This is a genomic window from Pseudomonas sp. UF-293 (assembly GCF_058245595.1).
The window spans coordinates 57,672-112,296 of record NZ_JBSICA010000016.1 but is presented as its reverse complement, the minus strand read 5'-3'; the positions used below and the strand labels follow the sequence as shown (position 1 = coordinate 112,296).

The 54,625-nt window shown below is 59.7% G+C and carries 55 protein-coding genes and 2 tRNA genes (2 of these 57 only partly in view); 32 read left to right on the top strand and 25 right to left on the bottom strand.

The genetic code is table 11. The annotated features are described in order from the left end of the window. Positions 1–1,225: the 5' portion of an MFS transporter gene (locus tag AC4IHP_RS17730; RefSeq protein ID WP_039763397.1), read on the bottom strand. The gene continues 122 nt to the left of window position 1, outside the view; 1,225 of the gene's 1,347 nt are visible here — the first part of the coding sequence; the start codon lies at positions 1,223–1,225; its stop codon lies beyond the left edge, outside the window. A gap of 356 nt (positions 1,226–1,581) precedes the next feature. Here AC4IHP_RS17730 and AC4IHP_RS17725 point away from each other — a divergent pair, with 356 nt between their 5' ends. Then, positions 1,582–2,295 carry a FadR/GntR family transcriptional regulator gene (locus AC4IHP_RS17725; protein WP_490832314.1) on the top strand — a complete coding sequence of 238 codons (714 nt, stop codon included), beginning with the start codon at positions 1,582–1,584 and terminating at the stop codon, positions 2,293–2,295. A gap of 91 nt (positions 2,296–2,386) precedes the next feature. Next, positions 2,387–2,617, top strand: coding sequence for a hypothetical protein (locus AC4IHP_RS17720; RefSeq protein WP_490832313.1), 231 nt, complete (start codon positions 2,387–2,389; stop codon positions 2,615–2,617). Positions 2,618–2,776: 159 nt separating this feature from the next. On the opposite strand, the gene trhP is transcribed toward AC4IHP_RS17720, so the two are convergent. Next, complete coding sequence (gene trhP / locus AC4IHP_RS17715) at positions 2,777–4,105, bottom strand: prephenate-dependent tRNA uridine(34) hydroxylase TrhP (protein ID WP_490832312.1); 1,329 nt, start codon at positions 4,103–4,105, stop codon at positions 2,777–2,779. Positions 4,106–4,261: 156 nt separating this feature from the next. On the opposite strand from trhP, the gene AC4IHP_RS17710 reads away from it, so the two are divergent. Further along, on the top strand, positions 4,262–5,323 hold the full coding sequence (locus tag AC4IHP_RS17710) for an AI-2E family transporter (RefSeq protein WP_076563570.1): 1,062 nt from the start codon (positions 4,262–4,264) through the stop codon (positions 5,321–5,323). Here AC4IHP_RS17710 and AC4IHP_RS17705 read toward each other — a convergent pair. From AC4IHP_RS17705 to AC4IHP_RS17695, 3 genes are all read right to left on the bottom strand, one after another. Then, positions 5,320–5,502 carry a hypothetical protein gene (locus tag AC4IHP_RS17705; protein ID WP_041477171.1) on the bottom strand — a complete coding sequence of 61 codons (183 nt, stop codon included), beginning with the start codon at positions 5,500–5,502 and terminating at the stop codon, positions 5,320–5,322. The two genes, AC4IHP_RS17710 and AC4IHP_RS17705, sit on opposite strands and share 4 nt — an antisense overlap. A gap of 103 nt (positions 5,503–5,605) precedes the next feature. Next, complete coding sequence (locus AC4IHP_RS17700) at positions 5,606–5,800, bottom strand: hypothetical protein (RefSeq protein WP_016770691.1); 195 nt, start codon at positions 5,798–5,800, stop codon at positions 5,606–5,608. 230 nt (positions 5,801–6,030) lie between these two features. Beyond that, on the bottom strand, positions 6,031–6,411 hold the full coding sequence (locus tag AC4IHP_RS17695) for a hypothetical protein (protein WP_024013471.1): 381 nt from the start codon (positions 6,409–6,411) through the stop codon (positions 6,031–6,033). 243 nt (positions 6,412–6,654) lie between these two features. Between AC4IHP_RS17695 and AC4IHP_RS17690 the strand changes: the two genes are divergently transcribed. Together AC4IHP_RS17690 and AC4IHP_RS17685 are read left to right on the top strand one after the other, a co-directional pair. Further along, positions 6,655–7,473, top strand: coding sequence for a shikimate 5-dehydrogenase (locus AC4IHP_RS17690; RefSeq protein WP_490832311.1), 819 nt, complete (start codon positions 6,655–6,657; stop codon positions 7,471–7,473). Positions 7,474–7,673: 200 nt separating this feature from the next. Further along, on the top strand, positions 7,674–8,192 hold the full coding sequence (locus tag AC4IHP_RS17685; RefSeq protein WP_460120197.1) for a cupin domain-containing protein: 519 nt from the start codon (positions 7,674–7,676) through the stop codon (positions 8,190–8,192). A 129-nt stretch (positions 8,193–8,321) separates the two neighbouring features. Here AC4IHP_RS17685 and AC4IHP_RS17680 read toward each other — a convergent pair whose 3' ends face one another. Then, positions 8,322–8,966: a YceH family protein gene (locus AC4IHP_RS17680; RefSeq protein ID WP_346623402.1), complete on the bottom strand. Its 645-nt coding sequence runs from the start codon at positions 8,964–8,966 to the stop codon at positions 8,322–8,324. Positions 8,967–9,091: 125 nt separating this feature from the next. Here AC4IHP_RS17680 and AC4IHP_RS17675 point away from each other — a divergent pair, with 125 nt between their 5' ends. Next, positions 9,092–9,601, top strand: a complete 510-nt coding sequence (locus tag AC4IHP_RS17675) for a DUF1993 domain-containing protein (protein WP_016775348.1) — start codon at positions 9,092–9,094, stop codon at positions 9,599–9,601. Positions 9,602–9,759: 158 nt separating this feature from the next. On the opposite strand, the gene sstT is transcribed toward AC4IHP_RS17675, so the two are convergent. Continuing rightward, positions 9,760–10,992 (bottom strand): serine/threonine transporter SstT, encoded by a 1,233-nt coding sequence (gene sstT / locus AC4IHP_RS17670; RefSeq protein WP_024013468.1) that lies wholly within the window; start codon positions 10,990–10,992, stop codon positions 9,760–9,762. 307 nt (positions 10,993–11,299) lie between these two features. Here sstT and AC4IHP_RS17665 point away from each other — a divergent pair, with 307 nt between their 5' ends. After that, entirely contained in the window at positions 11,300–12,457 is a 1,158-nt protein-coding gene (locus tag AC4IHP_RS17665) for an MFS transporter (protein ID WP_490832310.1), read from the top strand. Here AC4IHP_RS17665 and nhaR read toward each other — a convergent pair. After that, positions 12,452–13,351 (bottom strand): transcriptional activator NhaR, encoded by a 900-nt coding sequence (nhaR, locus tag AC4IHP_RS17660; RefSeq protein WP_465920744.1) that lies wholly within the window; start codon positions 13,349–13,351, stop codon positions 12,452–12,454. The genes AC4IHP_RS17665 and nhaR overlap by 6 nt on opposite strands. Before the next feature lie 133 nt (positions 13,352–13,484). On the opposite strand from nhaR, the gene AC4IHP_RS17655 reads away from it, so the two are divergent. Together AC4IHP_RS17655 and AC4IHP_RS17650 are read left to right on the top strand one after the other, a co-directional pair. After that, the gene (locus tag AC4IHP_RS17655; protein WP_460120192.1) at positions 13,485–13,727 is read left to right on the top strand and encodes a hypothetical protein; all 243 of its coding nucleotides are present in this window, start codon (positions 13,485–13,487) and stop codon (positions 13,725–13,727) included. 29 nt (positions 13,728–13,756) lie between these two features. After that, entirely contained in the window at positions 13,757–14,506 is a 750-nt protein-coding gene (locus AC4IHP_RS17650; RefSeq protein ID WP_071172950.1) for a TerC family protein, read from the top strand. A gap of 124 nt (positions 14,507–14,630) precedes the next feature. Here AC4IHP_RS17650 and AC4IHP_RS17645 read toward each other — a convergent pair whose 3' ends face one another. Beyond that, positions 14,631–14,798 carry a hypothetical protein gene (locus AC4IHP_RS17645; protein ID WP_460120189.1) on the bottom strand — a complete coding sequence of 56 codons (168 nt, stop codon included), beginning with the start codon at positions 14,796–14,798 and terminating at the stop codon, positions 14,631–14,633. A 234-nt stretch (positions 14,799–15,032) separates the two neighbouring features. On the opposite strand from AC4IHP_RS17645, the gene AC4IHP_RS17640 reads away from it, so the two are divergent. From AC4IHP_RS17640 to AC4IHP_RS17630, 3 genes are all read left to right on the top strand, one after another. Next, positions 15,033–15,704 carry a cysteine peptidase family C39 domain-containing protein gene (locus AC4IHP_RS17640; RefSeq protein ID WP_490832325.1) on the top strand — a complete coding sequence of 224 codons (672 nt, stop codon included), beginning with the start codon at positions 15,033–15,035 and terminating at the stop codon, positions 15,702–15,704. 90 nt (positions 15,705–15,794) lie between these two features. Continuing rightward, complete coding sequence (locus tag AC4IHP_RS17635; RefSeq protein WP_024013462.1) at positions 15,795–16,001, top strand: DUF6021 family protein; 207 nt, start codon at positions 15,795–15,797, stop codon at positions 15,999–16,001. Positions 16,002–16,013: 12 nt separating this feature from the next. Next, on the top strand, positions 16,014–16,220 hold the full coding sequence (locus AC4IHP_RS17630; protein WP_460120187.1) for a hypothetical protein: 207 nt from the start codon (positions 16,014–16,016) through the stop codon (positions 16,218–16,220). A 54-nt stretch (positions 16,221–16,274) separates the two neighbouring features. Here the strand turns inward: AC4IHP_RS17630 and pbpG are convergent, their stop codons facing one another. Both pbpG and folD read right to left on the bottom strand, forming a co-directional pair. Then, positions 16,275–17,213, bottom strand: coding sequence for a D-alanyl-D-alanine endopeptidase (gene pbpG, locus AC4IHP_RS17625; RefSeq protein ID WP_039763376.1), 939 nt, complete (start codon positions 17,211–17,213; stop codon positions 16,275–16,277). A gap of 230 nt (positions 17,214–17,443) precedes the next feature. Further along, the gene (folD, locus tag AC4IHP_RS17620; RefSeq protein ID WP_016775338.1) at positions 17,444–18,298 is read right to left on the bottom strand and encodes a bifunctional methylenetetrahydrofolate dehydrogenase/methenyltetrahydrofolate cyclohydrolase FolD; all 855 of its coding nucleotides are present in this window, start codon (positions 18,296–18,298) and stop codon (positions 17,444–17,446) included. A 275-nt stretch (positions 18,299–18,573) separates the two neighbouring features. Between folD and AC4IHP_RS17615 the strand changes: the two genes are divergently transcribed. From AC4IHP_RS17615 to AC4IHP_RS17575, 9 genes are all read left to right on the top strand, one after another. Continuing rightward, positions 18,574–18,650, top strand: a tRNA-Arg gene (locus AC4IHP_RS17615). A gap of 32 nt (positions 18,651–18,682) precedes the next feature. Next, a tRNA-His gene (locus AC4IHP_RS17610) sits at positions 18,683–18,758 on the top strand. A gap of 400 nt (positions 18,759–19,158) precedes the next feature. Next, positions 19,159–20,469, top strand: coding sequence for a trigger factor (tig, locus tag AC4IHP_RS17605; protein ID WP_016775337.1), 1,311 nt, complete (start codon positions 19,159–19,161; stop codon positions 20,467–20,469). A 92-nt stretch (positions 20,470–20,561) separates the two neighbouring features. Further along, positions 20,562–21,197 carry an ATP-dependent Clp endopeptidase proteolytic subunit ClpP gene (clpP, locus tag AC4IHP_RS17600; RefSeq protein ID WP_016775336.1) on the top strand — a complete coding sequence of 212 codons (636 nt, stop codon included), beginning with the start codon at positions 20,562–20,564 and terminating at the stop codon, positions 21,195–21,197. A gap of 112 nt (positions 21,198–21,309) precedes the next feature. After that, positions 21,310–22,593: an ATP-dependent Clp protease ATP-binding subunit ClpX gene (clpX, locus tag AC4IHP_RS17595; protein ID WP_016775335.1), complete on the top strand. Its 1,284-nt coding sequence runs from the start codon at positions 21,310–21,312 to the stop codon at positions 22,591–22,593. A 163-nt stretch (positions 22,594–22,756) separates the two neighbouring features. After that, complete coding sequence (gene lon / locus AC4IHP_RS17590) at positions 22,757–25,153, top strand: endopeptidase La (RefSeq protein ID WP_016775334.1); 2,397 nt, start codon at positions 22,757–22,759, stop codon at positions 25,151–25,153. 149 nt (positions 25,154–25,302) lie between these two features. Then, positions 25,303–25,575, top strand: coding sequence for an HU family DNA-binding protein (locus tag AC4IHP_RS17585; RefSeq protein WP_003183171.1), 273 nt, complete (start codon positions 25,303–25,305; stop codon positions 25,573–25,575). A gap of 227 nt (positions 25,576–25,802) precedes the next feature. Next, positions 25,803–27,674: a SurA N-terminal domain-containing protein gene (locus AC4IHP_RS17580; protein ID WP_490832309.1), complete on the top strand. Its 1,872-nt coding sequence runs from the start codon at positions 25,803–25,805 to the stop codon at positions 27,672–27,674. Positions 27,675–28,415: 741 nt separating this feature from the next. Further along, entirely contained in the window at positions 28,416–29,270 is an 855-nt protein-coding gene (locus AC4IHP_RS17575; protein ID WP_490832308.1) for a DUF2242 domain-containing protein, read from the top strand. Between the two features lie 389 nt (positions 29,271–29,659). On the opposite strand, the gene AC4IHP_RS17570 is transcribed toward AC4IHP_RS17575, so the two are convergent. Both AC4IHP_RS17570 and AC4IHP_RS17565 read right to left on the bottom strand, forming a co-directional pair. Next, a complete protein-coding gene (locus tag AC4IHP_RS17570; RefSeq protein WP_490832307.1) occupies positions 29,660–30,700 on the bottom strand; it encodes an AraC family transcriptional regulator in 1,041 nt (346 codons plus the stop codon). A 3-nt stretch (positions 30,701–30,703) separates the two neighbouring features. After that, positions 30,704–31,834, bottom strand: a complete 1,131-nt coding sequence (locus AC4IHP_RS17565) for a nitrilase-related carbon-nitrogen hydrolase (RefSeq protein WP_490832306.1) — start codon at positions 31,832–31,834, stop codon at positions 30,704–30,706. A 207-nt stretch (positions 31,835–32,041) separates the two neighbouring features. On the opposite strand from AC4IHP_RS17565, the gene AC4IHP_RS17560 reads away from it, so the two are divergent. Beyond that, positions 32,042–34,081, top strand: a complete 2,040-nt coding sequence (locus AC4IHP_RS17560; RefSeq protein WP_460120174.1) for a 2,4-dienoyl-CoA reductase FMN-binding domain-containing protein — start codon at positions 32,042–32,044, stop codon at positions 34,079–34,081. A 125-nt stretch (positions 34,082–34,206) separates the two neighbouring features. After that, on the top strand, positions 34,207–35,142 hold the full coding sequence (locus AC4IHP_RS17555) for a 1-aminocyclopropane-1-carboxylate deaminase/D-cysteine desulfhydrase (protein WP_490832305.1): 936 nt from the start codon (positions 34,207–34,209) through the stop codon (positions 35,140–35,142). A 142-nt stretch (positions 35,143–35,284) separates the two neighbouring features. Here AC4IHP_RS17555 and AC4IHP_RS17550 read toward each other — a convergent pair whose 3' ends face one another. Beyond that, entirely contained in the window at positions 35,285–35,833 is a 549-nt protein-coding gene (locus AC4IHP_RS17550; RefSeq protein WP_434766049.1) for a cytochrome b, read from the bottom strand. 293 nt (positions 35,834–36,126) lie between these two features. Next, complete coding sequence (locus AC4IHP_RS17545) at positions 36,127–36,492, bottom strand: hypothetical protein (RefSeq protein ID WP_490832304.1); 366 nt, start codon at positions 36,490–36,492, stop codon at positions 36,127–36,129. On the opposite strand from AC4IHP_RS17545, the gene AC4IHP_RS17540 reads away from it, so the two are divergent. Then, on the top strand, positions 36,467–36,808 hold the full coding sequence (locus AC4IHP_RS17540; RefSeq protein ID WP_460120167.1) for a hypothetical protein: 342 nt from the start codon (positions 36,467–36,469) through the stop codon (positions 36,806–36,808). The two genes, AC4IHP_RS17545 and AC4IHP_RS17540, sit on opposite strands and share 26 nt — an antisense overlap. 88 nt (positions 36,809–36,896) lie before the next feature. Here the strand turns inward: AC4IHP_RS17540 and phnX are convergent, their stop codons facing one another. Beyond that, the gene (gene phnX, locus AC4IHP_RS17535) at positions 36,897–37,724 is read right to left on the bottom strand and encodes a phosphonoacetaldehyde hydrolase (protein ID WP_490832303.1); all 828 of its coding nucleotides are present in this window, start codon (positions 37,722–37,724) and stop codon (positions 36,897–36,899) included. 54 nt (positions 37,725–37,778) lie between these two features. Next, positions 37,779–38,888: a 2-aminoethylphosphonate--pyruvate transaminase gene (locus AC4IHP_RS17530; RefSeq protein WP_024013452.1), complete on the bottom strand. Its 1,110-nt coding sequence runs from the start codon at positions 38,886–38,888 to the stop codon at positions 37,779–37,781. 113 nt (positions 38,889–39,001) lie between these two features. Between AC4IHP_RS17530 and AC4IHP_RS17525 the strand changes: the two genes are divergently transcribed. Continuing rightward, entirely contained in the window at positions 39,002–39,862 is an 861-nt protein-coding gene (locus AC4IHP_RS17525; protein WP_460120163.1) for a LysR substrate-binding domain-containing protein, read from the top strand. 96 nt (positions 39,863–39,958) lie between these two features. Here the strand turns inward: AC4IHP_RS17525 and AC4IHP_RS17520 are convergent, their stop codons facing one another. Next, the gene (locus tag AC4IHP_RS17520) at positions 39,959–40,831 is read right to left on the bottom strand and encodes a LysR family transcriptional regulator (RefSeq protein WP_490832302.1); all 873 of its coding nucleotides are present in this window, start codon (positions 40,829–40,831) and stop codon (positions 39,959–39,961) included. Positions 40,832–41,101: 270 nt separating this feature from the next. Here AC4IHP_RS17520 and AC4IHP_RS17515 point away from each other — a divergent pair, with 270 nt between their 5' ends. Further along, positions 41,102–42,427 carry an MFS transporter gene (locus AC4IHP_RS17515; protein ID WP_490832301.1) on the top strand — a complete coding sequence of 442 codons (1,326 nt, stop codon included), beginning with the start codon at positions 41,102–41,104 and terminating at the stop codon, positions 42,425–42,427. A 72-nt stretch (positions 42,428–42,499) separates the two neighbouring features. Next, a complete protein-coding gene (locus AC4IHP_RS17510) occupies positions 42,500–43,891 on the top strand; it encodes an FAD-dependent oxidoreductase (RefSeq protein ID WP_490832300.1) in 1,392 nt (463 codons plus the stop codon). Between the two features lie 8 nt (positions 43,892–43,899). Here the strand turns inward: AC4IHP_RS17510 and AC4IHP_RS17505 are convergent, their stop codons facing one another. Continuing rightward, entirely contained in the window at positions 43,900–45,294 is a 1,395-nt protein-coding gene (locus AC4IHP_RS17505; RefSeq protein WP_490832299.1) for a type VI secretion system Vgr family protein, read from the bottom strand. A gap of 221 nt (positions 45,295–45,515) precedes the next feature. Here AC4IHP_RS17505 and AC4IHP_RS17500 point away from each other — a divergent pair, with 221 nt between their 5' ends. Beyond that, positions 45,516–46,220, top strand: a complete 705-nt coding sequence (locus tag AC4IHP_RS17500) for a YebC/PmpR family DNA-binding transcriptional regulator (RefSeq protein WP_490832298.1) — start codon at positions 45,516–45,518, stop codon at positions 46,218–46,220. 102 nt (positions 46,221–46,322) lie between these two features. Here AC4IHP_RS17500 and AC4IHP_RS17495 read toward each other — a convergent pair whose 3' ends face one another. The 4 genes from AC4IHP_RS17495 to AC4IHP_RS17480 all read right to left on the bottom strand — a co-directional run bounded on the left by AC4IHP_RS17495 (position 46,323) and on the right by AC4IHP_RS17480 (position 50,449). Further along, positions 46,323–47,636, bottom strand: a complete 1,314-nt coding sequence (locus AC4IHP_RS17495) for a protein kinase (protein ID WP_490832297.1) — start codon at positions 47,634–47,636, stop codon at positions 46,323–46,325. A 213-nt stretch (positions 47,637–47,849) separates the two neighbouring features. Next, entirely contained in the window at positions 47,850–48,980 is a 1,131-nt protein-coding gene (gene zapE / locus AC4IHP_RS17490; RefSeq protein ID WP_490832296.1) for a cell division protein ZapE, read from the bottom strand. Positions 48,981–49,190: 210 nt separating this feature from the next. After that, positions 49,191–49,946, bottom strand: a complete 756-nt coding sequence (locus tag AC4IHP_RS17485) for an anti-sigma factor family protein (protein WP_490832295.1) — start codon at positions 49,944–49,946, stop codon at positions 49,191–49,193. Next, positions 49,943–50,449, bottom strand: coding sequence for an RNA polymerase sigma factor (locus tag AC4IHP_RS17480; protein WP_490832294.1), 507 nt, complete (start codon positions 50,447–50,449; stop codon positions 49,943–49,945). The genes AC4IHP_RS17485 and AC4IHP_RS17480 overlap by 4 nt, the downstream gene beginning before the upstream one ends. Before the next feature lie 156 nt (positions 50,450–50,605). Between AC4IHP_RS17480 and AC4IHP_RS17475 the strand changes: the two genes are divergently transcribed. Together AC4IHP_RS17475 and AC4IHP_RS17470 are read left to right on the top strand one after the other, a co-directional pair. Then, on the top strand, positions 50,606–51,712 hold the full coding sequence (locus AC4IHP_RS17475; RefSeq protein WP_490832293.1) for a catalase family peroxidase: 1,107 nt from the start codon (positions 50,606–50,608) through the stop codon (positions 51,710–51,712). Continuing rightward, positions 51,709–52,254, top strand: coding sequence for a cytochrome b (locus AC4IHP_RS17470; protein ID WP_460120144.1), 546 nt, complete (start codon positions 51,709–51,711; stop codon positions 52,252–52,254). Before AC4IHP_RS17475 ends, AC4IHP_RS17470 begins: the two co-directional genes overlap by 4 nt. Positions 52,255–52,313: 59 nt before the next feature. Here the strand turns inward: AC4IHP_RS17470 and AC4IHP_RS17465 are convergent, their stop codons facing one another. Then, positions 52,314–53,465, bottom strand: a complete 1,152-nt coding sequence (locus AC4IHP_RS17465; protein WP_490832292.1) for a M14 family metallopeptidase — start codon at positions 53,463–53,465, stop codon at positions 52,314–52,316. A gap of 97 nt (positions 53,466–53,562) precedes the next feature. Here AC4IHP_RS17465 and AC4IHP_RS17460 point away from each other — a divergent pair, with 97 nt between their 5' ends. Continuing rightward, positions 53,563–53,781: a hypothetical protein gene (locus tag AC4IHP_RS17460; RefSeq protein ID WP_490832291.1), complete on the top strand. Its 219-nt coding sequence runs from the start codon at positions 53,563–53,565 to the stop codon at positions 53,779–53,781. 104 nt (positions 53,782–53,885) lie between these two features. Here the strand turns inward: AC4IHP_RS17460 and AC4IHP_RS17455 are convergent, their stop codons facing one another. Next, positions 53,886–54,284 (bottom strand): DUF6124 family protein, encoded by a 399-nt coding sequence (locus AC4IHP_RS17455; protein WP_460125404.1) that lies wholly within the window; start codon positions 54,282–54,284, stop codon positions 53,886–53,888. 130 nt (positions 54,285–54,414) lie between these two features. On the opposite strand from AC4IHP_RS17455, the gene AC4IHP_RS17450 reads away from it, so the two are divergent. Continuing rightward, positions 54,415–54,625, top strand: the beginning of a protein-coding gene (locus AC4IHP_RS17450; protein WP_490832290.1) for a LexA family protein. 449 nt of this gene lie beyond the right edge of the window; only the first 211 of its 660 coding nucleotides appear in the window; the start codon lies at positions 54,415–54,417; its stop codon lies off the right edge, out of view.

The window sequence follows — 54,625 nt, the reverse complement described above, 5'->3', positions numbered from 1 at the left end:
CCTGAATGGAGCCGGTGTGTTGCTCCAGCAGGCCGAAGGTGGTCGGCGCGACGAAGCCGCCGAGGTTGCCCACCGAGTTGATCAGCGCGATCACTGCCGCCGCGATGCGCGCATCCAGATAAGCCTGGGGAATCGGCCAGAACAGTGACGAGGCGGATTTGAAACCCAGTGCCGCAAAGCAGATCGCGACGAAGGCGAAGATCGGCCCGCCAGTGGTGGACATGAACATCCCCGCTGCGGCGATCAACAGCGCCGTGGCGACCCATGCTTGTTGATGTTTCCACTTCGCCGACAGCGAGGCGAAGGCGTACATGCCGACGATCGACAGCAACCATGGAATCGAGTTGAACAGGCCGACCTGCACGTCGCTGAGTTCGCCCATTTTCTTGATGATGCTCGGCAGCCAGAAGGTCGCCGCGTAAATGGTCAGCTGAATAAAGAAGTAGATCAGGCAGAACAGAATGATCTGCCGGTCCTTGAGCAGTTTGCCCAGCGAGGGCCGGATCGGCGTCGCGGCTTCGCGGGCCTTTTGCTCGTCGTCGATGGCGCTGACCAGTGCATCCTGTTCGGCGCGGCTCAACCATTTCGCGTCGTGAGGTTTGGCATCCAGCCAGAACCAGACGAAGACACACAGGCACACCGAGAACATCCCTTCGATGAAGTACATCCACTGCCAGCCGTGCATGCCCAGCCCGTTGATCTGCAGGAGCAGGCCGGACAGCGGGCCGGAGATCAGCGAGGCCACGGCCGAGCCGCTGAGGAAGATCGCGATCGCCTTGCCACGTTCGACGCCTGGCAGCCAGCGGGTGAAGTAATAGATCACCCCGGGAAAGAAACCGGCCTCGGCGACACCGAGCAGGAAACGCAAAATGTAGAAGTGGGTTTCGTTCTGAATGAACGCCATGCAGGCCGCGACTATGCCCCAGGTGAACATGATACGGGTCAGCCAGATCCGTGCGCCGACTTTTTGCAGAAGCATATTGGACGGCACTTCGAACAGCGCGTAGCCGATGAAGAACAGACCGGCGCCGAAGCCGTAGGCGGCAGCACCAATGCCCAGATCGGTTTCCATGTGGGTGCGGACGAAACCGATGTTCACCCGGTCAATGTAATTGACGATGAACATGATCACGAAGAGCGGCAGGACGTGGCGTTTGACTTTGGAGATGGCTGAGGCGAGCGTCGGATCGACGCTTTCCTGCATCCCGGAGATGGACGTTTTCACTGATGTTTCTCCCACTGATTATTTTTATGCGGGTAGGACTGAGTGCTGCGTTGTTGATAGACATCATACAACTGAGTTTTTTTGTCCTACAAGTGGCCAGGGGTGATTAAATTCTTCTGAGCGTTCGGATTTTTATGCGAAAACTGGATTCTGCGCCGTATTTGTTGAGCGATTGGCAAGAATGACGGGGCGCTTCTTCGGATTTATGGCTAGTGATGCGCCATGGCTGGCCGCTTAAAGGATCTGAGTAAATTGAGTGTTGTCATACAAGTTGCTGGTCTCTCATCCGCTAAAATCAATCTCAACCGTCATCCCGCAATGCTACGATCGGCAAGCCCCGATCTCCGGAACCGACCATGCAAGAAGACCTCGACGCGCCCGCGCGCAAACGTACGCACAACCTCGCTCATGACCTGGTGGAAAAGCTCACCCAAGGCATCCTGCTCGGACAACTGTCGCCCGGTGACAAGCTGCCTTCGGAGAACTCCATCGTGCAGGAGCACGGGGTCAGCCGCACGGTGGTGCGCGAGGCCATTTCCAAGTTGCAGGCCTCGGGGCTGGTGGAGACGCGCCACGGCATCGGTACCTTCGTGATCGAGCGCGCAGCGGAGCAGGGCCTGCGCCTGAATGTCGACACGGCGCTCGGTGTGCGCAGCATTCTCGAATTGCGCATGGGCCTGGAGACGCAAGCGGCGGCGCTGGCGGCGCAGCGGCGCAGTGAGCAGCAGTTGCAGCAGATGCGTCAGGCGCTGGATGACTATCAGCGGCTGCTGGCCAACAACGACAGTTGCGTGGAGGCCGATCGGCGTTTTCATCTGCTGATCGCCGAGGCCACCGGTAACGCTTGTTTCAGCGAGATCATGCAGCACCTGGGCAGTGCGATGATCCCGCGCAATCGGCTCAATGCCGCCGAGCGCGGCGCGGCGGATCTGAGCAAACTCGGACATTTGGCCAATCTGGAACACGAGGCGATTCTGAACGCGATCAAACGTCAGGACGCCGATGCCGCCCGCGCCGCCATGTGGCTGCACCTGACCAACAGTCGCGATCGCTTTATCGCCCAAGGCTGATGCCGCTGGTCTGATCTATCGCACGCCCTCAGCACCCGCGCCTCCAACTAATACGTCCCGGATATACCGGGCCTGATTTGTGAGGTGCAGCATGGCTGATGACTCGCTTGTTCCCGGTGGCATGGCGCCCACCGAGCAGACCCGCCCCGTTTCCGGCACCGATGAGCCGACCCTGAGCGATCATGATGCACCGCCGGGCATGGACCCGGCGCGCGATCCATTGAGCGATGCCGACCGGCCGGATGACTGGAAGGATCCGCCAGCTGACGACGATGTGCCGCCGGCGGATGAGCCGACGCCGTTGTCGGATGATTTGCGCTGAAGTCCGGATTATCCGCTGAGTTCGCCGGCCTCTTCGCGAGCGGGCTCGCTCCCACAGGGAATTTGTGTCATCCCCTGTGGGAGCGAGCCTGATCGCGAATACGGCATCGGCGTCACCAGCAAATCACGGCCATGCTGCGAGTGCCAACAAGATCGCCAGTCAGCCAGCACGCAAATCCCGCATCAACAACCCGAAACGCAAATCCACCGCGTCCGGTATCGGCACGTACACCGTATGCCCGTCTCCCGGCGCCACTTCGATCGCTTGCCCGCTGACACTCTGCAACTCATGCAGATCAAAATGGAAGTTGCCCTTGGGTGTCATCAGTTCCAGATGATCGCCAACGGCAAAACGATTCTTCACTTTCACCTCTGCCAGGCGATCCCGGCGCTCGCCGGTCAGCTCGCCAACGAACTGCTGACGCTCCGACACCGAACTGCCGTGCTGATAATTCTGATATTCGTCGTGCACATGCCGGCGCAGAAAACCCTCGGTGTAGCCGCGCTGGGCCAGCGACTCGAGATCCAGCATCAGGCTGCGATCGAACTCGCGCCCGGCAACGGCATCATCGATCGCCCGGCGATACACCTGGGTGGTGCGCGCGCAGTAGAAGTGCGATTTGGTCCGGCCCTCGATCTTCAGCGAATGCACGCCCATGCGCGTCAGCCGCTCGACATGCTGTACGGCGCGCAGGTCCTTGGCATTCATGATGTAGGTGCCGTGCTCGTCTTCGAAAGCCGGCATCAATTCCTCGGGGCGGTTGGCTTCGTGCAACAGAAAGACCTGATCGGTCGGTGCGCCGAGACCGAGCGTCGGCTCGGGCTGAAAGGTCTGGACGATCTCGCCGAGCTGGTTTTGCGTGGCTTCCTGCGCGGTGTATTTCCAGCGGCAGGCGTTGGTGCAGGTGCCCTGATTGGCATCGCGCTTGTTCATGTAACCGGAAAGCAGGCAGCGCCCGGAATAGGCCATGCATAGCGCGCCGTGCACGAACACTTCCAGCTCCATGCCCGGCACCTGCTCGCGGATTTCACCGATTTCCTCCAGGGAAAGTTCGCGCGACAGAATGATCCGGCTCAGCCCCTGTTGCTGCCAGAACTCGACGCTCGCCCAATTCACCGTGTTGGCCTGCACCGACAGGTGAATCGGCATCTGCGGAAAATGTCGGCGCACCAACATGATCAGGCCCGGGTCGGACATGATCAGTGCATCCGGAGCCATCTCGATCACTGGCGCCAGATCCTTGAGGAACGTCTTCAGCTTGGCGTTGTGCGGGGCGATGTTGACCACCACGTAGAAGCGCTTGCCCTGCGCCTGCGCCTCACGGATGCCGAGCGCCAGGTTGGCGTGGTCGAACTCGTTGTTGCGCACCCGCAGGCTGTAGCGCGGCTGGCCGGCGTAGACCGCATCGGCGCCGTAAGCGAAGGCGTAACGCATGTTTTTCAGAGTGCCGGCGGGGGCGAGAAGCTCGGGGGCGATGAGAGTCTGCATTTGGGTGTCGGTCGCAAAAGCCGCGCAGGGTAGGGCAGCGGTCGCAAGGATTTATTGATCTGGATCTATGCTCCATGAATAAACATGGCACTCGCGCGCGCGGCGGCTGACTAAGTGGGGCGGGCGTGCGTGACGCCTGACTGACATGGACCGGATATGAACGAAAAGAGTCTGCAATTCAAATCCCTGACAGTGCTGCTGGTGCTGGTCACGGTGGCCTTTATCTGGATTCTGCTGCCGTTCTACGGCGCGGTATTCTGGGCTGTCATCCTTGGCATTCTGTTTGCGCCGGTACAGCGCAGGTTGCAGCAGAAGTTCGGCTGGCAACGCAACGTGACGTCGCTGTGCACCTTGAGCCTGTGCCTGGTGGTCGCGATTCTGCCGGTGATCATCGTCAGCATCCTGCTGGTGCAGGAAGGGGCGACTGTCTACAAGAACATCGAAAGCGGCGAGCTGGATATTGCTGCCTATCTGGCGCAGTTCAAGCACAGCCTGCCGCCGTACTTTCAGCACTTGCTTGACCGCTTCGGCATGGGCGAACTCGACAGCTTGCGCGAGAAGATCGTCAAAGCGGCGATGCAGGGCAGTCAGGTGCTGGCGACTCAGGCGTTCAGTTTCGGCCAGGGCACGTTCGAATTCGTGGTGAGCTTTTTCATCATGCTGTATCTGCTGTTTTTCTTCCTGCGTGACGGCCCCGAGCTGGCGCGCAAGATGCGCACTGCCGTGCCGCTGGAAGAAAACCACAAGCGCCGCCTGCAACTGAAGTTCAATCGCGTGGTGCGCGCGACGGTCAAAGGCAACGTGGTCGTGGCCGTGACCCAAGGCGCGCTGGGCGGGTTGATTTTCTGGTTTCTCGATATTCCCAGCGCGCTGCTCTGGGCGGTGTTGATGGCGTTTCTGTCGCTGTTGCCAGCGGTGGGCGCGGGGATTGTCTGGGCGCCAGTGGCGGTGTATTTCCTGCTCAGCGGCATGATCTGGCAGGGCGTGGTGCTGGGCTTGTTCGGCGTCTTCGTGATCGGCCTGGTCGACAACGTGCTACGCCCGATTCTGGTGGGCAAGGACACGAAAATGCCCGATTACCTGATTCTGGTTTCTACCCTCGGCGGCCTCGCGGTCTTCGGCCTCAACGGCTTCGTGATCGGGCCGCTGATTGCCGCGTTGTTCCTGTCGAGCTGGGCGCTGTTCGTCGAGACCAAGCCCAAGGTGCAACTGCCTTAAGCATGAAATGTGCTGCTGGCGACCTGCTGCGACAAAGCCTGCGCTGCTGGCAACGAGGTGAGCGGGCCGCTGATTGGCTCGCCATCGCGCACCAGATACCAGCAAGCGAGCAAACCGGATGCACGCAGCGAAGCGGGAACTGCGCTGCCGATCACCGACATGATTTGAACCTGAGCCATGGGAAAACCTCCATCAAACTGATGGGGCTACCTTAGGGATTTGCTGGCGCTGCGGACAATCAACGCTTTCGATAGTGGTCATTGATGCCAGTGAGGTCTGGCGTCATTCGACCACTTGATCAAGCATGTGCATGACTTCGCGTTCATTGAGCAGGCCCTTGTGCACGAGGTTTTCGGCGAGCAGGGACAGCAGCTTGGCGCAGCGATGGCCTTCCAGGTGCTTGAGCTCGGTGAGCGCGCTGTACACCTTGCTCGAGGTGCACAGACCAACGATGCGGTGCGGATTTTGGGTGGGCATACAGTCGTCCTTGTTGTTATCGATCTGTTGTTTACGGACGGATTCAGATTGCGGTTCCGTCATGACAAAGTGGTGACCGTTTGATGAAAAAAATCTCTACGGTCGATTCCATCATGACGACTTTAGCTGCTCGAACTGTCCTCACAGCGACCTTGGCGAGATTTTTTCAGACGTTGGCCGACCAGCGGTCATAAAAAAGCCCTGCTCGAAAGCAGGGCTCTGTGTTGCGCTTACCAGCGTGGACCACCGTAATAACCATGTGGGCCGCCGTAATAACCGTGGGGCCGACCGTAATAACCGCGAGGCGGGCCGTAGTAGACCGGGGCCGGCTGCACGTAAACCGGTTGCTGCACATACACCGGCGCCGGTTGGTAATAGACCGGTGGTGGCGGTTGCTGCACGTAGACCGGTTGCGGCTGAACATAAACCGGTTGTTGTTGCACATACACCGGCCGATCCTGGTTGATCAGTGCCGAGCCGATGATGGCCGAGCCGACGATCGCGCCAAACACTGCAGGGCCCTGCCAGCCGTGGCCACCACCCGCTTCAGCCTGACCGGTGACGGCGAGCGCGCCAATCAACAAAGCCATGATGGGAAGTTTACGAATCATGATAAGTCCTCGGTTCTTCGACCCGGCGCCGCGGCCTGAACCAGGCCAGCAGTAGTCGCGGGGATACAGCTAAGACAGCAAATTTGCGAAATTCAGCACAGCCGCTGGGTAAATTTTGTGTAAGGTCTGTACCGGCTTCCTTACCCGGCTGCGCAGCGCCACAGACAAGCCGCAATGATGATTCAGAACCCGGTGGGCTGGCCAATCCCGTCCATCCGAAAGTGCGTTTGAAGGAGAAGTTTCATGCAGATGAACCCGAACAAAGACACCCAACTGTGCATGTCCCTGTCGGGGCGCCCGGGGAATTTCGGTCTGCGTTTTCACAACCATTTGTATGAACAGCTGGGCCTGAATTTCTATTACAAGGCATTCAGCAGCCGCGACCTGACCGGCGCGGTCGGTGGCATCCGTGCATTGGGCATTCGTGGCTGCGGCGTGTCGATGCCGTTCAAGGAAGCCTGCATTGCGCTGGTCGATGAGCTGGATGCGTCGGCAGCGGCGATCCAGTCGATCAACACCATCGTCAATACCGACGGCCACCTCAAGGCCTACAACACCGATTACATCGCCGTCGCGCAGTTGCTGGAAAGCCACGCGGTGGCGAAAGATTCGACCTTCGCCCTGCGTGGCAGCGGTGGCATGGCCAAAGCGGTGGCCAGCGCCCTGCGCGATGGTGGGTACAAGAACGGTTTGATTGTCGCCCGTAACGAGCGGGCCGGGCGGGCCTTGGCGGATTCGCTGGGTTATCGTTGGCAGGCCGAGCTGGGTGATGAGCGCCCGCAGATGCTGATCAATGTCACACCGGTGGGCATGGATGGCGGGCCGGAGGCGGGGCAACTGGCGTTCGAGCCTGAAGTGATCAAAGCGGCTGAGACTGTATTCGACGTGGTGGCGATCCCTTCGGAAACGCCGCTGATCGTGCGCGCGCGGGCCGAGGGTAAAAAGGTGATTACCGGGCTGGAAGTGATCGCGATTCAGGCGCTGGAGCAGTTTGTCCTCTACACCGGGGTGCGGCCGAATGAGGCGCAGTTTGCGGCGGCGGTGGATTTTGCGCGCAGCTGATTGATCTTTTAGTGGCTGGGTTGGCCTCTTCGCGAGCAGGCTCGCTCCCACAGGTTAAGCGTGTTCTTCCAGTTGGAATGCTATTGAATGTGGGAGCGAGCCTGCTTGCGAAGGCCGCGCTGCGGTTCTGGATCACTATCTATAATCCTCGCCAACACGCACAGACCTGCCCACCACAAAAACCATAACCGAGGCCGCTCATGCATCCGCCCATCCTCAACCTCAACGAGCTCGAACTCCAAGCCCTTCCCGAAGCCCTGGCCCCTGAAGGCGACACCGCCGGGCGTTATCAGCAGCGTTTCGCGCGGATCGGCCAGCAACTCGGTGCGCAGAAGCTCGGTTATCGCCTCTATGCGCTGCCAGCGGGCATGCGCGGCAGTCCATTCCATAGCCATCGGGTCAATGAAGAAATGTTCTACGTGGTGGCCGGGGAGGGCGAGGTGCGGTTGGGAGGTGAGCGTTTTCCGATCCGCGCCGGTGATGTGATCGCCTGCCCACCGGGCGGACCGGAGAAGGCTCATCAGATCATCAATACCAGCGCGGGCGAACTGCGTTATCTGGCGGTGAGCACTCAGCAGCAGCCGGAGATCTGCGAGTATCCGGATTCGAACAAGTATGCGGTGATGGATAATTTCACGGTGGATGCCGAGGGCAATGCCTCGGGATTTGTCGCAGTCGCGCGGCAGGTGGATGGGGTGGATTATTGGGACGGGGAATAAAATCTGAAATTTGCGGATGCCCCCCTGTGGGAGCGAGCCTGTTCGCGAAGGCGGCGGGTCATTCAACATCGTGGTGACTGACACTGCGCTTTCGCGAGCAGGCTCGCTCTCCCAAGGGCTTTGCGGTGGTTATTCGAGGCGGGCCAGGCGTTCTTCCAGCGCCGCGATGCGGGCCTCGAGTTCTTCGATACGCTCCAGGGAAACGCCACCGCTCGATCGCTCTCCAGGATTCTGCCGCGCTGCCAGGATCGCTTCGATATCCGCCGGATCGCCCAGGGCATGGGTATAACGATCCTCACGCTGCCCGGCCTGACGCGGAATCAATACCGCCAGACCGCGCGCGATCAGTCGTTCAAGCTGATGCACGACCTGCTCGGCATCTTCGAACTCATGCATGCGCCCGCTGCGGGTCAGCAGTTCATTGACGGTCTGCGGACCGCGCAGAAACATCAAACCCGTCAGAATCACCTGTGCTGGCACCAGTTCCAGCGCCTTGTCGACTTTGTGCTCCCAGCGGTCAGCGCGGCTGCCCATGACCAGCCGGGTAAAGCCACGACCCTCCAGCGCCCGCAGGCTCTGCCCGACCTGGCCCTGATTGAGGTTCATCACTGGTTCGCGGCTGGTTTTCTGATTGCACGCCAGCACCAGTGCGTTGAGGGTCAGCGGATAGGTTTCCGGGCTGGTGGCCTGTTTTTCGATCAGCGCACCGAGAATGCGGATTTCCGTGGCATTGAGCCGAGGCTGTTCGGAGGTGGATTCTTGTTCGTTGCTCATCGCGCGTTCCCTCTGCAGTCGAAGCCGCCTAGCCTAATCCTTGCCAAACAAAAGGCAAGCCGTGTGCTCATCAAGCATGGCTATAATCGCCACCACGTATTACCCAGCCATCACATGAGACTGCCATGACCATTTCACTGTACGCCGCATCCGTCCCGGTTTTTCAACAAATGCTCAACGCCCTGAGCGATGTGCTGAAAAAGGCTGAAGCCCACGCCAGCGCGAAAAACATCGACCAGAGCGTTTTCCTGCAAGCGCGTCTGTATCCGGACATGTTCCCACTGGTGCGTCAGGTGCAGATCGCCGTGGATTTCGCCAAAGGCGTGTCGGCGCGTCTGGCCGAAGTCGAACTGCCGAAGTACGACGACACTGAAACCACCTTCGCCGAGCTGCAAGCGCTGATCGCCAAGGTTCTGGCTTTCATCGGCGAGATCAAGCCAGAGCAGATCGACGGCAAGGAAGGCATCGAAATCGTGACCCGTCCGGGCACGCCGAAAGAGAAGCGCTTCAGTGGTCAGGCGTATCTGCTGACTTACGGCTTGCCGCAGTTCTTCTTCCACGTCACCACCACCTATGCGTTGCTGCGTCATAACGGCGTAGAAGTGGGCAAGCGCGATTACATGGGCGCGTTCTAAACACCCGGATACGAAAAAGCCCGCCAAGGTTCGCGCCTTGGCGGGCTTTTGTTTTTCTGTGGGAGCGAGCCTGCTCGCAAATGCGGCGTATCAGGCGATATTAATGCTGAATGTCTCGCCCCTTTCGCGCGCAGGCTCGCTCCCACAGGATACGGCGGTTACGCCGTACGCTGAGCCTTCTCTTCCTCGCCCAGGCAAGCCGCTGCGGTAAACAGCACGTCTGTCGAGGAGTTCAGCGCGGTCTCCGCCGAATCCTGCAGCACGCCGATAATGAAGCCCACCGCCACGACTTGCATGGCGATCTCGCTCGGAATGCCGAACAGGCTGCACGCCAGCGGAATCAGCAGCAGCGAGCCACCGGCCACACCCGAAGCGCCACAGGCACAGATCGCGGCAACGACACTGAGCAGGATTGCGGTCGGAATGTCCACGGCAATGCCCAGGGTGTGCACGGCCGCCAGGGTCAGCACAGTGATGGTGATCGCCGCACCGGCCATGTTGATGGTGGCGCCGAGCGGAATCGATACCGAGTAGGTGTCTTCGTGCAGGCCCAGGCGCTTGCTCAATTCCAGGTTGACCGGAATGTTCGCCGCCGAACTGCGGGTGAAGAACGCGGTGATGCCGCTTTCGCGCAGGCACATCAGGGTCAGCGGGTACGGATTGCGGCGTAGCTTCCAGAACACGATCAGCGGGTTCATCACCAGCGCGACGAACAGCATGCAGCCCAACAGCACCGCCAGCAGGTGCGCGTAGCCGAGCAGCGCGCCGAAACCGGAGGTGGCCAATGTCGAAGCGACCAGGCCGAAGATGCCCAGCGGCGCAAAGCGAATGACTACGCGGACGATTACGGTGACGCCATTGGACAAGTCACCGAGCACTTCGCGGGTGGTGTCGCCAGCGTGGCGGATGGCAATGCCCATGCCGATCGCCCAGGCCAGAATGCCGATGAAATTGGCATTCATCAGTGCGCTGACCGGGTTGTCGACGACGCTCAGCAACAGGCTTTGCAGCACTTCGCCGATGCCGCCGGGTGCTGTCACGGCAACGTTTTCGGTCGATAACACCAGATTCGACGGGAACGCCATGCTGGCGACCACGGCCACCACCGCAGCGCTGAATGTACCCAGCAGGTAAAGGAACAGAATCGGCCGGATGTGGGTTTCCTGACCGTGCTTGTGGTTGGCAATCGAGGCCATCACCAGCACGAACACCAGAATCGGCGCCACGGCTTTCAACGCCGAGACAAACACCTTGCCGATGAACGCGGTGGACTTCGCCAGCTCCGGTGCAATCAGGGCCAGGGCAATACCGGCGATCAGACCAATGACGATCTGGCTGACCAGACTCAGGCGTTTCAGGCGTTGCAGTAACGAAGGGGATGAAGCGGTCATAGCGGCATCTCTGTTTTTTATAGGGTGCGAAGCGTCGTGGGCAGTCACGAAACGCCTGTCGAGGTGACATCAGCGCGGCTAAACGCAGCGTTGAACAGCTGTACGATTTTCAGGGCGCGGACTTTATCACAGCGTAGGCGTGAACCTTCAGGCCTGTGACGATCTGCCACCGGATCGGCCCGGCAGATCGGCAGTTTTGGGCAACTCAGTGCCAGCACAGTCTGTTAAGCTTCGCCATCCTCATTTTCAAGTTCTGCCAGCGGGCCTCCGGGTCAACGCTGGTGTCGTCGTTTTGCTGGAGTTGCGCATGCTGTTGCCTATTCTTCTGTTGTCCGCCGCCGGGTTCACGGTGCTGACCACGGAATTCGTCATTGTCGGTCTGTTGCCGGCGATTGCCCGAGACCTCGAAGTCAGCATCCCGCAAGCCGGGCTGCTGGTGACCTTGTTCGCCTTTACCGTGGCGCTGTTTGGCCCCTTCCTGACCGCTTATTTCGCCCGTTTCGAACGGCGCAAACTGTTCATCAGCATCCTGATCATGTTTGGTCTGGCCAACACTGTGGCGGCGTTGGCGCCGAACATTTGGGTGATGGCCATTGCGCGGTTGATTCCGGCGTTGGGTTTGCCAGTGTTCTGGGCATTGGCCAGCGAAACGGCAGTGGATATCGTCGGTCCGGATTTCGCCGGCCGCGCCATCGCCAAGATCGGTTTCGGTATCGTCTGCGCGACGGTGTTCGGCATTCCGGTCGGTACGCTGATCTCCGATGCGTTCGGCTGGCGCAGCGCATTCGGCATTCTGGCGCTGATCGCGTTTGCCAAAGCCTTGTTGCTGTTTGTCTATTTGCCGAAAACCAGTCTGCACCAGCATCAGGTCAGCTTCCGTTCGCAATTCAAGATCCTGCGCAGCCCGCTGATGCTCGGCCATATCTTGTTGTCGATTCTGGTGTTCAGCGGCATGTTCACCGTTTACACCTACCTTGCTGACATCCTCGAACGTCTGGCCGGTTTCAACGGCACTGTCGTCGGCTGGTGCCTGATGGCGTTTGGCGCCGTCGGGCTGATCGGCAACTCGCTTGGCGGGCGTGCGGTGGATCGGCATCCGCTGGGGGCGTCGGTGTTGTTCTGCGCGTTCATGATCGCCGGCATGGTTTCGCTGGTGCCGAACATTCATTCGCCAGTGGGTCTGGCGGTGGCGATGGGCATCTGGGGCGTGACTCAGGCGGCGCTGTTCCTGGTCAGCCACGTGCGCCTGATGAAAGCCGCGCCGGAAGCGCCGGCCTTTGCCGCGTCGCTGAACATCGCCGGGGCCAATCTCGGCATCGGCCTGGGCGCGATGGTCGGCGGCCGGGTGATCGACACTGCCGGGCTGGGCTTTCTCGGCTTTGCCGCTGCCGGCTTCATTTTGCTTTCGGTGTTCCTCGCCATGGTGCTGATGACGCTGAAGCCGCGTGAAGTCTGCGCTTCATAACCCGGTAAACAGCTCGCGGCGGGCACCCTCGGTAATCGCGACGATGCCAGGGTGCTTGACCTTGCGCTCCACCGAAATGGCATAGAACGACTCGCTCACGGCGTCGGTCTGGCCGATCAACTCGACGCCGTACTGGCGCTTCACTTCCTCGGCAATCACGCTCGGGCCGATAAAGATCCCGCTGCCGGATTGGCCGAAGGCCTGCATCAAAGCGCTGTCATCGAACTCGCCGACAATCTGCGGCTGGATCTGCTGTTCGGCGAACCAGCGCTGCAGACGGCTGCGCACCACGGTTTCCGCGCCGGGAATCAGCAGCGGCGCGCCGTGCAGGCTGCGCGGGAAATCCTGACCATACCGTGCGGCCAGTTCGGCGGTGGCGAAAAAACTGATCCCGCATTCACCGAGTTTCTGGCTGTAGCCTTTGATGTCCAGATGCGAAGGCATCGGGCTGTCGGAAATCACCAGATCCAGACGCTGGATGGCCAGATCGGCGAGCAGACGTTCGAGTTTGTCCTCGCGACAAGTGATGCGCAGCGGCTCGCTCAACTCCATGGTCGGCGCGATCAGGCGGTAGACGATGGACTTCGGCACTACGTCGGCCACGCCAACGCGAAAGAGAATCTGCTGCTCGTTGGGCTGCGCGCGCAGCATCAGTTCCAGTTCGCCACCCAACTGAAACATCTGCTCGGCGTAGGGCAGGGCCTGGCGCCCGGCTTCGGTGAGCTCCAGTTGTCGGCCAACCCGGCGAAACAGTTCTACGCCATAGGTTTGTTCAAGCAGTGAAATCTGTCCGCTGATGGTCTGTGGCGTCAGGTTCAGCTGCTCGCAGGCCCGGACGATGCTGCCGGTTTTGGCTACGACCCAGAAGTAATGCAGTTGTCGGTAATTGAGCATAGTGATGGCCACTTCGTGAAAATCGAAGTATAGCCGCTAAAAATACGAATTTTCCTGAACTGTTCATCTCCCTAGAATGCCCAGCCATCGACGGCCGGTGTGTGCGCCTGTCTGCTCATTCGAAGGAAACCCTATGAAATACACATTCCCCGCATTGATGTTTGCGTCTTTACTGGTTCTGGCCGGTTGCGATCAGGCGGAAAAAAGCGCGCAGCAATTGATGGGCGCTGCGGCTGAAACCGCCAAGCAAGCGATCGACGACACTCACAAGGCTGCTGAGCAAGCGCTCAGCGATGCCACTGGTGGCTTGATCGAGAAAAAAGAAGCACCGGAAAAACCAACGGAAGAATCCGAATCTTCCTCCAAGACCATCTAAACCGTCTTACACAGAGTCAGGACTGACCCATGGAATATCTGTTAGAACTCGCCGCCAGCCCTACCGCCTGGGTTGCTTTGGCCACACTGGTGGTAATGGAAATCGTGCTCGGCATCGATAACCTGATCTTTATCTCGATCCTGACCAACAAACTGCCCGAACAGCATCGGCAGAAAGCGCGCCGCATCGGTATCGGCATGGCCCTGATTCTGCGTCTGGCGCTGTTGAGCACCATCGCGTTCATCGTGCAGTTGACCGAGCCTGTGATCGAAATCCTTGGTCAGGCGTTCTCCTGGAAGGACATGATCCTGATCGCCGGTGGCTTGTTCCTGGTGTGGAAAGCCACGACCGAGATCCATCACAGCATGGACCCGTCGCCGGAAGACCCGAAGACCGCGACTTCCACTGTAACTCTGGGTTTTGCCGCGGCTATCGGTCAGATCCTGATGCTCGACATGGTGTTCTCGATCGACAGCATCATTACGGCTGTCGGCATGACCGAACACTTGCCGATCATGATCATCGCGGTAGTGGTGTCGGTGCTGGTGATGCTGCTCGCGGCTGATCCGCTGGCCAAGTTCATCAACGACAACCCGACTGTGGTCATGCTGGCGCTGGGCTTCCTGATCATGATCGGCATGACGCTGATCGCCGAAGGCTTCGGCGCTCACGTACCGAAAGGTTATGTGTACGCAGCCATGGCGTTCTCGGCGGGCATCGAAGTGTTGAACATGATGTCGCGCCGGGCGAAGCAGAAGAAGGTTGCTCAGCAGGCGTAAACGCTGACAACAAAAAAACCGCCTGGGCTGGTTGAGCTCAGGCGGTTTTTTTTTCACCTTTAGCTGAGTTTTCGAGAGCGCGCTGCTGCTGAGCGCTCTCATGGGGGGAAGACCCTGCTGGTCTTCAGTGCGCAGCAACGTGCCGCACTGGGTGCTTCTCTGTCTTCTCAACCGGCATCGTCTGTACCGGATGATGATGCCGCCGCGAAATTCGCAGCACGCCCCACAACATGGCAGTTGCCACGGCCAGCCAGCCGGCTATCAACATCACGATGGTCATGGTCAGGCTCATTGGTGCCTCCTCTTCGCCCTGCATCGGGCGCCCGCTTTTCGCAATTCGCTCTATTTGAGTGACAGTCTAGTCAATGGGGTGTTTCAAGCTATTGACCAAAGGTCGTTAACGACCAATCAGTTTGCTCTATGCAATCGCCGGGTCTGCCGTTTAAGGCTATACCGCGCGCGGGTGCGGCTCTATGATCGCTGGCGTTGCCGGAACACGATGACCGGCGTCTGGAAGAGAGTGATGATGGTGCAGGTATTTTCTCGAGTGCGTGGGGCGCTGCTGGCTGCCGTTTGCGTTGCGGTGCTGAACGGATGTGCAGGCAATGTGGCGCCTGAAGTCAAACGCTTGCCGGAACGGGTTGAGCTTAGCGGTACTTTCTATCGAGGCGAAGCCAACCAGAGTGGGCCACAGGTACTGGCCAGTCTGCTCTCGCAACAGGGTATCGTCATCACCCCGGGCCTTCTCGAAAAACCGCTGCACTTGCCGGGCGCTGAGGACAAGCTGCAGCAGAACATGCAGAACCTTGCCCGCGAATATGGCCTGGTGGTCTATCCGCTCGACAGCAAGCTGCCAGCGTTACTGACCCAGGTTGCGGCCGGCTATCCAGTCATGGTGCGTTTCAGTGAAGGTTCGGCATTCTGGGCGGAGCCGCGTTACGCGATCCTGTCCGGCTACGATCGCAATAAACAGAAGGTCCTGTTGCGCGCCGGCAAGAATCGTCGGCAGTTGATGGATTTCGGCAGCTTTGAAGCAGCGCTCGACAAGGCCGGTGGCTGGGCGATCCTGATTCAGAAGCCGTCGCAGATCCCGGCATCCGTCGACCGTTCCCGTTGGCTGAAAGCCGCCGATGAGCTGGCGCAGGCCGGTGAAGAAAACGCTGCGGCGCAGGCGAGAAAGGCTCTGGCAGCGCAATAGACCTCCGTTCGTCATCTGCCGGGCACGACTGTGCCCGGCCGGCCTCTGAAGATTAATGCCCGTGCTTCGCGGGTGAATCAAGGAGGCAACATGGCAGATTCCCCAAACCCGAAAGGCCCGCACTCGTCCGAACATTCCTCGGGTGATGATCTGGGATTCGATCCGGATTCGCCGGACCTTGACGATCCGCAAGTCGATCCGGTCGGTCCGGCCAAGGCGCCGCTGGATGTCGAGCCCGGTGAAGATCCGAAGAAACCGGCCAAGCCCTATGATCCGTTAGCCGATCTGAAACCTTGATGTGAGGTGCGTATGAGTACCGATTCAAGCTTCGATGACCACAAACCTGACAGTGTGCCGACCACGCCGGAGCCTGAGGTTGATCCGGTGCTGGACCCGGACAGCCCGATGCGTGATCCCATGGCGCGGCCCAATGTACTGACCCCGGACGTTTCACCAAAGCCGAGCTCGGGCGATGGCATTCCCGATGACGACAAGATGCCGCTGCCAAACGACTGACGCGCAGACGAAAAAAAGCCCCGAGAATTCGGGGCTTTTTCATTCCTGCGGGTTTTATTTCGCCGCTTCGACCACGCCGCTCTGACGGCTCTTGAGGTTCTTGTCGGCTTTGTACTGCTGTGCCACCGCAGGAACAGTGGCGCTGCGTCCGGTTTCCACCCAGCTGCGGATACGGCTGGCATCGGCAAAATGTGTGTACTTGCCAAACGCATCGAGAATCACCAGCGCGACCGGGCGGTTGCCCATCTTCGTCACCAACACCAGACAATGGCCGGCCGGATTGGTGAAACCGGTCTTGGTGATCTTGATGTCCCAATCGGCCTTATTGACCAAGTGGTCGGTATTGCGAAAGCCCAAGGTGTAGTTGGGCTTGCGGAACGCCACGGTCTTTTCCTTGGTGGTGGTCAGTTGCACGAGAAGCGGTTGCTTGTGCGCGGCCACCAGCAATTTGCTCAGGTCACGGGCGGTGGAAACGTTGCGCTCCGACAGGCCGGTCGGCTCGACGAAGTGCGTGCTGGTCATGCCCAGCGCCTTGGCCTTGGCGTTCATCGCTGCAATAAAAGCAGCGTAGCCGCCCGGATAATGATGAGCGAGGCTGGCGGCAGCGCGGTTTTCCGAAGACATCAACGCGATCAGCAGCATCTCGCGGCGCGGCAGCTCACTCTTGAGTTTGACCCGGGAGAACACACCCTTCATTTCCGGGGTGTTCCTGATATCGACATCGATCCATTCGTCCATGTTCTGTCGAGCTTCTACCACGACCAGGCCGGTCATCAGCTTGCTGACGGAAGCGATCGGCACGATCACGTCAGGGTTGCTGGAATAGATGACTTTGTTGGTCTGCATATCCATGAGCAGGGCGCTGCCGGACGCGATCTTCAAAGTCGAAGCGTCACGCGGGACAGCGGTGGTTTCCGCAGCGTTGATCGTTGGCGTGATGAATGTGCCTGTGACAGCGAACAACAGGCTCAGAATCGAGAGACGAATTTTCACGCGGGCGAACTCTAAAAGGTTGGATATACCGTTAGTTTGTAACGGGTTATTTCTTAAAACCGGCGCATTTTAGGAGTATGGCTGAAGAACTGTCGATGGTTGTTTGAGAGACCTGAAAATCTCGTGAAAACGCCTGTAAAAAGAGCAGTTTCCGGCGAACGGTTCGAGTTTTTTCTCAGGCATGAAAAACCCCGCGCAAGGCGGGGTTCTGGTACAGCGAAAAAAACCGGTCAGACGTGCAGGGTTTCTGCCGCGTAGAGGGTGTTTTCCAGCAGGCAGGCGCGGGTCATCGGACCAACGCCGCCCGGTACCGGGGTAATCCAGCCGGCGCGGGGCAGGGCGGTTTCGTAGACGACGTCACCGACCAGTTTGCCGTCGTCCTGACGGTTGATGCCGACGTCGATCACGATCGCGCCTTCCTTGATCCACTCGCCCTTGACCAGGCCAGGCTTGCCGGCGGCGACGACCACCAGATCAGCGCGGCCGACGTGGCCGGCCAGATCCTTGGTGAAACGGTGGGTCACGGTGACGGTGCAGCCGGCCAGCAGCAATTCCATGGCCATCGGGCGACCGACGATATTGGAGGCGCCGACGACCACAGCGTCCATCCCGTAAAGGTCTGCGCCGGTGCTTTCCAGCAGGGTCATGATGCCTTTCGGGGTGCACGGACGCAGCAGCGGGATACGCTGAGCCAGGCGGCCGACGTTGTACGGATGGAATCCGTCGACGTCTTTGTCCGGGCGGATGCGTTCCAGCAGTTTGGACGCGTCGAGATGTTCTGGCAGAGGCAGCTGCAGGAGAACGCCGTCGATGGCCGGGTCGTCATTGAGGCGATCGATCAGATCGGTCAGGGCGTCCTGAGTGGTGTCGGAGGGCAGGTCGTAGGCTTGAGAGAGGAAACCAACCTCTTCACAGTCTTTACGCTTGTGCGAGACATAAACCTGAGAGGCAGGATCGCTGCCGACCAGGATCACCGCGAGGCCGGGGGTGCGCAGGCCTTGCTGGCGACGCTCGGCAACTCGTTGGGCGATCTGCTGGCGCAGGCTGGCGGCGATCGATTTGCCGTCGATTAGTTGTGCAGTCATTGCGCGTGATTAACCATCGAGAGGGGAAAAAATGAGAGCGCATTCTCGCATGTCGAGCGGTGAGGGCAAAGGCGCTTGGTCAGCAAATTCCTCTAACTCCTTTAATTAAATGAATTTTTTTCAAAAAGGATTTGACGACCTTTGGAGCCCTCTATACTATTCGTCGCACTTGTCGGGCACAGCCTAGCACTGGTTAAGAAGGTGAGGCGGAATCAAGGTTCTGCGACACTGGAAAGCACTTAGTTTGTAGTCCTTTAAGAGTACAGATTAACAAGGCGCCCGTAGCTCAGCTGGATAGAGCATCCGCCTTCTAAGCGGATGGTCGCAGGTTCGAGTCCTGCCGGGTGCGCCATTAGGCAGCTTTGGCACAAGTAACGCGATATGGTGGGCGTAGCTCAGTTGGTAGAGCACGGGATTGTGACTCCCGTTGTCGTGGGTTCGATCCCCATCGTCCACCCCATATTTCGAAAGGCGCCAGATTTAACAGTCTGGCGCCTTTTTTGTTTTAGCGGTTTTGAAATCCGATCTGGTCGGTTTCAGGTCGCAGAGCGGGGCACTTCATCGCATTTAAACGATCCGATGACGCTGAACTGCTCGTCGTTCCGGTTCTGCTGGAATGGCTGTCAGGGCGGATTTGATTGTTGCTTCTATATATAGAAGCGTTGATGCAGAGCCCTGATCTGATTGCTTGTATTCGCCAGTGGAGTGCACGGCATTCGTGCGGCACTCCCTATAAATTGCCTGCTGTTTTTTTACCCGTTTCCAGTAGGGTGACTTCTTGAGTTTGACCCACTAGAATGCATGCCCTTGATTCTGGGGTCGGAAACGGCCGGCTAACGTCTGTGCAACGAGGAATATCCATGCAAGTTTCTGTTGAAAATACTACTGCTCTCGAGCGCCGCATGAGCGTCACCGTGCCGGCAGAGCGCATCGAGACTCAGGTCAACAAGCGTCTGCAGCAGACTGCCCAAAAGGCTAAAATTGCTGGCTTCCGTCCAGGCAAAGTGCCAATGAGCGAAATCAAGCGCCGTTTCGGTGCTGATGCGCGTCAGGAAGCGGTAGGCGACGTCATCCAGTCTTCCTTCTACGAAGCTGTGGTCGAGCAGAAGCTGAACCCTGCCGGTTCGCCTTCGATCGAGCCAAAGTCGCTCGAAGCGGGCAAGGACCTGGAATACGTTGCTGTGTTCGAAGTCTTCCCTGAGTTCACCGTTGCTGGCTTCGAAGGCATCACTGTTGAGCGTCTGAGCGCTGAAGTGGCTGACGCTGACCTGGACAAGATGCTCGACATCCTGCGCAAGCAGAACACCCGTTTCGAAGTGGCCGACCGTGCTGCCCAGAACGAAGACCAGTTGAACATCGATTTCGTTGGCAAGGTTGACGGCGAAGTATTCGCTGGCGGCTCCGCCAAGGGCACTCAGTTGGTGCTCGGTTCCGGTCGCATGATTCCGGGCTTCGAAGAAGGCCTGGTTGGCGCTAAGGCTGGCGAAGAGCGCGTTCTGAACCTGACCTTCCCTGAGGACTATCAGAACCTGGACCTGGCTGGCAAAACCGCCGAGTTCACCGTGACCGTCAACACTGTGTCCGAGCCTAAGCTGCCTGAGCTGAACGAAGAGTTCTTCGCTCAATTCGGCATCAAGGAAAGCGGCATCGACGGTTTCCGCACCGAAGTTCGCAAGAACATGGAGCGTGAACTGCGTCAGGCGATCAAATCCAAGGTCAAGAATCAGGTCATGGACGGTCTGCTGGCCACCAACCCGATCGAAGTGCCAAAGGCTCTGCTGTCCAACGAAGTTGACCGTCTGCGCGTGCAGGCTGTTCAGCAATTCGGCGGCAACATCAAGCCGGATCAGCTGCCGGCCGAGCTGTTCGAAGAGCAAGCCAAGCGCCGCGTCGTACTGGGCCTGATCGTTGCTGAAGTGGTCAAGCAGTTCGACCTCAAGCCTGATGAAGCTCGCGTTCGCGAAATGATTCAGGAAATGGCTTCCGCTTACCAGGAGCCAGAGCAGGTCGTGTCGTGGTACTACAAAAACGAGCAGCAACTGAACGAAGTCCGTTCGGTTGTGCTGGAAGAGCAAGTTGTGGATACTGTTCTGCAGAAAGCTAGTGTGACCGATAAATCGGTCTCCTACGAAGAAGCAGTCAAGCCGGTAGAAGCTCCAGCAGCCGACTGATTGATTTTGCGTTAGAAGTGCACACCATAAGCCAGCTCTCGAGCTGGCTTATGCGTATTCAAGACATAACTATTTGGGAGCGACTGCAGAGCATGTTCCGTAATTCTTATATTCAGCAGAACTCTGATATCCAGGCCGCCGGCGGCCTGGTCCCGATGGTTGTCGAGCAGTCCGCTCGTGGCGAACGCGCCTACGACATCTATTCGCGCCTGCTCAAGGAGCGAGTGATCTTTCTGGTGGGCCCGGTAGAGGACTACATGGCCAACCTGATCTGTGCGCAACTGCTGTTCCTTGAAGCGGAAAACCCGGACAAGGACATCCATCTGTACATCAACTCGCCGGGCGGTTCGGTGACTGCAGGCATGTCGATCTACGACACCATGCAGTTCATCAAGCCGAACGTGTCGACCACCTGCATCGGTCAGGCCTGCAGCATGGGCGCATTCCTGCTCACCGCAGGTGCACCGGGCAAGCGTTTCTGCCTGCCGAACTCGCGCGTGATGATTCACCAGCCACTGGGCGGTTTCCAGGGCCAGGCGTCGGATATCGAAATCCACGCCAAGGAAATCCTCTTCATCCGCGAGCGTCTGAACATGCTGATGGCCAAGCACAGCGGCCGTACTCTGGAAGAAATCGAGCGCGATACCAATCGCGACAACTTCATGAGTGCCGAAGCTGCGAAGGAATACGGCCTGATCGACGAAGTGATCAACCAGCGTCCAGCTTAATATAAGCAGCGCAAAACAGGCCTGATCGGCATGTCCGATCAGCGGCGGGCTTGAAAAAGCCCGCAATAGCCTTCATCTTGTGTTGCAAGCCTATCGGATTTGGATCGAACGAATGACTGACACCCGCAACGGCGAGGACAACGGCAAGCTGCTCTATTGCTCCTTCTGTGGCAAAAGCCAGCATGAAGTGCGCAAATTGATTGCCGGCCCCTCGGTCTTTATCTGCGACGAGTGCGTCGACCTGTGCAATGACATCATCCGCGAGGAGGTGCAGGAAGCACAGGCCGAAAGCAGCGCGCATAAATTGCCTTCGCCTAAAGAAATCAGCGGCATCCTTGACCAGTACGTCATCGGTCAGGAGCGTGCGAAAAAGGTTTTGGCCGTAGCGGTGTACAACCACTACAAGCGCCTGAACCAGCGTGACAAAAAGGCTGACGACGTCGAACTCGGCAAGAGCAACATCCTGCTGATCGGCCCTACAGGCTCCGGTAAAACCCTGCTGGCCGAAACACTGGCCCGCTTGCTGAACGTTCCGTTCACCATCGCTGACGCAACCACCCTCACCGAGGCCGGTTACGTGGGTGAAGATGTCGAGAACATCATTCAGAAGCTGCTGCAGAAGTGCGATTACGACGTAGAGAAAGCCCAGATGGGTATTGTCTACATCGACGAAATCGACAAGATTTCCCGTAAGTCCGACAACCCGTCGATCACCCGCGATGTTTCCGGTGAAGGCGTGCAGCAGGCCTTGCTCAAGTTGATCGAAGGCACGGTCGCTTCGGTTCCGCCGCAAGGTGGCCGCAAGCATCCGCAGCAGGAATTCCTGCAGGTCGACACCCGTAACATCCTGTTCATCTGCGGTGGTGCGTTCTCCGGCCTGGAAAAGGTCATTCAGAACCGTTCCACCAAAGGCGGCATCGGCTTCAACGCCGAAGTGCGCAGCAAGGAAGAGGGCAAGAAAGTCGGTGAATCCCTGCGTGAAGTCGAGCCTGACGATCTGGTCAAGTTCGGTCTGATCCCGGAATTCGTCGGTCGTCTGCCGGTCCTGGCGACACTGGACGAGCTCGACGAGGCTGCGCTGATGCAAATCCTCACCGAGCCGAAAAATGCTCTGACCAAACAGTATGCCAAGCTGTTCGAGATGGAAGGCGTGGATCTGGAATTCCGTTCCGACGCGCTGAAATCGGTCGCCAAGCGCGCTCTGGAACGTAAAACCGGTGCTCGTGGCCTGCGCTCGATTCTCGAAGGTGTGCTGCTCGACACGATGTATGAAATCCCCTCGCAGTCCGAGGTGAGCAAAGTCGTGATCGATGAAAGCGTCATCGAAGGCAAGTCCAAGCCACTGTATATCTACGAAAACAGTGAGCCGACGGCCAAGGCAGCGCCGGACGCGTAAGCGTCCACCGCGCCGCAACAAAGAAGGGGCCTTCGGGCCTCTTTTTTTTTAAGTCGTTTTTTACCTCCGCTTTACGCTTGTTTTTTTTCGAGGCAGCCCCCATCTTGGTTTCAAGCTTAATTCCATCTGATTACGGCCGTACGGCCGCCGTAGAGGCGAAATCATGAAGACAACCATCGAATTGCCTCTCCTGCCATTGCGTGATGTCGTGGTTTATCCGCACATGGTTATCCCGCTGTTCGTGGGGCGCGAGAAATCCATCGAAGCCCTCGAGGCCGCGATGACGGGCGACAAGCAGATTCTGCTGCTGGCCCAGAGAAACCCGGCTGACGATGATCCCGGTGAAGACGCTCTCTATCGCGTGGGTACGATTGCCACCGTTCTGCAGCTGTTGAAGCTGCCTGATGGCACCGTCAAGGTTCTGGTCGAAGGCGAGCAGCGTGGCACCGTCGAACGCTTCAGCGAAGTCGATGGTCACTGCCGTGCCGAAGTCTCTCTGATTGAAGAAGTCGACGCCGCTGAGCGCGAGTCGGAAGTTTTCGTACGCACGCTGCTGTCGCAGTTCGAACAATACGTGCAGTTGGGCAAGAAAGTCCCGGCTGAGGTCCTGTCGTCGCTTAACAGCATCGATGAGCCGGGTCGTCTGGTCGATACCATGGCCGCGCACATGGCGCTGAAAATCGAGCAAAAGCAGGAAATCCTCGAGATCATTGATCTGTCGGCGCGTGTCGAACACGTGCTGGCGCTGCTCGATGCCGAGATCGACCTGCTGCAGGTTGAGAAACGCATTCGCGGTCGCGTCAAGAAGCAGATGGAGCGCAGTCAGCGCGAGTACTACCTGAACGAGCAGATGAAGGCCATTCAGAAAGAGCTCGGCGACGGTGACGAAGGTCACAACGAAATCGAAGAGCTGAAAAAGCGTATCGATGCTGCCGGTCTGCCGAAAGATGCACTGGCCAAAGCCACCGCCGAGCTGAACAAGCTCAAGCAGATGTCGCCGATGTCCGCTGAAGCCACCGTCGTGCGCTCGTACATCGACTGGCTGGTGCAGGTGCCGTGGAAGGCGCAGAGCAAGGTGCGCCTCGATCTGGCCCGTGCAGAAGACATTCTCGACGCCGATCACTATGGCCTTGAAGAGGTCAAGGAACGCATCCTTGAGTACCTCGCCGTGCAGAAGCGCGTGAAGAAGATCCGTGGCCCGGTGTTGTGCCTGGTTGGTCCTCCTGGTGTGGGTAAAACCTCGCTGGCGGAATCGATTGCTCATGCCACCAATCGCAAATTCGTGCGCATGGCCCTGGGTGGCGTGCGTGATGAAGCGGAAATCCGTGGTCACCGCCGGACCTACATCGGTTCGATGCCGGGTAGATTGATTCAAAAGATGACAAAGGTGGGCGTGCGCAACCCGCTGTTCCTGCTCGATGAAATCGACAAGATGGGCAGCGACATGCGTGGCGACCCTGCGTCGGCGTTGCTGGAAGTGCTTGATCCAGAGCAAAACCACAACTTCAACGATCACTATCTGGAGGTCGATTACGACCTGTCCGATGTGATGTTCCTGTGCACCTCGAACTCGATGAACATCCCGCCAGCGCTGCTGGACCGGATGGAAGTCATCCGTCTGCCGGGCTACACCGAAGACGAGAAGATCAACATCGCTGTGAAATACCTGTCGCCAAAACAGATCGCCGCCAATGGTCTGAAGAAAGGCGAGCTGGAATTCGACGAAGAAGCGATCCGCGACATCATCCGTTATTACACGCGTGAAGCGGGCGTGCGTGGCCTTGAGCGACAGATTGCAAAGGTGTGCCGCAAGGCGGTCAAAGAGCATGCCCTCGAAAAACGCTTCTCGGTGAAAGTGACAGCTGATCTGCTGGAGCATTTCCTCGGCGTGCGCAAATTCCGTTACGGCCTGGCCGAGCAGCAGGATCAGGTGGGTCAGGTGACGGGCCTGGCGTGGACTCAGGTTGGTGGTGAATTGCTGACCATCGAAGCCGCAGTGATTCCGGGTAAAGGACAACTGATCAAGACCGGTTCGCTCGGTGACGTAATGGTCGAATCGATCACTGCCGCACAAACCGTGGTGCGCAGCCGCGCCAAGAGTCTGGGCATTCCGCTGGACTTCCACGAGAAGCGCGACACCCACATTCACATGCCGGAAGGGGCGACCCCGAAAGACGGCCCTAGCGCTGGCGTAGGCATGTGCACGGCGCTGGTCTCGGCGTTGACCGGCATTCCGGTGCGCGCGGATGTCGCCATGACCGGTGAGATCACTCTGCGTGGGCAAGTGCTGGCAATTGGCGGTTTGAAAGAAAAACTGCTGGCGGCACATCGCGGCGGAATCAAGATTGTGATTATTCCGGAAGAAAACGTCCGCGATCTGAAGGAGATTCCTGACAATATCAAGCAGGATCTGCAGATCAAACCGGTTAAATGGATTGACGAGGTCCTGCAAATTGCGCTGCAATACGCGCCGGAGCCCTTGCCGGATGTGGCTCCGGAGATAGTTGCCAAGGACGAAAAACGCGAGTCTGATGCCAAGGAAAGAATTAGCACGCATTAATACGTTTTAGCCTGGGGGGCTTTCCTTGACAGCATTTTAGAGCCCTTGTTATAAAGCGGCTCTTAAGTGTCTGTAGGCCATTCAGCACTCGTTTTTGCTTTCACCAAAAAACTTAGAAACATCTCAAAATAGATATAAGGGGACTTAGAGTGAACAAGTCGGAACTGATTGATGCTATCGCTGCATCCGCTGATATCCCGAAAGCTGCTGCTGGCCGTGCGCTGGACGCTGTAATCGAATCCGTCACTGGCGCTCTGAAGGCTGGCGACTCCGTTGTTCTGGTTGGTTTCGGTACTTTCTCCGTGACTGACCGTCCGGCTCGTACCGGTCGTAACCCGCAAACCGGCAAGACTCTGGAAATCCCGGCTGCCAAGAAGCCTGGTTTCAAAGCCGGTAAAGCACTGAAAGAAGCTGTTAACTGAGTTTTCAGGTTTTTACCCATCCGGGTCGGGGTCAAGCCTGACTTGGCAGCGGAGCGGTAGAGCAGGTGGCTGGAACAGACACCTGTAACGCCGGGATCGAGGGTTCGAGCCCTGTCCGCTCCGCCAGTTACGAGAAGGCGCATCCTCGGATGCGCCTTTCTTCTATCCGGATTCTACCCACGCTCCACGGTTGCCTAAATTGAAGTTCAACCGTTTCTGGGGGACGCATGCTGCAGAATATCAGGGACAATTCACAAGGCTGGATTGCCAAGACCATTATCGGAGTCATCGTTGCACTGATGGCTCTGACCGGTTTCGATGCCATTTTCCAGGCCACGACTCACAAGAACGAGGCGGCCAAGGTCAACGGTGACGAAATCAGCCAGAACGAGCTGAGCCAGGCCGTTGACATGCAACGCCGTCAGCTGATGCAACAGCTGGGCAAGGACTTCGATGCTTCCTTGCTCGACGAAAAAATGCTCCGCGAATCGGCTCTCAAAGGCCTGATCGACCGTAAGTTGCTGCTGCAAGGCGCCGAACAGGCGAAGTTCTCCTTCTCCGAAGCCGCGCTGGATCAGGTGATCCTGCAGACGCCTGAATTCCAGGTCGACGGCAAGTTCAGCTCCGAGCGTTTCGACCAGGTGATTCGTCAACTGGGTTACAGCCGTATGCAGTTCCGCCAGATGCTGGCTCAGGAAATGCTGATCGGCCAGTTGCGCGCGGGTGTTGCCGGCAGCGGTTTCGTCACCGACGCCGAAGTGCTGGCATTCGCCCGTCTGGAAAAACAGACCCGTGATTTCGCCACTCTGAACGTCAAGGCCGACCCGGCTGCGGTCAAGCTGACCGATGACGAGGTCAAGGCTTACTACGACGAGCACGCCAAGGAATTCATGACGCCGGATCAGGTGATCATCGATTACGTCGAGCTGAAGAAGTCGTCGTTCTTCGATCAGGTCGCGGTCAAGGATGAAGACTTGCAGGCGGCGTATCAAAAAGAGATCGCCAACCTGTCGGAACAGCGTCGTGCCGCGCACATCCTTATCGAAGTGAACGACAAGACCTCCGAAGCGCAGGCCAAGGCGAAGATCGAAGAAGTCCAGGCGCGTCTGGCCAAGGGCGAGAAATTCGAAGCGCTGGCGAAGGAGTTCTCGCAGGATCCGGGTTCCGCCAACAATGGTGGTGACCTTGGTTATGCCGGTCCTGGCGTTTACGACCCGGCTTTCGAAAAAGCGCTGTACTCCTTGTCGAAAGACCAGGTGTCCGAGCCGATTCGTACCGACTTCGGTTATCACCTGATCAAGCTGCTGGGCGTGGAAGCGCCTGAAGTGCCGACTCTGGCCAGCCTGAAAGACAAGCTGACCCGCGACCTGAAAGCCGCGCAGGTCGAGCAACGTTTCGTGGAAGCGACCAAGCAACTGGAAGACTCGGCGTTTGAGGCCTCTGACCTGGCACAGCCAGCAGCGGACCTGAAACTGACCGTGCACACATCCAAGCCGTTCGGTCGTGAAGGTGGCGAAGGTGTTGCCGCCAACCGTGCCGTGGTCACTGCTGCGTTCAGCCCGGAAGTAATTGACGAAGGTGCCAACAGCACCGCCATCGAGCTGGATCCGGAAACCGTGATCGTGCTGCGTTCCAAGGAGCACCTGAAGCCTGCGCAACTGCCGCTGGAAAGCGTGAGTGCAGCGATCCGCACTCAGCTGACCAAAGAGCACGCCAGTGCCGAGGCCAAGACCCGTGCCGAGAAGCTGATTGCCGATCTGCGTGACGGCAAGGCGCCGCTGGACAAGGCCATCGATGGCCAGAACTGGAAGATCACCGAAGCGGCCACCCGTGGTCAGGAAGGGGTTGATCCGGCTGTGCTGCAGGCGTTGTTCCGTATGCCGAAGCCGGCTGCCAAGGACAAGCCGACGTTCTCCAGCGTCACCTTGCCGGATGGCAGTCTGATGATTGTGCGTCTGAATGGCGTCAACGAAGCGGCTGCACCGACGGATGAAGAGAAGGCGCAATATCGTCGTTTCCTCGCTTCCCGTGAGGGGCAGCAGGACTTTGCGGCGTATCGCAAGCAACTCGAAGCTGAGGCGAAGATCGAGCGGTTTTGATCTTTTGACTGATGTTTGAAGGAGCCCCGGCCTGATGGTCGGGGCTTTTTTTTGGGGGCGTGGCGGCCTTTGGGCCGGCCATGCTCTGGGTGGTTTGGGTGAATATCCGTTTCTTCGGGTGCGGCGGCTGGCGGTTTCGCCCTTACGGCGAGGCACTTTTTCCAGACGCCGAAAAAGTACCCAAAAAGGCTTGCTCCTACGTTCGGCCCTCGCAGGCTCGGGTTCCTTCGCTGCGGGATCGATCCTGGCGCAGCGGCTCCGGTTTGCTTCGCTGCACCTCCTTCCGCTGTGTCTGGCTGCGCCAGACGGTCGCTGCGCTCCCACGCCCGGATCAATCCCTCCACTCAGCCTTCCGACGTCGCCGGTGGATCAAAAGCAAGATCAAAAGCACTCGAGCTTGCGCTCATTGTTGAGTGGGGCGGCTTCGCCGCGGGCAACTGCGCTGCTTTGCTTTTCTGTGGGAGCGAGCCTGCTCGCGAAAGCGGCCTGACAGCCGACCTGATTCTTGGATGTACACCGTCCCTTGGCGTTTAGAACACGTCGGGCGGCTAGGGTGTTGTGGCCGTCGAGTCAACAAGCGACAGCGAAATTGCGCGCATTGATCGACCATTTGTCCACGCGGCTTTTTGCTGGCGGTCATGACCGGTAAAGTTGTAACCGATTCTTGACACTATTCCATGCGCCATGGGGCGGCGATCTGTTGCACAATACGCCCCGGACTGTTTTCCCTCAGGATGTTCAATGTTGATTTCCACTCCCATGCGTGTTGTCGGGCTGGCGCTTTTGTTGACTGCGGTGGCCGGGTGTTCGAAGGACAAGCCGATCTATGAGCATGAGAACTTCGATGACTCCGGCACCTTTTCGCGCAATTACCCGGTGACCGATACCGCCAGCTGCGAAGCGGCCCGGCGCGCGTTGCTCAGTCAGGGCTACATCATTACCAGCAGTGATCCGAAACTGGTCAGCGGTCACAAGAGCTTCCAGCAGACTGGCGAGACCCACCTCGAGATCAGCTTCAACGTGGTCTGCGCCGAAGATGGCAGCGCCGGGCATCACGCGACGGTGTTCGCCAACGCCCTACAGGACCGTTATGCGCTGAAGAAGACCAACAACTCGGCCAGTCTCGGGGTTGGCGTGCTGGGTTCGGTGTCGATGCCGATCGGCTCTTCGGACGACTCGATGGTCAAGGTCGCCAGTGAGACGGTTACAGCGCAGAAGTTCTACGAGCGGTTCTTCACGCTGGTGGAGCAGTTCCTGCCCGCCGATGCGAAGAAGGCTGCACACATCGAAGAAAAACCGAAAACCGACCTCGGTATGCCTGAGCCGAAGGTGACGCCTGCTCCGGCTGCTGCGCCACTGGTGCCGACACCGGCAGCAGAACCGACCCCCGCGCCGGCTGCGGAACCTGCACCGGCCCCGGCTGAAACCGCGCCCGTGAGTTCCGAACCGGTGGCGCCGCCAGCGGAGTCGACGCCGATCACGCCTGCGCCTGTTGAAGAGCCAGCGCCGGCCAGCGAAACCATCACGCCACCGACCAACCCGGATATTCCGCCACCGTCCGAGCCGATTCCGGCGATGCCTGCGTCGGGCCAATAAAAAACTCAGCGAAACCCTGTGGGAGCGAGCCTGCTCGCGAAGGCGTAGTGTCAGTCGGCAGATGATCAGACTGTCACACCGCTTTTGCGAGCAGGCTCGCTCCCACAGTGGTTTTCGGGTTGGCTTAAGATCTGGTTACATACCTGCGACATCATCGCCGCGATAAATCCCCAACCACCTGCTACGTTTTATTGATGAAGGCCGCGCTTCACTTTTCCTTCACACGGGCACTTTATGCTCGGGGCAAAGGTCGATTGACCAAGCCATTTTCATAGCGAGCAGTTTGGGGGATTTATACGATGGATGAGTATCAGGAAGAACTGCTCGAATACCAGGCTTTTGAGCTTGATCAACCAGAGCCGGCCGACGACGCCACGGAGCTCTGAGCTTCAAGCTCCCGAGCGATAATTTCGTCGAGACTCGCCCGGCGTCTGCCCGCTCCAGCGTTTGAATGCACGCTGGAACGCTTCGGCTGAGGCGAAGCCCAGCAGGTAGGCGATTTCGCCGAATGCCAGTTCGGTGTCGCGGATGTAGGTCATCGCCAGGTCCCGGCGTGTGTCATTGAGGATTGCGCGAAACTGCGTGCCTTCCTCGGCGAGTTTGCGCCGTAAGGTCCATGTCGGCAGTTTCAGGCGTGCCGCGACTTCTTCAAGATCCGGCTCGCGGCCGCCATTGAGCAACGGGCCGAGCAATTGGGTGATGCGCTCGCGCAGGCTGCGGGTGCGGGTCATTTGTTCCAGCTCCCGCTCGCACAGTTGCAGCAGATGCCGCCAGGTGCCCGGACAATGTTCAGGGTTGCGCAGGGCGAGACTGCTCAGGCTCAGGCGCAGTTGGTTGTGTTCGGCGCTGAACTGGATCGGGCAATCGCCGAGCACCGTGTAAGCCTCGCGGTAGTCCGGCGCGTCGAACTCGATCTCGATCCGCTCGGCGCGCAGCGTTGCGCCGCACAGGCCCGACAATTGGTGCAGCCAGCCGGCGAGGATCGAGTCGACCACGAAGCGGTTATAGGCGTTGTACGGGCTGATCGAGTAGAAGCGCAGCCAGGCGCCGCTGGCGTCTTCATGGAAACTGGATTGTCCGCGATAGTTCGAGCCGTAAAGGGGCTCGAAGCGTGTCAGGCAACGGGCCGCTTCGCGCACAGTGGGTGCTTGCGCGGCGGTGATACCGGCCAGCCCAGCCTGATTCAAGCGGATCATTCGGCCCATGCGCAGGCCAAGTGCCGGATCGCCGGTCAGTTGAATCGCCGCGTGGCCCAGGCGCATGTAACGCGGGATCGACAAGCGCGCCCCGGCCTCGGCCAGCCGCTCGGCATCGAGGCCGTATTGCTCAAGCAGAGGCAGCGGATCGGCGTCGTGGCTGCGCACGGCATCGGCCAGACTGTGGACGAAACCCACCGACAGATCTCCGAGGCGCATCGGCTGCGGCTTCATGGTTTACAGCCAAACGTTCAGCAAACGCGCACCACGCGCCTCGCCATCGGCGAACTGCTGGCCATTGCTGCTGAGGAAGCTTCTGCCGGTACTCGGCTTGTCCCAGAATTGCCCGCGCATGAACACACTGACACCGGCGAGCGCGTGGCTGCTTGGCGGTTGCGCAGTGAGGGTCAGTCGATGCCAGGCCTGTCCTTCGCTGAGGTCGCCGGGCTTGAGGCTGACCGAGCCCGGCGTGCTCGAACCCTTGTAGCCGCGCCATGGCTTGTCCCAAGCGCCTTGGCCAATAACCTGCGCCGGCACGGCCACCAGTTGCGCGCCTTGTTCATCGAGGGTGCGGTAGTTGCCGGGGTACCAGCTGTCGCTGCCGATCAGGATGCCCAAGCGACCGGCCGGTGTGTCGACGACCTGGATGGCGTGTTTATCTTCGGCCTGAATAACGCCTTGCTGATCAAAGATCGGATGCATCTGCCGTTGCGGCTGGCCCAACGGTACGCCGTCGCGACCAAACACCACGCTGCTATTGAACAGCGCGCCGCTGCCAGGCTTGAGCCGGCCGTCGCGGATGCTTGGCTCCGGCAGTACGATCGAGCCGGCGACCAGTGTGACCTGGAACTCCTTGGCCAGACCGCCGAACAGCGCCTGGTAATCCTTGGCCATGGCCTTCGCTTTCATCCGCAGATAAGCATCGTCCAGCCGTTGCTCGCCCTTGGCTCGCAACCACGCGCGGGCGAACAGCAGCGGATTGCTCGCCGCCAGCCAGTTCATCGCCTCAGCCAGCGTCGGTGCCTGATAGAGCTCGTCCTTCTCGCCGCTGATCATCAGCCAAGTACCGACGTGCTCAGGCAATACCACTACGGTTTTTTCATTGAGCAAGCCTTGATCGCGAGCCTGCTGCAGGTACGCCGCGAGTTTGCGATGCAGGCGTGCGGGGCTTTGATAATCGGTGGGGAACAGTTCGGGCTGGATGCCGAGCAGGTTGCCACGGTCGGCGGGCGTGCCCTGATCAACGGCGAGCTTGATGCGCAGGTCGGACAGGTAATGCCCCGCCGGCCGGTCTGCCGCCCACATGGCGTAGGTGGTCAGGGCGGCAACGAGGGCCATGGAGAAAAACAGATACAGAAGTTTGCGCATGAAAACCAACAACAGCCGGGTACAGAGTGTGGCGCCTAGGGTAGGGCCCATGGCCCTGATTGCCAAGGGGCGCTGCGCATTTGGATCAATAACTTGTCAGTTACGGTCATTGAGTGACAGCGGTGCGACTCTTAGTCTGTCGAACATGACTGACGGGGGACGCAGAGCTCCCGCAACTTTCCGTGATCGCTCGTTGTGGAGTTACTGATGACCACCGCCCAATACCCGCACCTGCTGGCCCCGCTGGACCTGGGATTCACCACGCTGCGCAACCGCACCCTGATGGGCTCGATGCACACCGGCCTGGAAGAAAAGCCGGGTGGCTTCGAGCGCATGGCGGCGTACTTCGCCGAACGCGCCCGTGGCGGTGTCGGGCTGATGGTCACCGGCGGTATCGGCCCGAATGACGAAGGCGGCGTGTATTCAGGTGCGGCCAAGCTCACCACTGAAGAAGAGGCGCTCAAGCACCGCATCGTCACTCGCGCGGTGCACGAGGCGGGCGGCAAGATCTGCATGCAGATCCTCCACGCCGGCCGTTATGCCTACAGCCCGAAACAGGTAGCGCCGAGTGCGATTCAGGCGCCGATCAACCCGTTCAAGCCCAAAGAGCTGGACGAAGAGGGCATCGAAAAGCAGATCAGCGATTTCGTCACCTGCTCGGTATTGGCGCAAACCGCCGAATACGACGGCGTCGAGATCATGGGGTCGGAAGGTTATTTCATTAACCAGTTCCTCGCCGCCCACACCAACCACCGTACCGACCGCTGGGGCGGCAGTTACGAAAACCGCATGCGCCTGCCGGTGGAAATTGTCCGCCGCGTGCGCGAAGCGGTCGGGCCGAATTTCATCATCATCTTCCGCCTGTCGATGCTCGATCTGGTCGAAGGCGGCAGCACTTGGGACGAAATCGTCACGCTGGCCAAGGCCATCGAACAGGCTGGCGCGACCATCATCAACACCGGTATCGGCTGGCACGAAGCGCGGATCCCGACCATCGCCACCAAAGTTCCGCGTGCAGCGTTCAGCAAGGTCACGGCCAAGTTGCGCGGCTCGGTGAGTATTCCGCTGATCACCACCAACCGCATCAATACCCCGGAAATTGCCGAGCAGATTCTTGCCGAAGGCGATGCCGACATGGTCTCCATGGCCCGACCATTCCTCGCCGACCCAGACTTCGTCAACAAGGCCGCCGCAGGCCGCGCCGACGAAATCAACACCTGCATCGGCTGCAACCAGGCGTGCCTCGACCACACCTTTGGCGGCAAGCTCACCAGTTGCCTGGTCAACCCGCGCGCCTGCCACGAGACCGAACTCAATTACCTGCCAGTGCAGCAGATCAAGAAAATCGCCGTGGTCGGTGCCGGTCCCGCCGGCTTGTCCGCCGCCACCGTCGCCGCCGAGCGCGGTCATCAGGTGACGCTGTTCGATTCCGCCAGCGAGATCGGTGGCCAGTTCAATATCGCCAAGCGCGTACCGGGCAAGGAGGAGTTTTTCGAAACCCTGCGCTACTTCAACCGCAAGCTGCAAACGACGAATGTCGAGGTGTGCCTGAACACCCGTGTCGACGTGGCGAAACTGGTTGAAGGCGGTTACGACGAGATCATTCTCGCCACCGGTATCGCCCCGCGCGTGCCGGCGATTCCCGGCGTCGAGAATGCCAAGGTGCTGAGTTATCTGGACGTGATCCTCGAGCGCAAGCCGGTTGGCAAGCGTGTCGCGGTGATCGGTGCGGGTGGTATCGGTTTTGACGTGTCGGAATTCCTCGTCCATCAAGGCGTGGCCACCAGTCTGGATCGCGCGGCGTTCTGGAAAGAGTGGGGCATCGACACGCAGCTTGAAGCGCGGGGTGGGGTGGCGGGAATCAAAGCCGCACCGCATGCGCCGGCCCGTGAGGTGTTCCTGTTGCAGCGCAAGAAAACCAAGGTCGGCGACGGCCTTGGCAAAACCACCGGCTGGATTCACCGCACCGGTCTGAAGAACAAACAGGTGCAGATGCTCAACAGCGTCGAATACCTGAGCATCGATGACCAGGGCTTGCACATTCGCATCGGCGAAGCCGGCGAGCCGCAACTGCTGGCGGTGGACAACATCGTGATTTGCGCCGGGCAGGATCCACTGCGTGAGTTGCACGATGGCTTGGTCGAAGCCGGGCAGAACGTGCACTTGATCGGCGGCGCGGATGTCGCTGCGGAGCTCGATGCCAAGCGCGCGATCAATCAGGGTTCGCGCCTCGCGGCCGAGTTGTAAACACATTCTGTAGGCGCTGGCGCAGGCTGCAATCTGTTGATCCTGATTTCAACAGCAAGATCAAAAGATCGCAGCCTGCGGCAGCTCCTACTAGTATGGGGTCTTTTCCAGATTGCACAGCGCCCATGCTTTTGCCTCCCCCCAACTGGCTACCCCGAGCCCCTCTCGAACCGCTCCGTCTTGACTGGCTGGCAACCGCCGGCATTGAAGTGGCGATCCTGCGCCTCGACCAGATCGATTCGCTGATCAGCGGCAACAAGTGGTTCAAACTCGTCGAACATCTCAACACCGCTGAGCGCGCCGGCGCCGAGGGCCTTATCAGTCTCGGTGGTGCGCATTCCAATCATCTGCATGCGCTGGCGGCGGCGGGCAAGCGGCTGGGGTTCAGAACCGTGGGGCTGTTACGCGGGCATCCGCAGGACACGCCGACGGTGCAGGATTTGCACGCGTTCGGCATGCAGTTGCACTGGCTGGGTTATGCCGGCTATCGCGCGCGGCACGAAACGGGATTCTGGACGCCGTGGCTGGCGCAATATCCGACGTTGCATGCGGTGCCCGAGGGCGGTGGTGGACTCGCCGGTGCACTGGGTTGCGTAGCAATCACACAGCAAGTCGATGAGCAATTGGTGAACTTGGGCTGGGATGAATTCGACGCCTGGTGGCTGGCCTGCGGCACCGGCACGACCCTGGCCGGTCTGGCGCTGGCGGATAGTGGCAAGCGCTCACTGTATGGCGCACTGGCAGTGCCGGATGATTACGGCGTAGCGCCGAACGTCGAGTCGATTCTGGCGCAAGCCATCGGGCCCGTGGCGAGCTATCAGTTGATCGACGCCAGCCGGGGTGGCTTCGCCAAGGTTGACCAGACGTTGCTGACCTTCATCGAACAGACCGAGCGAACCAGCGGCATCCCTTTGGAACCGCTGTACACCGGCAAAGCCTTGCTGGCGCTCAAGCAGCATGTTGAAGCGGGCAAATTCGCCAGAGGTACGCGGCTCGTCGTTGTGCATACCGGCGGCCTGCAAGGACGCAGAGTTTTCGACATGCATCCTGCGGGTCACTGAAGTCTTGTGGCGAGGAAGCTTGCTGAAGATCGGCGGCGCAGCCGTCGTCAGCCCTCACCGCGCGATTATTCTGGCTTACAGCACGCTCAGGCTCTGGAGCTGCTGCACAGCCCAGCGGGAGCAAGCTGCCTCGCCACGAAGCTCAGCCGCGCTTGGGCATCATTCGCAGCAGGGTGTTATCGCGCACCACGTAATGATGATAAATACCCGCCAGCGCGTGCAGACCGATTAGCCAATAGCCGATCGTGGCGATCAGCACATGCCAGCCTTCGACTTGCTTGGCGAACGCCTTGTCTTCACCGACCAATAGCGGCAAATCGAAACCGTAGAACATGACCTGATGGCCCTCGGCACTGGTGATCAGCCAGCCCAATATCGGCATGCTGATCATGAACACGTACAACGCCCAGTGCATCAAGCGCGCTACCACGGTTTGCCAGGCGGGCGACGCGGGGAAGATTTTCGGCGCAGGGCCGAGGCTGCGCGCGAGCAGGCGAAACCAAACCAATACAAATACGGTCAGGCCCAGCAGATAGTGCATTTCGCGAATCAGCGTGCGACCGCCGCTGCCCTTGGGAAAGAAGCCACGCAGTTCCATGCTGGCGTAAACCAGCGCCAACAGCACCAGCATCAGCCAGTGCAGCAGAACCGAAACAGTGCTGTAACGCGATTCTGAGCTTGTCCACGGCATAAGATTTTCCTCGGGATCTGAATGCGATCAGCCGTCGTCACGGCACTGGTTTCACTGTAAACCTGCCGGGATGTTTTTGCCCGGAGTGTGTGATGTTTTTTGCAACGGCGGGAAGTGCGCTCTGTCTGGTTTTGATTTGATTGCCGTTTGGAAGTCAGTATTGGGTGTTGTTAAGTTTTGCGTAACTTTATGTTGTTTATATCTTGTGTTCTGTTTTGGTTTGAATAGTTTGTATTGGGTGCTTATTGTCTGGTCGGGTCTTTAATTGGTTGTTAAAGATTAAACGTATATTTTTATTTGAGTATGAATATGAAACCTCCGAGCCCGAAGCCTCGTCCGTCTATCACCACGACAAAGCCAGTAATTCCCGCCAAACCGGTCGTGCCACCAAGGCCAGTAGCCCCGACCAAACCGGCTGTGCCGCCGAGGCCAGTTGCCCCGACCAAACCGGCCGTGCCGCCGAAGCCAGTGGCCCCAGCCAAACCGGCCGTGCCGCCGAAGCCAGTGGCCCCAGCCAAACCGGTCGTGCCGCCGAGGCCAGTGGCCCCAGCCAAACCGGTCGTGCCGCCCAAACCAGTGACGCCGACCGACCCGGTCAAACCGACCTCGCCAATCGAATCCAAGCGGCCGCCAATGCCATGGCCGACGATCAACTTCAATATCGATCCAGTGGCGTTGATCGCATTGATCCAGGCTGCTGGAGCGACAGCCAATGCCGACGGTTCGACTACATTGCCCGACGGTAGTCTGATTGATGCGGATAAAACCTCGATCAAGCGTCCTGACGGAATTATTCAGCATGACGATGGCAGGGTGGAACATCCAAACGGGCTGATTGTCTGGCCGGACAATATCATTCAATATCCCGATGGACGCATTGTCTGGGAAGACGGTACCGAGCAATTACCGGATGGCAGCACCAAATATCCAGATGGTCTGGCTTATGATGCGCAAGGTAATATTGTCAGCGAGTAAGTTTCAATGCCGTGATTAGTACTTCTGATAAGCAAAAGCAAAAAAACACCGCTGATAACGATCGATCAGCGGTGTTTTTTAATGAGGCTCAAGCGTTTTGCGGCATTTCACCGTTGGCCAGACGCTTGTTAATGTCAGCGATCACTTCTGGCAAATCACTGATGGTGTCGATCATGTAATGCGGGCGCGAACTTTCAAACAGCGCGTGGATGCGCTTGCGTTCAGTGGCCAGTTCATCGCTGCCGAGTGCGCGGAAACCTTCATAGTCCAGACCCAGGGCGTTGCCCGAGCAAATCAGCGCAACCGTCCACATGCCGGCACGGCGACCTTCCAAAATGCCCGGCACGGTGTCGTCGATTTTCACGCACGCTGCAACATCGTCGATGCCCAGGGCGATCACGTTGGCCAACGCTTGTGCCGGCCATGGGCGACCGTTTGGCACTTCATCGGTGGCGACTACGTGATCGGCGACGTAGCCGTTGCTGGCGGCCAGTTCGACGACTTTGTCCATGACCGCTTTCGGATAGCCGGAGCAGGAACCGATCTTGATGCCTTGCGCGCGCAGTTGGGCGATGGCGTCCAGCGCGCCGGGAATCAGTGCCGAGTGCTCGGCGATTTTCTCGATCTGCAACGGCATGAAGCGGTTGTAGATAGCGGTGACGTCATCGTCGGTCGGCGTCCGGCCGAACACCTTGCGATAACGCTCGGCCACCTGCGGTTGATCGCACAGGGTGCGGATGTGGTCCCACTTGCCCATGCCCATCGGCCCACGGGCTTCTTCGATCGATACCTGCACGTCGAATTCGGCGAAGGCCTCGACAAAAATCTGCGTCGGCGCAAACGAGCCGAAATCGACCACGGTGCCGGCCCAGTCGAGGATCGCGGCTTGCAGCTTGTCTGGATTGGTGTAGTTCATGGCAATCAATTCCTGATTTGAAAATGAGATCAAAATGTGGGAGCGAGGTGAGGCTCAGATGTCGAGCACTTCCATTTCGCGCAGCACTTCACCCACTGCTGCCACGGCCTGGCGCATTTCGTCCGGGGTTACGTGGCCGATGCAGCCGACGCGGAAGGTTTCGACCTGGGTCAGTTTGCCGGGGTAGAGGATGTAACCCTTGGCCTTGACCCGCTCATAGAAGTCCTTGAACTGGTAACGCGGATCCTGCGGGGCATGGAAAGTGGCGATGATCGGCGCCTGAATCGCCGCCGGCAGGAAGCTGCGCAAGCCGAGCTTGTTCATCTCTTCCATCAGTGCCTGACAGTTCGCCGCATACCGCGCATGCCGCGCCGGCAGACCGCCTTCTTCGCTGTATTGCAGTAATGCTTCGTGCAGCGCCGCGACCACATGCGTGGGCGGGGTGAAGCGCCATTGCCCGGTTTTCATCATGTAGGCGTGCTGGTCGTACAGGTCCATCGCCAGCGAGTGCGAGTTACCGGCAGCGGCGGCCAGAGATTCTTTGCGGGCGAAGACAAAACCCATCCCCGGTACACCTTCCAGGCATTTACCGGAGGCGGCGATCAGCGCGTCGAACGGCACTTTTTGCGCGTCTACCGGCAATGCGCCGAAAGAGCTCATGGCGTCGATGATCAGACGTTTGCCGTGTTGCGCCACGACCTCGGCGATTTCCGCCAGCGGATTGAGAATGCCGGTGCTGGTTTCGCAGTGGATCAGCGCCACGTGGGTGATGTCTGCGTCGGCGCGCAGCAAACGGTCGACGTCAGCGGCGGTGGTCGGTTCGTCTTCGGCGGTTTCGAAGGTGCTGAACGAGCGCCCGAGCACTTCGCAGATCTTCGCCAGCCGTTTGCCGTAAGCGCCGTTGATCAGCACGAGAATTTTGCCATCACGGGGTACCAACGTGCCGATGGCCGCTTCGACAGCGAACGTGCCGCTGCCCTGTAACGGTACGCAATGGTGGCTGGCGGCGCCGTTAAGGATGGCCAGCAATTGCTCGCACAGGCTGGCGGTCAGCTGGTTGAAGCGGTCATCCCACGAACCCCAGTCGACCATCATGGCCTGACGGGTGCGGGCCGAAGTGGTCAACGGGCCGGGAGTGAGCAGAATCGGTGCGGCGGTACTCATTCGTGTGTCCTCGCGAAAACGCTGTGGGATGAAGCTACGGGGCCTACGTTGCAATTCGCCGCTGCATCAATCAAATTGTTTGTTGTTATGCCAGTCATCAGTGAGGGTTATTCATGAACCTGTTTCAGCTGCGCGCCTTCGACGCCGTGGCCCGCGAAGGCAGCTTCACCCGCGCGGCTGCACGGTTGTTCATCAGCCAGCCGGCGGTCACCGGACACATCAAGGCGCTGGAGGAGCACTACCAGATCACCTTGCTGCGGCGCACCGCGCGACGGGTGGAGCTGACTGAGGAAGGCACCAAACTGGCGGCGATCACTCGCGCCATGTTCGGCCTGGCGGAAGAGGCGCAGACGCTGCTCGAGGCCAATCGACAGCTGTTGACCGGGCGTCTGGAGGTGGCGGCGGATGGGCCGCACATGGTCATGCCGATGCTGGCGAGCCTGCGCGCACGCTATCCGGGCATCACGGTGAACCTGCGTCTGGGCAATGCCCAGGAAACCCTGGCGGCGCTGTTGTCGGAACACGCCGATGTAGCGGTGCTGACCGAGGTCGAGCCGCGCAAGGGCCTGCATCTGCAAGCGCTGAGCGAATCGCGGATCTGCGCGCTGGTGCCGGCGGGGCATCGCTGGGCGGATCGCTCAGGCGAAGTAAAACTCAAGGAGCTGGATCAAGTGATCATGGTTCTGCGCGAGCCGAGTTCGATTACCCGGCGCACTTTTGATCAAGCGTGTGCGCAGGCCTCGATTCAGCCGCGCGTGTTGCTGGAGCTGGACAGTCGCGAGGCGGTGACCGAAGCGGTTGCGGCCGAGTTGGGTGTCGGTGTGGTGTCATCGGTGGAGGTCAGTCATGACCCGCGCGTGGTGGCGATCCCGATTGCCGGGGAAGGGCTGGTGAACCGGCACATGATTGGCTGCATGGAGCGCCGGCGCGAGTTGCGCTTGATTCAGGCGTTTTTTGATCTGGCTCCTGTCTGAACACCGAGGCGACTCCTTCGCGAGCAGGCTCGCTCCCACACTACAGAGCGCGGTCCCATGTGGGAGCGAGCCTGCTCGCGAGGGGGCCAATACTGTTTACACAAGGCTCTCGCGAACCATATCAAGAAACGTCGCCACTACTCGCCGCGAACTCTGTTCGCGCAAGCACACCAGGGTTTCGGTCAGGCGCCTCTGGCAGTCGGTGATCGGCAACGCGCAGACCCGTGAGTCAGCGCCGAACTCAGCCGCTGAAACCACGCCAACGCCAATCCCCACCACCACGGCCTCGCGCGCCGCTTCCCGACCTTCAACCTGAATCGCCGGACGAATGCGCAATCCCGCTCGGGACATTTCCTCTTCCAGCGTCTGCCGGGTCACTGAACCGATCTCACGCAGCACCAGTGGCGTGTCATCCAGATCGGCCAGACAGATCGATTCGCGCTCGGCCCACGGATGATTGCGCGAAACGAACGCCACCATCGGATCGTTGCGCAACGGCACGCACAGCAAGCGTTCATCAGTGACATCGCGACCAAGCAACGCCAGATCGGCCTGATAGTTGAACAGGCGAAATAGCGATTCATCGGTGTTGCCGGTCTCGATTTTCACGCTGATGCCTGGATAGCGCTCGCAGAATCGTGCGATCTGCGGCAACACGTGGATCGGCGCGTCCACCGCGAGAATCAGGCTGCCGGTCTGCAGGGCCTGGGATTCCTGCAGCAATTCCTGCGCTTCGGCTTCGATCACGAACAGGCGCTGAGTGATCGCCAGCAGACGCTCGCCCAGGTCGGTCAGGCGTACGGAACGTTTATTGCGGTGAAACAGCAATACACCGAAGCGTTCTTCGAGTTTGCGTACCTGGTCGGAAATCGCCGGTTGCGTCAGATAAAGCCGCTCGGCGGCGCGGGTGAAGCTGCCATGGACGGCCACAGCGTGAAACGCTTTGAGTTGGGCGTGAGAGACGGACATGGTGGCTCCAGTAACAAGCTCAGCTTATGTGTGAAATACGATAAATCGATTTTATTTATTAAACAGTAATTGCTTTGATCGGCTCACGCCATCGCTGACTGTTCGGTCGAGCAGCGGCGCCGGCCCATGAGCCTGTGCGTGCAACAGCAGACTCATCTGACCGTTATCGCCGAAGGGAAGGGGCGGTATCGCAGTGCTCAACAATAAAAAACACAGGCGTTTTTCTTAACGATTCTGCCGGCACACTCACACCCTGAGGTCAGAACCACCATGAACAAGCACATCGGCACACTGGCGCGTTGGCGCGTGCAGATCTTCGCTATTACCTGGCTCGCGTACGCCGCGTTTTACTTCACCCGCAAAGCCTTTTCGGTAGCCAAACTGGGCATCGCCGAAGACCCTGATTTCACCCTCGACAAAATGGCCATGGCCAACCTCGACGCGATCTATCTGGCGGCGTATGCCCTCGGTCAGTTCACCTGGGGGATGCTCGCCGATCGCTTCGGTCCGCGAGTCGTGGTGCTTGGCGGTTTGCTGATATCCGCCGCTGCGGCGCTGGTGATGGGCAGTTTCGCTACCTTGCCGATTTTCGCCACGTGCATGTTGATTCAAGGTTTGGCGCAGTCCACTGGCTGGTCCGGGCTGTGTAAAAACCTTGGCAGCTTCTTCCCGTCAGAGCAGCGCGGGCGGGTGCTCGGCTTGTGGAGTTCCTGTTACGCGTTTGGTGGTCTGGTCGCCTCGCCTTTCGCTGGCTGGTGGGCCTACACACTGGTCGGCACCTGGCACGCGGCGTTCATTTCCAGCGCGGCGGTGGTCGCGGTGGTCGCCGTGCTGTTCTTTATCTTCCAGCGCAACAAACCGGAAGACGTCGGCTTGCCGGCGGTGGAGCCCGAGCCGGAACTGACCGCCGAAGAAACCGAAGCCAACAGCAAACTCAGCATGTGGGAGCCGTTGAAGGAAATCCTGCGCAACCGCACGGTGCTGGTGCTGGGCCTGGCGTATTTCCTGCTGAAACCGGCGCGCTACGCGATCCTGTTGTGGGGGCCGGTGATTGTTTTCGAACAGATGCCCAGTGTCGGCAAGGTCGGCGCGGCGATCATTCCCACCGCGTTTGAACTGGCCGGATTGCTCGGGCCGATCATGATCGGCCTGGCCTCGGACAAACTCTTCGGCGCCCGACGCATGCCGGCCTGCGTGCTGAGCCTGTTGGCGCTGACCGTAACGCTGGCGCTATTCATGGCTGCGCTCAATACCGGCAGCGTGTTGTTGGTCGTCGCGCTGCTGTTCGTCATGGGCCTGACGTTGTACGGCCCGGACTCGATGATCAGCGGTGCGGCCGCCATCGATTTCGGCAAGGCCAAGGCCGGCGCCACTGCCGCCGGTTTCGTCAACGGCTGCGGCTCGGTTGGCGCGGTGCTCGGCGGTTTGCTGCCGGGCTACTTCGACTCGGTGACGGTGTTCATCGTCTTCGCCGGATGCGCGCTGTTCTCGGCGCTGGTGCTGATTCCGCACTGGAACAGTCGGCCGGTCGGCGTGATGGAGCCGCGTGCGGCGATCCCCAACTGCGCGCTGAGCGTCAAACCGTTGCGTTCCTGAAACCCCTCGCCCCGTGGCCTGCTGCGCGGTGCGCGGCAGGTTGCGTCGTGGCTTTCTGACTGGAGATTTCCCATGCGACCGTTCTGGCTCGAGCAGGCCTTGCAGGCCGACGTATCCGAACAGTGTCCACCGCTGCAAGGCGAGGTGCGCACGGATGTGTGCATTGTTGGCGGCGGCTACACCGGACTGTGGACGGCGATCATGCTCAAGCAGCAAAACCCCGAGTTGGAGGTGCTGCTGATCGAGGCGGACATCTGCGGTGCCGGTGCCAGTGGCCGCAACGGCGGCTGTGCATTGTCATGGTCGGCAAAATATTTCACCCTGGAACGCTTGTTCGGCGTCGACGAGGCGGTGCGTCTGGTCAAGGAATCCGAGCGCAGCATCCATGCGATCGGCGAGTTCTGCGAGCAGTATGGCGTCGATGCCGATTACCGCCTCGACGGCACGCTGTACACCGCGACCAATCGCGCTCAGGTCGGCGCAACTGACGCGGTGATCGCGGCGCTGGAGCGTAACGGCATCAACTCGTTCAGCCAGCGACCGCTCGCCGATGTGCAGCGCATGGCTGGCTCAGCAAAACACCTGGAGGGTTGGTTTTCCCCGGCGGCTGCCAGCGTGCAACCGGGCAAACTGGTGCGCGGTCTGCGCCGGGTGGCGCTGCAATTGGGCGTGAAAATTCATGAAGGCACGGCGATGACCGGGCTGGAAGAGGGCCGCCCGGCACGCATTCACACACCGAGCGGCAAGGTCATCGCCGACCGAGTGGTACTTGCGATGAACGCGTGGATGGCCCGCGCGTTTCCTCAGTTCGAACGCAGTGTGGCGATTGTTTCCAGTGACATGCTGATCACCGAGCCGCGCCCGGACCTGCTGCAGCAAATCGGTTTGACCAGCGGCGTCACCGTCCTCGATTCGCGGATCTTCGTGCACTACTACCACAACACCCCGGACGGCCGGATCATGCTCGGCAAGGGCGGCAACACCTTCGCCTATGGCGGGCGGATGCTGCCGGTGTTCGATCAGCCGTCGCCATATGCCGGATTGCTCAAGCGCAGTCTCGCCGATTTCTTCCCGGCGTTTGCCGAGGTCAAAATCGACGCGACGTGGAACGGCCCGTCGGATCGTTCGGTGACCGGTTTACCTTTTTTCGGCCAGATGAGCGGGGCGGGCAATGTGTTTTACGGCTTCGGTTATTCCGGCAGCGGCGTCGGCCCGTGTCACATGGGCGGGCAGATTCTTGCCGCGCTGGTGCAAGGCCTGGATAACCCGTGGACCCGTTCGCCGCTGGTCAACGGGCCGCTGGGCTATTTCCCGCCGGAACCGATTCGCTACCTCGGCTCGCTGATGGTGCGCAACGCCATCCGCCGCAAGGAGCGCGCCGAAGATCACGGGCGCCGGCCTCGGCATCTGGACGTGCGCCTGGCCAAGTTCGCGGCGGCGGCGGGCAAGGCGGACAAATGCTGAGGCGTCGATCAATGTTCGGCGCGGTGGCTCAGCCAGTCGAGCAACAGGCTGTCGCGCGCGGGTTCTGATTCGCGCTCCGGCGGCTGGCGTGCGTGGCTGAGGCACAGGATCGGACGGTCCGGATCGCTGTCGAGGAAACTCACCCACACTTCACTGCCAGCGCGCGGTAATTGATCGACGGAGACGGGGCCGCTGAGCCGGTTCATGGCGATTGGCAGCCAGAGAGCGTCACTGTCGTTGCCGTACTGATTTTCAGTGGGCCACAAGATCACGGCGAGGCAGCCGTTTTCATCTACTTGCGCTGGCTGCCCCGGCGCACCCGCTACCCGCGCCAGGTGGTAACCGGCCACATTCGGACGCGGCTGTTTGAGTGCTGGGCGAAAGTCGCTCGACCAGGGCTGTGCAGTGAAATCGTTGTGATAGCGATGAACAGTTGCGGCCGGGTCAAGAATCGAAGGGTGCTGCCCGTGGTGGCGCACGGCGCTGATCAGCCATTGTTCGTTGAAATAATGGATCGGGTGCTCGGTCACCAACAGCAATCGGCCACTGAGCACCTCGCTGCAATCGCTGCGCCCGTGAATGGAGCGCAACTGGCAGCGTTGGCGTTGCAGATGACGCCGGCTGCGCTGTTCGGCGTGCAGACGTTCCAGCGATCGCGCGGGCATCGGCAACTCTGTCGAGACTTCGTTGGCTGCTTCGGCATTGCCGGTTGGCTGACCGCGATTGCGCACTGCGTGCAGCATTGGCACCGGCGCCGCGCGATGCTGTTGATAGAGCGCGCTGACGCACGGCGATGGTGGTTGCTCATCGACATTGAAGGGAATTTCGATCGGTTCCTGGGGCAGGCTCAGGCTGTCGTCGGCGAACACTACGACGTGTCCGTCCGGCCCATGTTCGAAGTGATAGTGGATGCCTTCTTCTTCGCATAGGCGCTGCACCAGTGCCAAGTCGCTTTCTTCGTACTGAATGCAAAACGCCCGCGCCGGGTAATGGCCCACGGTCATTTCAATACGGTAGCCATGCGCTGGCAGGGCATGTTCTTCGAGCAGTTGCTGGATGATCTGCGGCACACTCAGATGGGTAATCACGCGTCGTTTATGCGCTTTCGCCAGTTGTTGCAGATGCGGCACCAGGGTGAGTCGATAGCCTACCCGGTGCGTGCCGCGATGTTCGCAGCTGGCGCTGGAAATGACGCCGTGGAAACCGTGCTGTTCACTCAGCCGCAGAAAGGCCGGCCTGTGCAAAAAGGAGCCAGGGGCGATGGCCGGGGCGAGGCCGAGCAGTTCGATGTCGAAACGGTAGGGCTGGTTCAACGCTTCCTCGCCGCGAAAACGCACGACCGGCAGGCGCAATTCGCTGTCGGTCAGAGTAAGGGTGAACGGACTTTCCTTGTCATTGAGCATTCGAGCAGGCCCTGTCAGGCGATACGGGGTTTCAAGGGTACGAAACCGTCAGGCTGAATGGTCATGTCAAAGGCGCTTTTCAGAATCCCCCTACATGCTTTGGTGAAGATGTCGATTCCGCCGGCTGTTTTTTTGGGTGATTGCCGACTATAGGCCGTATAAACTTGCCGCCACGCGTCGGCCAATAGATGTCTCGGCGCCACAGATCAAGAGAGTGAGTAATGGGCGCACAGTGGAAGGTTAAACACAAAGAAGCGGCAGCCAACGCCAAAGGGAAGATCTTCGGCAAACTGGTGAAGGAAATCACCATTGCTGCACGCAACGGTGCCGATACCGCCACCAACGCACACCTGCGTCTGGTGGTCGAGCAGGCGAAGAAAGCCTCGATGCCAAAAGAAACCCTCGATCGCGCGATCAAGAAAGGCGCCGGTCTGCTGGGTGAAACCGTGCAATACCATCGCGTGACCTACGAAGGCTTTGCCCCGCATCAGGTGCCGCTGATCGTTGAATGCGTCACCGACAACATCAACCGCACCGTCGCGGAAATCCGCGTGGCCTTCCGCAAGGGTCAGTTGGGCGCTTCCGGCTCGGTGGCGTGGATGTTCAACCACGTCGGCATGATCGAAGCTTCGCCGGACACCCCGGACGCCGATCCGGAGATGGCGGCGATCGAAGCCGGTGCTCAGGATTTCGAACCGGGTGAAGAGGGCGCGACGCTGTTTCTCACCGACCCGACTGACCTCGACGCGGTGCAGAAAGCTCTGCCCGAGCAGGGTTTCACCGTGTTGTCGGCGAAACTCGGCTACCAGCCGAAGAACCCGGTCAGCGACTTGAGCGCCGAGCAAATGGCTGAAGTCGAAGCGTTCCTCGAAGGTCTCGACAACCATGATGACGTGCAGGACATGTTTGTCGGTCTGGCTGGCTGATCAGTTGCGTCAGTAAGGCCCTCTTCGCGAGCGGGCTCGCTCCCACATTTGCAATGCAGTCCAATGTGGGAGCGAGCCTGCTGGCGAATGACCGTGCAGCGGTCACAGATTCTCCAGCACCTCGATGACTTCACTGAACCCCGGCCGTCCCAGCACATCGGCCTGACAGCAACGTCGTTCCAGCGCCTGCAGTTGCGCGCGCCGCTCCGTGCTCAATCCTGAGTCGACACGCTCCAGCAATTCCCCCAACAACACACCGAACGCACGGACTTCCAGGCGCTGCAATGCGCGCGTCTGCAGATCATCGCGGGTGGCATGAAATGAGGCCGCGCCGAAATCCCCGAGCAGACAATCGCCGCGATCGTTCAACAGAATGTTGTGGCCATAGAGGTCGCCATGGGTGATGCCTTGGCGGTGCAGGTGCTCGGCCGCTGAGGCGATGCCTTTAGCGACGCGCAGGGCAACCTCCGCTGTGAACCGGCAGTCCTCGGCATAAACATCCCGCGAGCAGGAGTCCAGGCTCGGCAAGCTGGCGAGATTGCCGAAGCTCGGATCAATCAGTTGCATCACCAGACCCTGCTGTTGATCGGGGTGGCCGCTGATGCGCCCTTCGACGCGGATCAGGTTGGGGTGCAAACCGGCGGTGATGCAGGCGTTCATCTCGTGCAACGGCGAGCCGTCGCTGGTCATTTCGCCTTTGTACAGCTTCACCGCAACCGCTTGCGCCGTGCCATCGTCACGCTGCCAGACCGCCCGGGAAATCACCCCGGAAGCGCCTTCGCCCAGTTGCTGTTCCAGGCGCAGCGTCGACCAGTCGATCAGCGGCGTGGCCTCAAGGGCAGCGGCATCGGCTTCGGTTTCCAGCGGATTGCCGGCGTAGGCCAGCCAGGTCAGGCTCGGCAAGGTCAGCAGCCACTGCGGCAGCTCGTTGAGCTGGTTGGCGGCGATGCGGAGCAATTCCAATCGATGACAATCGCGCAGAGATTCTGGCAGCGAGCGCAGGCGATTACCGGCGAGCATGAGCTTCTGCAAAGCGGGGCGCTCACCCAGTTCCTTCGGCAGATTCTCGATGCGGTTATCGGTGAGGATCAGCCAGCGCAGATGCGGCGGCAGGGCGGCACCGGGCACATTGACGAGGCGGTTGGCCTTGAAGCCGACCATCGTCAGCGCAGTGCACTGGCCGAGGCACGCCGGCAGTTCGGTGAACTGGTTGTCGGAGCAGAACAGCACGCGCAGGCGGGTCAGGCGATGCAGGTCAGCGGGCAGGCTGGATAACGCGTTGCCGCTGAGGTTGAGCACTTCCAGCGTGTCGGCCAGTTGGAAAATTTCGCGGGGGAATTCGGTCAGCCCGCAGGACAGGTCGAGGCGGGTAATGCCTGACAGCTCGCCGGCGCGCAATTGAGCAAGGGTGTGCATGTTTTGATTCGCCATTGATCGGTGAAGCGACGCGGGGGGCGCTGAGGATGGGCGACATGATAGCGGTAAAGCAATCTCTGGTTTATCTGGTATTGAAGTTGGCCCGTGACCTTGTGGGAGCGAGCCTGCTCGCGAAAGCGGTATGTCAGTCAGAATTTATGTAACTGATACACCGCTTTCGCGAGCAGGCTCGCTCCCACAGGGTTCAGGGTGTCAGTTGGGTTCGTGGATCTCCTGCAATTGCCCCAACCGGCTGCGCGTGCGTGCTAGGTCGATGGCGTGACCTTCCAGGCTCTGGCCGAGCGGCAACTGGCCGAGCAGGGTCAGGTGCTTGTCCTGGTCGTAAAGCACGTCGATCAGATTGATGAAGCGCTGTTGCACGGCGATCGGACACTCGCCGAGCTGTGGCAGGTCATCGATGATCCACTGGTCGAAGCGCTGGCACAGCTGCAGATAATCCATCACCGCCGTCGGCTGTTCACACAAGTCGTTGAAGGTGAACGCGACTCTTCGGCCCTCGCATAAACGCGCCTGCAACTGACGTTTGCCAACCTCAAGGGCCAGGGCCGGCGCGTCGGCTGCTGGCAGGTTCAGGGCCTGGCGTTGAGCCGATGTCTCCGGCCACACGTAATGTCCTTGGGTGAAAACTTGATGCGTGTGTTGATGGTTGAGCGTGCGGTAGTCGTGGGCGCCGCCGACTTCCATCACCTGCATGCGCGTGTTGATCAGCTCGATTACCGGTTTGAAGCGCGCGTGATACAGCGGATTGGGCAGCAGGCCCTCCGGCGCATAGTTAGACGTCACCAGCAGCATGATCCGCCGCTTGAACAGGGCCTTGAACAGCCGCGTGATGAGCATCGCGTCGCCGATGTCGTGCACATGAAACTCGTCGAAACACAGTACCTGGCAATCTTCCAGCCACTCATCCAGGGTGATTTCCAGCGCGTCTTCCTCCAAGCGATGACGGAACATGCCGTCGTGCAACCGAGCGAAGAACTGATGGAAATGCAGGCGCCGTTTACGCGTGATCGGCAGCGCCTGGAAGAACCCGTCGAGCAACCAGCTCTTGCCGCGCCCGACGGCGCCGTACAGGTACAGACTCGGCGGCGTGTGGCCGCTGTCGCCGAGCAGCACGCTGGCTTGCTGCGCCATGCAGTCGATGACTTGCTGCTGACTGCGGCTGAGGGTGTAGCCCTGGCTTTTGGCCTTGTCGCGGAAATAATCGCGGATGGTCGCGGCATGAGCATCGTGCCCGGCGCTGGCGGGCAGGCCTTGGCCGAACAGGCGGCGCAAAATCGGCCAGCGTTGGCTCATTCGTGATCGTTTCGGCGTTCGGGCGGGCACGCGGGACAGGCTCCTGGTAAATGGGCCGGGCTCCAACGGGAGCGCGGTGGCCCAAGTGTAACCAGAGCTCAGGGGCTGGCTCCATGAAATATGTGCACGGTTCACCTGTAGGAGCTGACGAGTGCAACGAGGCTGCGATCTTTTGATCTTGGGTTGTCGCCAACAGATCGCAGCCTCGTTGCACTCGTCAGCTCCTACAAGGGGCGGATTTCAAAACGCTGGTGATTGCTTGAGCAACTGCGCTGCCGGCGAGTCGGTCGGGCTGACCACCGCATAGTTGTACCCCGGCCCTGACCAATAATCGGCCTGCAGATCGCCATCGCTGCGCGAACCGCGCGGCAACAGGGTGTTTTTCGGCCCCGGCGGACGCAGGTAGAAACTGACCTTGTGGCCGCTGCCGTCCTCATACATCACCATCGCCGCCGGGCCTTCATCGGTGCTGAGCAAGCGCCCGCTGACCGGCTCGAATCCGGCAGCTTTCAAGTCCGGCAAGCGCCTGGCGTCGCCGAAGTAACGGTCGAGCCAACGCTGCATGTCGCCATCGCTTTCGACCTTGTAATCGGCGGGCAGCACGCCTTGCTGGGCGATCAGACGATAGGCTTGCAACGCGTCAGTCATCGGTAATTGCGCAGGGCGTACCAGGGTCATTTCCCGCGCCTGCCAGCCACTGAAACCGCCGACGCTGACGGCGATCAGCAACACCGCGGCGCTGGCCAGATGCCGACGGGACTGCTGGCGGCGGCGCTGGCGAATCATCATCGGGTCGAGCGCCGGATTGTCCGGTTGCTGCAACGCGCCACTCAGCGCTGCGCGCAATTGCTGGGCGTCTCGCTGCCAGGCGCGCACCTGCGCCGCTTCTTCAGGGTGGCTGGCCAGCCAGGTCTCGAGGACGCGCCGGTCGGCGTCGCTGAGCTGGTGGTCGACGTAGGCGTGCAAATCACGTTCGCTGGGAGGCAGGCTGATCATTTGAGTATCCGTAAGGAAGGGCTGCTGATTTCGCCGTCGCTGAGTTGGCGCAAGGCCTGCCGAGCGCGGGACAGGCGCGACATCACGGTGCCGATCGGGGCGCCGAGGATCTCGGCGACCTCTTTATAGGACAGGCCTTCCACCGAGACCATCAGCAACAAAGCGCGCTGTTCGGTGGGCAGGCGTTCGAAGGCTTGCAGGGTCGACTGGGCGATTACCGTGCGTTCCACTGAGGGTTCGGCATCGTCGCGGCCGGTGAAAAATTCCAGCATCCGCGCATAGCGCCGCGAGCGACGGTGCGCATCGAGAAATTGCCGATAGAGGATCGCAAACAGCCACGCGCGCAAGTCGCCTTCGGCACGTTTTTCGCCCCACGCTGACAGTGCCCGCTCGAGGCAGGCCTGGACCAGATCGTCGGCGCTGCTGCTGTTGCGCGTCAACGACACGGCGAAGCGGCGCAATCTGGGAATGATTTCTCTCAACTGTTCGTCGAATTCGCTCATGAATTTCTGCTGGTCGCTACGCTGTGGACTAGGAAGACGCCCGTCAGTGCAGGTTATTCCCCGTGCGCGAAAATAAATACCGCGCCGTGGAATAAACCCGGACGGGGTGCGTCTTGCTGACTCTTTCCACTTGTGGCCGATGGCCTGGAGATATTCATGGTTGATCGCTCGTCCCCCAACGCTGCACCGCCCGGCAGGCCGCCGCGCCAGCCACTGAGCGCCGCGAGCCTGGTTTTACGACTGGGCGGCATTGCCGTGATCGTCGCCGCTGTGGCCGGGGCGTTTGCCTACGTGCATGGCAACCTTGACCCACAACGACTGACGCCAAAGGCGCTGGTCGATGTGCTGGAGAAGAACAACGGCGTGCATCCCGGCTTTCGTCGCAATCACGCCAAAGGTGTCTGCGTGATCGGCCATTTCGAAAGCAGCGGCGAGGCGCGGGCATTCTCTACTGCACAAGTGTTCAACCTGCCGCAGACGCCGGTGGTGGGGCGTTTCGCCTTGCCGGCCGGCAATCCCTATGCGCCGGACAGCGCCGTGCCGATCCGCAGTCTGGCACTGCGTTTCACTCAGGCTGACGGGCAGCAATGGCGCACCGGGATGAACAGCATGCCGGTGTTTCCGGTCGGCACGCCCGAGGCGTTCTATCAATTGCAGCAGGCGCAGTCGCCGGATCCGGCCACCGGCAAGCCCGATCCAGCGAAGGTGCCGGCGTTCTTCGCTGCACATCCAGAAGCCGTGCCGTTTTTGACTTGGGTGAAGACCGCCAAACCTTCGGCCAGCTACGCCACTGAAACCTATAACAGCATCAATGCGTTCTATCTGGTCGATGGCAACGGCAAGAAACAGGCCGTGCGCTGGAGCATGACGCCATTGGCCCAGGACGCGGCAGGTGCCGCCGCTCCTGAAGGCGCCGATTTTCTCGAGAAGGATCTGGTGCAACGCCTGGCCGCAGCGCCTTTGCGCTTCCAGTTGAACATCACCTTGGCCAACGCTGGCGACCCGGTAAACGATGCCAGCAAGACCTGGCCCGCAGATCGCAAAGTGCTGAACGCCGGGACTCTGGTGCTGGAGAAAACCCAGCCGCAGCTCAGCGGTGAATGCCGTGACATCAACTACGACCCGCTGGTGCTCCCGGCCGGGATTCAAGGCTCGGAAGATCCACTGCTTGCCGCGCGTTCTGCCGGCTATGCCGATTCGTACCTGCGTCGCACCAGCGAAGTCAGCCAGTTGCCCGCCGCCAAACAGGAGGCTCGCCCATGAGCAAGCAACCGACTCATTTCGTTTTGCTGGCACGCCTGCTGCACTGGCTGATGGCGCTGATGATCATCGCCATGCTGTTTATCGGTGCGGGCATGGTCACGTCGGTGTCGTCTCGCCATGAATGGCTCATACATCTGCACAAGCCACTGGGCATCGCGATCCTGGCGCTGGTGATCGTGCGTCTGTTGGTGCGCTTCACCACGCGTCAGCCACCGTTGCCGGATGATCTGCCGGGCTGGCAGGTGCTCGCAGCCAAGGCTTCTCACGTCTTGTTGTACGCGTTGATGCTGGTATTGCCGTTGCTCGGCTGGGCGATGATCAGTGCCTCGGGCGAACCGGTGATGCTTTCGGCGTCGCTGCATCTGCCGCCAATTGTGCCGGCCGATCCGCAACTGTTTGCGCTGCTGCGCAAGGCGCATGGCTATCTGGCGTATCTGCTGTTTCTGACGGTGCTGCTGCACCTGGCGGCGGCGCTGTTCCATGGCTGGGTGCGTCGTGACGAAGTGCTCGACAGCATGTTGCGCGGGCGCGATCGCGGCTGACCGGTTAAAGCAAAAGATCGCAGGCCGGCTGCGATCTTTTGTTGTTACAGGGGAGGGAGTCAGCGCAAGGTGTCGACCATGTCGGCGAGCGTGGTCAGCACGTCTTTGCCCAATTGCTTCGAACGTTTGCCCGACCAGCCGGTGAGCTTGTCCGGGTGGTCGTCGTGGTCCTTGAACGGCATCTCCAGGGTCAGCGACAGGCAGTCGAATTTCTGCCCAACGCTGTTGCAGGCCAGTGTCATATTGGCCTGGCCCGGTTCGTCGCGGGTGTAACCGTAGGTGGTCTGGAAGTCTTTGGTGGTGTGCTTGAGGTGGCTGCGGAAATGCTCTTCAAGCTTTTCGATACGCGCAGTGAAGCCCGGGTTGCCTTCACAGCCGGCCGTGAAGACGTGGGGGATTTCCTCGTCGCCGTGTACGTCGATAAACGCATCGACGCCATACTTTTCCATCTGCTGCTGGACGAAAAGCACTTCGGGGCTGATGTTCTGACTGGCGTTCTGCCAGGCGCGATTCAAGTCCTGGCCCATGGCGTTGGTGCGCAGGTGGCCGTGGAAGGCACCGTCCGGATTCATGTTCGGTACCAGATACAGATCGGCGCTCGCCAGCAGTTTGTTCAGAATCGGGTCGTCATGGCGTTCCAGACGCTCGATCACGCCTTCCATGAACCATTCAGCCATGTGCTCGCCCGGGTGCTGCTGGGCAATGATCCAGACTTTGCGCTGGCCTTCGGCACCGCTGCCTTTGCGCAGCAATTGGATGTCACGGCCTTCGACACTTTTGCCGGTCGCCAGCAATTGGGTGCCAGCCTTGCTCAGCGCCTGCTCGATCAACCAATCGTGACGGCCGCGGCTGTAAGGTTCGAAGTAGGCGAACCAGGCGTGGGTCTGTTCGGCTTCGAGGCAGAAGCGCAGGCTGTCGCCTTCGAAGCTGGTAGGGATGCGGAACCAGTTGACGTGGTCGTAGGAAGCGACTGCCTGATAACCGGTCCAGGCTTTGTTGTAGGAGGACTGGCTGGCATTGACCAGGCGAAACCAGTGTTCCTGATGTACGTGCAGGCCGCTGGCCTTGAAGTGGAACCACTGAAAATGAGCGCTGCGGGTGTCCGGGCGGATGGCCAGGACGGGATTGAGCGGGTTGCTGATGTCGATGACTTGGATGTTGCCGCTGTCGAAATTGGCGCTGATGTCGAACGAAGATTTGGCCACGGTCATAGTCGCTTCCTGAGCAGGATTTTTATGACCGGTACTTTACACGCAGGCAATGCTGAAACCGAGGGGAATTGCGGGTGTAGCGGGGGGGGCGTCCTCCGTGACGCGCCAGCAGCTTAGAGGCTATGCGATTGATTCTCAAGTGCTGATTGCCATTAGTTTTGCCCAATGTGGCCGGGCTCGGCTTGCCAATCAACATTCTTTTGATATTATCCGCGCCATCGAATTTGCAGCACCCAAAGACTTCATTAGCCTGAAGACACAAGCCCGGAAAACGGGCAAAAAAAGACCCGGCAAAAAGCCGGGTCAAAAACCGTGATTAGCCTGATGAGGAGATAGTCCAGAAGACCGACCTAAGGTCTCTGGTCCATCGACTGATCTCGCGATCAGCTGCTTGCAATAATAATCATTATCATTTGCAAGTCAAACGTTTTTATCTGCGCGATGGGAAAATTCTTTCCTGTCCGCCCGTACCTTGTCCGCCGTGACTTCGTCGTTGTCGATCGAATGGTCGACCATCGCCCGCGCCATATCCACCATGTGCACCACCGAAAAGGCCAGATCGCGACTGGTGCCTTGCAGGTTTTCTGCCGCCTTGAACGCGGTGGCGGCTGCACATCGCAACAAGTCCGAGGCGTGCACCAGTGCTTCCTCGCCACTGAGATGGTTTTTGACATCGAAGAACCGTTCGTCCGTCTCGGATTTCGAAACAGTCGGTTTCAAGTAGTAGTCCAACGCGCGCTGTGCGGCAGCGTTACCTTGGGGCGAGGTGAAGCTGGTGTCGATTTGCAGATCGGGCAGGTCTTTGCTGCTGATGTTCATCATGAGAAGGCACTCCATGTTCATTTGAAAGTCCGTTTCTCTAGGATAGTACCGCCTGTATTTGTGACGAGAATTTAAATACTACAATATGTGTTTTGCCGGTCGAAGACGTCCGCGTAAGGTGCGGCACATGGATAAATGGATTGAATTGGTCAAGGCCAAGATGAGTGAACTCAAAGTCACTCAAACAGAGCTCGGAGAGCGCGTCGGCATGTCCCAGGGCGGGATCGGTCATTGGCTGAACAAGCGTCGCGAGCCCGGTGTTACCGAAATGAACCGGGTGCTCAAGGCACTGGGAATGGATTTCCTGGAAGTCGTGCTGGTGATCCGCGAACCGCAGC

Excerpts from the sequence above, each read along its gene's own strand:
- AC4IHP_RS17465 (WP_490832292.1), bottom strand. The coding sequence starts at position 53,465 with ATGACCGTGGCCAAATCTTCGTTCGACATCAGCGCCAATTTCGACAGC.
- clpP (WP_016775336.1), top strand. The coding sequence starts at position 20,562 with ATGTTCCGTAATTCTTATATTCAGCAGAACTCTGATATCCAGGCCGCC.
- AC4IHP_RS17580 (WP_490832309.1), top strand. The coding sequence starts at position 25,803 with ATGCTGCAGAATATCAGGGACAATTCACAAGGCTGGATTGCCAAGACC.
- AC4IHP_RS17475 (WP_490832293.1), top strand. The coding sequence starts at position 50,606 with ATGGTTGATCGCTCGTCCCCCAACGCTGCACCGCCCGGCAGGCCGCCG.
- AC4IHP_RS17680 (WP_346623402.1), bottom strand. The coding sequence starts at position 8,966 with ATGAGCAACGAACAAGAATCCACCTCCGAACAGCCTCGGCTCAATGCC.
- AC4IHP_RS17570 (WP_490832307.1), bottom strand. The coding sequence starts at position 30,700 with ATGAAGCCGCAGCCGATGCGCCTCGGAGATCTGTCGGTGGGTTTCGTC.
- folD (WP_016775338.1), bottom strand. The coding sequence starts at position 18,298 with ATGACTGCACAACTAATCGACGGCAAATCGATCGCCGCCAGCCTGCGC.
- tig (WP_016775337.1), top strand. The coding sequence starts at position 19,159 with ATGCAAGTTTCTGTTGAAAATACTACTGCTCTCGAGCGCCGCATGAGC.
- AC4IHP_RS17630 (WP_460120187.1), top strand. The coding sequence starts at position 16,014 with ATGAGTACCGATTCAAGCTTCGATGACCACAAACCTGACAGTGTGCCG.
- sstT (WP_024013468.1), bottom strand. The coding sequence starts at position 10,992 with ATGACCGCTTCATCCCCTTCGTTACTGCAACGCCTGAAACGCCTGAGT.
- AC4IHP_RS17470 (WP_460120144.1), top strand. The coding sequence starts at position 51,709 with ATGAGCAAGCAACCGACTCATTTCGTTTTGCTGGCACGCCTGCTGCAC.
- AC4IHP_RS17710 (WP_076563570.1), top strand. The coding sequence starts at position 4,262 with ATGAACGAAAAGAGTCTGCAATTCAAATCCCTGACAGTGCTGCTGGTG.
- AC4IHP_RS17555 (WP_490832305.1), top strand. The coding sequence starts at position 34,207 with ATGCTTTTGCCTCCCCCCAACTGGCTACCCCGAGCCCCTCTCGAACCG.
- AC4IHP_RS17705 (WP_041477171.1), bottom strand. The coding sequence starts at position 5,502 with ATGGCTCAGGTTCAAATCATGTCGGTGATCGGCAGCGCAGTTCCCGCT.
- AC4IHP_RS17635 (WP_024013462.1), top strand. The coding sequence starts at position 15,795 with ATGGCAGATTCCCCAAACCCGAAAGGCCCGCACTCGTCCGAACATTCC.
- AC4IHP_RS17515 (WP_490832301.1), top strand. The coding sequence starts at position 41,102 with ATGAACAAGCACATCGGCACACTGGCGCGTTGGCGCGTGCAGATCTTC.
- AC4IHP_RS17550 (WP_434766049.1), bottom strand. The coding sequence starts at position 35,833 with ATGCCGTGGACAAGCTCAGAATCGCGTTACAGCACTGTTTCGGTTCTG.
- AC4IHP_RS17495 (WP_490832297.1), bottom strand. The coding sequence starts at position 47,636 with ATGCACACCCTTGCTCAATTGCGCGCCGGCGAGCTGTCAGGCATTACC.
- AC4IHP_RS17520 (WP_490832302.1), bottom strand. The coding sequence starts at position 40,831 with ATGTCCGTCTCTCACGCCCAACTCAAAGCGTTTCACGCTGTGGCCGTC.
- AC4IHP_RS17505 (WP_490832299.1), bottom strand. The coding sequence starts at position 45,294 with ATGCTCAATGACAAGGAAAGTCCGTTCACCCTTACTCTGACCGACAGC.
- nhaR (WP_465920744.1), bottom strand. The coding sequence starts at position 13,351 with ATGCTCAATTACCGACAACTGCATTACTTCTGGGTCGTAGCCAAAACC.
- lon (WP_016775334.1), top strand. The coding sequence starts at position 22,757 with ATGAAGACAACCATCGAATTGCCTCTCCTGCCATTGCGTGATGTCGTG.
- AC4IHP_RS17540 (WP_460120167.1), top strand. The coding sequence starts at position 36,467 with ATGCCATGGCCGACGATCAACTTCAATATCGATCCAGTGGCGTTGATC.
- phnX (WP_490832303.1), bottom strand. The coding sequence starts at position 37,724 with ATGAACTACACCAATCCAGACAAGCTGCAAGCCGCGATCCTCGACTGG.
- AC4IHP_RS17725 (WP_490832314.1), top strand. The coding sequence starts at position 1,582 with ATGCAAGAAGACCTCGACGCGCCCGCGCGCAAACGTACGCACAACCTC.
- AC4IHP_RS17695 (WP_024013471.1), bottom strand. The coding sequence starts at position 6,411 with ATGATTCGTAAACTTCCCATCATGGCTTTGTTGATTGGCGCGCTCGCC.
- AC4IHP_RS17655 (WP_460120192.1), top strand. The coding sequence starts at position 13,485 with ATGAAATACACATTCCCCGCATTGATGTTTGCGTCTTTACTGGTTCTG.
- clpX (WP_016775335.1), top strand. The coding sequence starts at position 21,310 with ATGACTGACACCCGCAACGGCGAGGACAACGGCAAGCTGCTCTATTGC.
- AC4IHP_RS17480 (WP_490832294.1), bottom strand. The coding sequence starts at position 50,449 with ATGAGCGAATTCGACGAACAGTTGAGAGAAATCATTCCCAGATTGCGC.
- AC4IHP_RS17700 (WP_016770691.1), bottom strand. The coding sequence starts at position 5,800 with ATGCCCACCCAAAATCCGCACCGCATCGTTGGTCTGTGCACCTCGAGC.
- AC4IHP_RS17675 (WP_016775348.1), top strand. The coding sequence starts at position 9,092 with ATGACCATTTCACTGTACGCCGCATCCGTCCCGGTTTTTCAACAAATG.
- AC4IHP_RS17575 (WP_490832308.1), top strand. The coding sequence starts at position 28,416 with ATGTTGATTTCCACTCCCATGCGTGTTGTCGGGCTGGCGCTTTTGTTG.
- AC4IHP_RS17560 (WP_460120174.1), top strand. The coding sequence starts at position 32,042 with ATGACCACCGCCCAATACCCGCACCTGCTGGCCCCGCTGGACCTGGGA.
- AC4IHP_RS17720 (WP_490832313.1), top strand. The coding sequence starts at position 2,387 with ATGGCTGATGACTCGCTTGTTCCCGGTGGCATGGCGCCCACCGAGCAG.
- AC4IHP_RS17685 (WP_460120197.1), top strand. The coding sequence starts at position 7,674 with ATGCATCCGCCCATCCTCAACCTCAACGAGCTCGAACTCCAAGCCCTT.
- AC4IHP_RS17530 (WP_024013452.1), bottom strand. The coding sequence starts at position 38,888 with ATGAGTACCGCCGCACCGATTCTGCTCACTCCCGGCCCGTTGACCACT.
- AC4IHP_RS17500 (WP_490832298.1), top strand. The coding sequence starts at position 45,516 with ATGGGCGCACAGTGGAAGGTTAAACACAAAGAAGCGGCAGCCAACGCC.
- AC4IHP_RS17525 (WP_460120163.1), top strand. The coding sequence starts at position 39,002 with ATGAACCTGTTTCAGCTGCGCGCCTTCGACGCCGTGGCCCGCGAAGGC.
- AC4IHP_RS17645 (WP_460120189.1), bottom strand. The coding sequence starts at position 14,798 with ATGAGCCTGACCATGACCATCGTGATGTTGATAGCCGGCTGGCTGGCC.
- AC4IHP_RS17665 (WP_490832310.1), top strand. The coding sequence starts at position 11,300 with ATGCTGTTGCCTATTCTTCTGTTGTCCGCCGCCGGGTTCACGGTGCTG.
- AC4IHP_RS17650 (WP_071172950.1), top strand. The coding sequence starts at position 13,757 with ATGGAATATCTGTTAGAACTCGCCGCCAGCCCTACCGCCTGGGTTGCT.
- AC4IHP_RS17510 (WP_490832300.1), top strand. The coding sequence starts at position 42,500 with ATGCGACCGTTCTGGCTCGAGCAGGCCTTGCAGGCCGACGTATCCGAA.
- AC4IHP_RS17690 (WP_490832311.1), top strand. The coding sequence starts at position 6,655 with ATGCAGATGAACCCGAACAAAGACACCCAACTGTGCATGTCCCTGTCG.
- AC4IHP_RS17640 (WP_490832325.1), top strand. The coding sequence starts at position 15,033 with ATGGTGCAGGTATTTTCTCGAGTGCGTGGGGCGCTGCTGGCTGCCGTT.
- trhP (WP_490832312.1), bottom strand. The coding sequence starts at position 4,105 with ATGCAGACTCTCATCGCCCCCGAGCTTCTCGCCCCCGCCGGCACTCTG.
- AC4IHP_RS17565 (WP_490832306.1), bottom strand. The coding sequence starts at position 31,834 with ATGCGCAAACTTCTGTATCTGTTTTTCTCCATGGCCCTCGTTGCCGCC.
- AC4IHP_RS17455 (WP_460125404.1), bottom strand. The coding sequence starts at position 54,284 with ATGAACATCAGCAGCAAAGACCTGCCCGATCTGCAAATCGACACCAGC.
- AC4IHP_RS17485 (WP_490832295.1), bottom strand. The coding sequence starts at position 49,946 with ATGATCAGCCTGCCTCCCAGCGAACGTGATTTGCACGCCTACGTCGAC.